This is a genomic window from Rhodanobacter sp. C05 (assembly GCF_002001165.1).
Taxonomy (GTDB): Bacteria; Pseudomonadota; Gammaproteobacteria; order Xanthomonadales; family Rhodanobacteraceae; genus Rhodanobacter.
Genome location: NZ_MUNQ01000016.1, coordinates 57,672 through 114,559 on the forward strand (window position 1 = coordinate 57,672; position 56,888 = coordinate 114,559).

Here is a 56,888-nt window from a genome sequence, read left to right on the forward strand (position 1 = left end):
GCGTCATCAGGAATCGGACTGCTGTTGACCTTCGGCTGGATGACGTAGTCGGCAGGGATCTGGTAGCCCCCGCTAAACGTGCTGTAGATGCTTTTCAGCGGCCCGATCTGCCGCCTGACCAGCAGCTGCAGCGTCCATGGGCCACCGGCATTGAACCCCTGTCCATGGTGCAGGATGAAAATGCCGTTCTCGTTAAAGCTCGGCATCCCGGCCAGTTCCGGGTTGTCGAGCGCCACGTAATCAGTATCCTTGAAAAGGAACAACTTGCTGTCTTGGACAATATGCAGCCGGTCATAGATGCCGCCGCGCACGTAGCCCAATCCCTTGTACGAATAGACACCGTTGGCGACGACCGCAATCGCTTCATCGCCGGGACTGAGGTTCTGCATCATCGCTTTGTAGGTGGCGTCGCCGAGCAGGTTTCTGCCTACAGTCGGCGGGGTGATGTCGGCGTAATAGAGGTCAATGAAGGTGTCGTTCTCATGACCCGGTGATGGTGCGGTCGGATCGTCGACCAAGCCGCTCTCGGGCTGCCCCTTGAAGGCATCGATGACCGTCCCTCGAGTGATGTTCAGCTGGCGGAAAGCCCCGTTCCCCGTCAGCTGCTGCCAATTAGCCTTCTTGAGATAGTCGGCCCGGATGGTGGCCAGCGCATTTTCGGTGGCCGGCATACCGGTCACCAGATGCCGCGACACGGCTACTTCCAGCGCTGCATTCATGATCGTCTCATTGACCACCATCGAGGTGACGGTGGCGCTGCTGATCGCATCAATTTTTGTAGTCCCGGGAACATCGCTTCCACCGACGACGATCTTGTCCTTGACGCTGTGGCCGACATAACGCTCAACGAAATCGTAAAGTCGCTGCACCGGAATGCCGACCAGTAGGATCGGCTCATGCTGCTCGAGAACCTTGGTGCCGAGGATCTTGCCAGTCTGGTCAATCGCCACGAGGATATTGATTGGATCACCGGAATACGCCGGAACCGGCGCTACCATCACCGACTCGAACACGTAGCCGATAACCTTGTCACCGTCGTAGACCGGTGCTGCCGGCGGCTTTCCGGAGATATCCGCGAATCGGGTTGCGCTGGGAAAGTAGCCACGCACTTCGGGAAATTTCTGATCGACGCCTGCGATGGCTTCCATGGAAACAAGCATCAGCAGGCAGGTCACACAAAGCAGGAGCAGCCTCCTGGCGAGTTTGGCCGTGTGCAATACCCCGGAAAGACCAGGGCTTTCGGGTGGCCGTGTGCGCACGTCAGACCACCTCCGGATTGCCCGAAACTTGCGGGAGATCCTTCGAACGCCAGCTCCTGCTACCGTCCCTGGAGAAGACCAGCCATTGATCGTTCTGCGAGGCCATCACTTCGCGCAACCGCGGCACCGGCATCGAAGCGGCGGCGACGCTCATTGCATCGGCATCCACCGAGGTCTCCGCCATGACCGTGACGCTGGAGTAATTCAGTGGGGAATAACCCGTATGTGGATTGATCACATGGAAAAGCGTCTTGTCGGACGAATAGAAGATCCGGTAATTGCCGGACGTGCCAAGTGCGGCATTGCGTATTGTCACGACGGCTGCAACCTTGTTGATGTCGCCGGGATCAACGATGCCGATGTGCCACTGACGGTTGAAATCGCTACCGGAGATCGCACGCAGATCGCCACCTGCATCCACCAGGGCGTCTTCGATACCCGACTCTCTCAACGAGGCAATCCCCTGGTCGATGACGTACCCCTTCGCCAGCCCGTCCAATGTGACGGACATACCCGGATGGGTGAACCGTACGCCCTGCGCATCCAGCGCGATTCGGCGATAATTGATCAGATGATCTCGCTCCCCTATCTGTACACGATCACCCGCATCGAGTACGGCGGGCTGGCGCATCGATTCGAAGTACTCCAGGACGGGCAACACGCTGATATCGAAGTCACCGTCAGTCACCGCTGAAATCGCCAATGAGCGATGCAAAACGTCCCTGAGTTCCGGCGGCAAATTCTCCAGACGGCCATCACGGTTCAGGCGCGCCACCGGACCGGCCGGGTCGAAGCGCGTCAGCACCGCAACAGTACTGGCCATTCGCTGAAACGCGGCGTCAATGGCGACGCCCGCCTTGTCAACGTCGTCGGCCAGGCAGGTGATTGCTACCGAAGTCTGCATAAGCGTCTGCTCACGACGCACCTCGAACAGGTTCCGTCCCCGTTTGAGCACGAACCAGCCTGATCCTCCGACCAATCCTCCGGCCGCTGCCACACCGACGAAGGCCTTGAGGAGTTTTCGGCGACCGGGCGACCGAGGCTCGTCAGCTTTTTCCGGGACATGCATGACGTCAGCCTCCAGTGGCTGCAAAACGAACCAGACAGTATCTTCAGGAAAGCATTTGACGCGCTGCTTTAGGCTTTACGCGCATAGGCGACGCACCATGCGGTGGGGCTAATACTTCCTGCAACAACTTTGCAGGTTCCGTTGGACTTTGGCGTCTTGCCCGGGACGTAGTGGATGCAGTTGTCGCATTGATCCTTACCGTGCGGTGTGGACTGGTACATCATCGTGGCCTGGGGGGCCAAGGCTTGTGCATGCGCCGGTGCGGATTTCAGCAGACCGGTGGCTGCCACGGCCCCGATTGCCGCCATGGTCAGGCCGCTCTTCAGCAGGGTGCGACGGCTAGCATCGAATTCATTGCTGTTCTCTTTCATGGGTTTCTCCTGGGACTGTGTCGCTTCATTTCACACACGCATACCGCGTGCTGGCACGCATTTCACGTATTGCTGGCGACATCGGTGGTCAAGCCGGCGCTGGCCGGACTGGCCGCGGGCACGATGGGTGCGCCATCGGCACCAACCACAACGCCTAGGCGCTTGTGCATAATTGGGCTGGTCGTGGTGTACTGCAGATGCACCTTCTCACCAGGATTGAGGTGTTCCTTTACGGCGAAGGCGCACAACGCCGCCTCGTGAAAACCAGAAAGAATCAGTTTCTTCTTGCCGGGATAGGTGCTCACGTCGCCAACTGCATAGATGCCGCCTTTCGATGTTTGGAACGTGGCCGTATCGACCACGATCTGCTGGTGATCGAGTTGCAAGCCCCACTCCGCGATCGGCCCGAGTGCCGGATGCAATCCCCAGAAGACCAGCAATTGCTCAGACTCGATCCGTTGCACCACACCACTGCGTGCCCGTACACGTACCCACTTCAGCTCGCCTTCCGGCGCATCCAGTCCCACGATGTCGCCTTCGAAGAATTGCATGCGACCGGCGTCGCACAGTTCCTGCATGCGTTTGACGTGGGCGGGTGCCGCCCGAAACTTGGTCGAACGATGCACCAGCACGATGCTATTGGCACGATCGACCAGTGCCAGTGACCAATCCAGTGCTGCGTCACCGCCGCCGGCAATCACAATGTCCTTACCATCAAATTTGCTGGCGTCGATAACCTTGTAGTGGACCGCGTGACCCTCCACACCTTCGATGTCAGGCAATGCGAGCTTGCGAGGCGCAAATGCCCCGAGACCGCCAGCTATTATCAGTGCTCCGGTGTTGAACGTGGTCCCAGCACTGGTGGTTACCTTGAAGCGCCCACTTTCCAAGCGATCGACCGTGGTCAACGTCTCGCCCAAGTGGAATTGCGGGGCGAACGGTCGAATTTGTGCCTGAAGCCGCTCGATCAACTCACGTGCACTGCACACCGGTACCGCCGGGATGTCGTAAATCGGTTTGTCGGGGTACAACTCGATGCATTGACCACCAACCTGTGGCATCGAGTCGATGATGTGCGCGCTGACCCCGAGCAGGCCAAGCTCGAACACCTGGAATAACCCTACGGGGCCGGCTCCAACGATAACCGCATCTGTACAAATCGACCTTTCGCACACTGAAATACACACCTCTTGCGAATTCACCACGTGGGTAGAAGTCTGCGCGACCACGACGCGTCTGTTCTTGATATCGATCAATTTCAACCGTTCTCGGCCCGTGACCGAATGCCACACCAAAGGATTTATTTCGGGCACGACCACGCGATACGGCAGCGAAGCCATATACCGTTGACAACAAGTGGTTTCCGACCATCCAATGCGGGCGGCCAAGCTCAAGGAGCTTTCCATTTCGCCAATGACGGCGACGTGAACAAAAACTCGCCAAAATGCTCGAGGAACAGCTAGCGCCGCCGCGCCAATCAGATCGCTATTTGACCACGCGCGCGGATTTCCTCGCTGAAGATATGCAATAAGCGATCTGAGCGGCAACTCCACAGTTACCGCGGTGGAAACAGTTCGTATTTTCCATCCATGTATTCATGTGCGAGAGATGTGGCATTGGGTCGCAGTGCCGACGTTTTCGCAACTGAATATGACGTCGGTCAAGAGTCTTGGTGATGACACTCACCAGAATGCTTGCAGACCGCACAAGGAGTACCACCTGAAGCCCCCTTGCTGCTGCTCACTAGCCACTGACCTTCCCACTGGCGCTGGCCAGGTAGTAGCAATCAAGGGATCACATAATCCAATTTTCAGATTGAGAAAACGCATCCTCGCTGGATTGACAAGGAGGTTGCACGGAAATGTCAACGCTTAGCCGAGGTTTATTTGCGCTATGACCATAGATCTGCTGGAACCCGTGATCACCCCATGAAAATTGACGCCGTCCTTTGGATCAGACCGTGATGCCATTCATGCCACTAATTACCAAACCATTGGTTGTCGCCCTTGGGGTACTGATGCTAAGTGGTATACCGCTCACCGCAGAGGCATGTGCGACGTGCGGCTGCACTTTGAGCACAGACGCTGCGACCGGTTACTCATCGGAGTCGGGCTGGCGTATCAACGTCGACTACACCTATATCGATCAGGATGAGCTTCGCACCGGTAGCCACAGGGCAAACCTCGAGCAAGTGGTCAATCAACCCTCCGATCCCTCGCTTGGCGGCGGTGAAATCGAGCACGGCACGGCCAACCAGTATGTGAACCTTTCCGTGGACTATCGCTTTAATGCGGATTGGGGAGTCTCGCTGTTGATTCCCTACGTAACGCGCGACCACTCCACGTACGGCACTCAACTTCAGCCTTACACATCCGCTGAAAGTGCACCCGATCAGCTAAGCAATGCCAGCGTATCCGGCTTGGGCGACATGAAGCTACTTGGCAGCTATCAAGGATTCTTGCCAACACACAATCTCGGCATCCAGTTCGGCGTCAAGCTACCGACCGGCAACTACGGTGGTCAGACCGCCGATGGCCGCTTCGTCGGTACTCCCGTGCTGTTCAAGAATGGTCCCGGCGTCGGCCAATCCCTTGATACAAGCTTGCAGGCGGGCACTGGAAGCACCGATCTGATCGTCGGCGGTTACTACTTCCAACCGATCAGTCAGAACTTTGACGCCTTCATAGACGGTCAGTTTCAAGCAGCGATTTCCGAAGAGCTCAGCTCCGCTGGTGGCAACTATCGGCCCGGCAACCTGGCCACCATGAGCTTTGGTGTGCGCTATGAGGCGCACGCAAACTGGGTCCCTCAATTGCAGATCAACCTGCTGCACAAGAGTGCGGATCAGGGTGCGCTAGCCGACCAGCCTGACACTGCCGGCACGGTGGCTTACCTCAGCCCGGGCATCAGTGCGAGCATCACTAAAAAGTTGCAGCTCTACGCCTTCGTGCAGGTCCCGGTCTACAGCCATTTGGCGGGCTACCAGCTGTTTCCGGGCTGGACCGGCACGATGGGAATCAGCTTGGCGTTGTGACTATGCAAATCGTAACGTGCGTACCAGTTAGATTCGGAGTGCCGCCACATAGCGGTTCGCATCTTGTTTGAGGATCGCCCTGCTGTGCGAGTACCGATATTCACCACAAAGGTGTTTTGGCCTCGCATCGTGCTCGCGACTGCGTTGGCACTGGCACTTTCAACTTTCTCACCTACACAGGCAAACACACTTGTCATTGGCCAGACGGCGCCTCCGATCACACTAACCACACTCGACGGCAAGCAGATTGATACTCACGATCTGCGCGGCAAAGTGGTGATCGTGACTTTCTGGGCAACGTGGTGCCAACCGTGCAGGGAGGAGTTACCACTGCTCTCGCGTTATGCACGGGACCATGCGCAGCAAGGTTTGGTCGTACTCGGCTTCAGCCTCAACACACCGGATGAACTCGACCAGGTCCGCGCCGCGGCGGGCACCCTGAGCTTTCCAGTGGGTCTACTCGGCGACCCACATGTGCAAGGCTACGGTCGCATCTGGCGTCTGCCAGTCAGCTTCACCATCGATCGAAAGGGGCGATTAGTCGACGATGGCTGGAAAGACGACTCAGCAGCATGGACAGTCATACGTCTCGAACAAGTGATTACTCCACTGTTGAATCAAGAATATTGAGACTAAGAAACTCATTTATAGGCTCGGAAACAAATTATCGCCGGCTTGTCTGAGTAGAGCCGTAAATATAGGTTGACATGATGGCCTTGGAGTTCGCTGTGGTCGCGAATGCCACCCCTCGGCTCGGTGCTGGTGGCAGCTTTCGATCTCGCAATCAATAGGTATTCATTTACCAAGGTCCACACAGGTCGCACCAACGTGTTGTTGCGACGCCTGCCGTCACTGCTCAAGCCGCACCAGATTCCGGCCATGCACAGGTTGATGGATGTGACCTTATCCCTGTATTTGTGGCGGCCTAAGGTGGAGAAATCGGCCCTTCGTGATTCGTCCGTATCGTCTCTGCGAACAACGCGGGCGTGCTGTCTGCGAGACGGTCAAGACCATGATAACGCGTTGCGCTTCCCGCGATTTTGCGTTTACGAGATGGCAAAATCTGGTGCAGGCACCAACAGTTCGCGAGATTTGGCAGATGTATCAGGGTCGCACACGTGCCCAAAGAGCGGGCACGATCTCATGACGCAACTCTCCTGCCTTGAAACCGCTGCCCTGGTTTTGGATGATCACGTCCTGACCGAATTCTGCGGAGGGTGCTGACCTTGCATGTGGTACCACCGATGCAAAAACGACAATGGAGCAGACCTGTAATCCGATCGTGATGTCCGCGTATAGCCTGGAAGAAGTAACCGGGATCCCCATACGCACCAAAAAACCAACCCTATGCCTCGATGATGACCTTGAGCGCATGGGTCTCCGCGGCGTGGCCAAATGCTTCGTATGCATCAATGATCTTGGCGAGAGTGAATCGGTGTGTGATCAGCCGCGTCGGGTCGATCTTCCGAGATTGCACGGTTTTAAGAAGCATCGGTGTTGTCACGGTATCGACGAGCCGCGTGGTGATCGCGATGTTCCGATCCCACAAACGCTCCAGATGAAGATCTACCTTGGTGCCATGCACGCCGATGTTGGCGATGATGCCACCAGGTGCCACGATCTCTTCGCACAGCTCGAAGGTGGGTGGGACGCCAACGGCCTCGATCGCGGTATCGACGCCCCGGCCGTTCGTCAGCTGCAGCACTTTCTCGACCGCCTTGCCATCGGCGCTGTTGATAGTCGCGGTGGCACCAAATCGCCGGGACACTTCCAGGCGGTTGTCGTCCAGATCGACCATGATGATTCCCGCTGGCGAATAGAACTGGGACGTCAGCAGCGCTGCCAATCCGATGGGTCCGGCACCCACGATCGCGATGGTTGATCCCGGCTGCACCTTGCCGTTGAGCACGCCGCATTCGAAGCCAGTGGGCAGAATGTCGCTCAACATCACCAAGGCCTCTTCGTCAGCGTCGACGGGAATGTGGTAAAGGCTGGTGTCGGCGTAGGGAATGCGAACGTATTCGGCCTGCGTGCCGTCGATCGTGTTGCCGAGGATCCAGCCCCCATTGACGCAGTGCGAGTACATCCCCTTGCGGCAGTAATCACATTTCCCGCACGACGAGATACACGAGATGATCACATGGTCGCCTGGCTTGAAAGCGGTGACAGCGGAACCGACCTTTGAGACAACGCCGACGCCTTCGTGACCGAGTATCCGGCCTGGCGCGCAGGTAGGCACATCGCCTTTGAGGATGTGCAGATCCGTTCCGCAGATCGTCGTCTTGAGGATTTTGATGATGGCGTCCGTGGGTGCAGTAATCTCCGGTATCGGGCGATCTTCGAGAGCCTTCTTCCCCGGCTCCAGGTAAACAAGCGCTTTCATAATGAACCTCGTAAGTTCGTTGTGCCGGCAGTGGACGCGAAGCACTGAAAAGCCTCGGGCCCGGTGCGCGATGGCCCAGTCGACTCGAGTTGCCTGACTTCGGCATCAGTGAACAGGCTCGACCGTGTCAGCCGTATGGCTGCGAACACACAATGGCAACATCGAAACGACAACATCTTGATCGCGATCAAGAAGCAGGCATATGCCCCTATGTAAGTTCCGTTATCGATTCAGCCAGTACCACAGCCTCTTGCGCCTGCGGGATCTGGCAGGCGAAACCCAGTTTTTCGAGGCATGTCTCCATAGCCCGCATACCTCGCTCGTACTCTCCATGGACGAGCAGCACGCGTTTGCGACTTGTGTTGCCGAGCCAATCCAGCAGCGCAGATTGATCGGCATGTGCCGAAAATCCATTGATGGTCCAGATCTGCGCATTCACGTTTATTTCTTCGTGGAAGATGCGCACGCTTTTCGCGCCATCGACGATCCGTCTGGCCAAACTCCCATTCGCAGCGTAGCCGACGAAAACCACACTGCTGCGCTGGCGCCAAAGGTTGTTCTTCAGATGATGAAGCACTCGGCCGCCAGTACACATGCCTGAGCCTGCCAGGATGATGGCACCGCCTTCAATATGATTGATCGCCATCGATTCCGCAGTGTCCCGGCAAAAATGAAGATTCGGCATGGCAAAAGGATCGCTTTGCTCCAGCTCCTTGCGAAAATCATCGTCAAAGCACTCAGCATGGCGACGGAATATTTCAGTGGCCGAGATGGCCATCGGGGAGTCCATAAATACCGGCGTATGCGCGGGAACCTGGCCTCCCTGGATGCCTCGATGAAGGTAATAGAGAACTTCCTGAGCGCGCTCCAGTGCAAACGTGGGGATGATGACATTGCCTCCGCGTGCCAATGTCTGTTGTATCGCGCGATACAGTTCATCGACAGAATCGGGAAGCGCGCGATGCGGCCGATCACCATACGTGGTCTCCATCACCACGTAATTCGCTTCAGGTGCGGGAACCGGATTGCGCAAGATGGGCCGTCCTGGGTTCCCCAGGTCACCGGAGAAAAGTATGCGCAGTGGCTGCGCCCCCTGCTCGATGGTGACCAGGATGGACGCCGAACCAAGAATATGACCGGCATCCTGAAAACGTGCGCGGACACCGTCGATAACAGGCACGTCCATGTCGTAGGCCACCGGATCGGCAAAATAGTCCATGGCATGCAATGCATCGTCCAAGGTATAGAGAGGCTCGCTGTATGCTTCATCGCGCCGCCGCCCGCTACGTTGCGCACGACGCGCATCCTCTTCCTGCAGGCCCGCTGCATCCAACATTACGACGCGAGCGAGGTCACGAGTCGCCGCTGTAGCCAGGATACGTCCGTGAAATCCCTCACGAATCAGTTTGGGGATTCTCCCGCAATGGTCGAGGTGCGCGTGGGTCAGCAGCAGAACGTCGATGCTGGCGGGATCGAATCCGAAAGGCTCGAAATTGGCCCGTTCCTGCTCGCGGCCGCCTTGGAAAAGGCCGCAGTCGATCAGCACGTGCCGATCGCCACAACGCAGAAGATGACATGAGCCAGTAACCTCCCTGGCCGCCCCGTGGCAACTATAGATGATCTTTTCGGTACTCATGCTGGTGTCCTCCTCGCTGTCTCGGTCGGGTTAGCCTCACACAGGCTGACCATCGCTTCGGCGACCGGCTTGCTGATGTCGATCTGCGTCGTGTCGGTGATGACGCTGTTGCTGGTGACAACCAGCCCGGCTCCCTCAGCGAGCAGACCTTCAAGTGCACCCTCGGCGAATACGCCATGCACGGCTACGCACACAGGCGGCAAGGATGTCCTTGCATGCAGGCAGCGCAGCGTCTGAACCATGGTCTCGCCGCTGGCGATGATGTCGTCAACCAAGACCGGCGTGTGATCCCGCCACTTGTCCATCTCAGGCAGAAGGATTTCCACATCGCGATCGCCATGGCGTTCCTTGTGCGCCACAACGCTCGGTGCACACAGCAGGTTCGACACCGCCGTCACCCACTGCGCACTTTCCTGATCTGGCCCGACGATCAGCGGCATTGTTACGTGGGCATCGATCCAGACAGCCAGTTGCGATGCCACATGCACGACGTGCGCAGCGTTCGGATATACCTCGGCAAGCGTCGCGTAGCGATGCAGATGCGGGTCCACCGTGACCAACCAATCGAAGGTGTGACCCAGCCAATCAGCGAAGATCTTGGCGGAAATGGCTTCGCCAGGATGGAAGCGCTTGTCCTGGCGCATATAGGCCAGATAAGGGGCTACCAGGCCGACGCGCGCCGCACCCAGTTCGCGCGCGGTCGCTGCCGCCATCATCAAAGGGAGTGCCTTGGGATCCGGGCGATCCAGCGTGCATACGATCACGGCGTCGCCGCCCGGGGTTGGTGGTGCCATTCGAACCAGCGTTTCGCTATCCGGGAAATGGTGCAGCAACAGCTGCCGGCGTTGATAACCCGTATGCAGCGACAACAATTCGGCAAAAGCCTCATTGCCGGGCATGGCATAGAGCGAGTTCATGTGGACGCCTCGACGTAAACGATGCAGGGATGCCGGGATATGTATTCCATCGCGTAAGCCAGCTCACCGGGACTTTGCGCGTGGATCGTGAAAAGTGGTTGCCCGGCCACCACCACTTCACTGAGATGCGCGTCGAGCGTCAGCCCGGCTAGCGGTGCGGCAGGCGCACCGGCCAGCTTGGCGACGCGGGACAAGCGGCGATTGTCGATCGCACTCACACGCCCTGGCTGCGCGGCCGGAACAACTTGCTGATAAGCGGCCTTCCCCGGTGTACGCATACCGCCCTGCGCGGCGCAAATGGCTTGGAAGCGCTGCCACGCCCTGCCCGTCTCCAGGCAGGCTGTCGCCATCGCAAGCGAGGAGCCGGCGCTCGCAATGTCACCCAGCTCCAATACGGCGGCGGCGACAGTCAGGGCATGAACACGCAGATCAGCCGGGGCATGCGGTTCGTTGCGCAGCACCGCCAGGACATCGTGCGCTTCCAGCGCAGGGCCGATGCCGCGCCCTATCGGTTGGCTACCATCGCTGATCAACACGCGCAGCTGCAAGCCGAACGCGGCCGCCACTCGCTGCAGCAATGTAGCCAGCGACTCTGCTTCCGCTTGATCGCGCACCTTGGCGGTCGGCCCGACCGGGACATCGATCACCACGTGGGTGGAGCCTGCCGCTATTTTTTTCGACAGCACGGACGCAACCAGCTGTCCGGCGCTGTCGACGTCCAGTGCACGCTCGATGCGGATCAGCCTGTCGTCAGCGGGAGCCAGATTCATGGCGCCGCCCCAGGCGATGCAGCCGCCGCAGGTTTCCACGACGCGGCGTATCTGCGTTTCGTTCAGATCGACCGGCGCCAGCATTGCCATGGTATCGGCGGTACCTGCCGCCGAGGTAATCGCACGCGAAGACGTCTTGGGTATCGTAAGCCCCAGTTCTGCCGCGATTGCCACCACGATGGGTGTGGTGCGATTGCCTGCGAGCCCGCCGATGCAGTGCTTGTCGACAACCAGGGGTTGCCGCCAATGCAGCTGTGTGCCGGTCTGCACCATGGCTTTCGTCAGCGCGATGACTTCTTTGATACTCAGGCGATTGCCGCCGCCGGCGGTGATGAAGGCCGCCATTTCAATGGTGGAATAACGATTGCCGACGATGTCCTGGATGATTCCGTGCAGTGCAGACTCATCCAGTTCCTGGCCGTAGATCTTCGCCCGAACCGAAGCCAATGAGTCCACGCTCGGCGGATGAGCAATGATCACGCGCTCGTCGGCGCCAGGCTGCAAGGAAAGCCATGCCGACTCGGATAACCCGACCTCATCCGCGCCTAGCAAGCCGTCCTGAACGATGTTCAATGTCGCCAGCACTCGCTGCGTACCCACGCGGAGCTCAAGACGAGAATGCGCGCCGAATCCCTCACTGCGGCAAACGGGCGAATCCTTATTGAGGTACACGACATGCTCATGCCCGGTGTCGATGCCAAGCCGGCGTATGTGACCAGCTTCAAGGCGCGCCCCGGGAAACGTTTCGACCCCTGTTGTTTGAGCGGACATGGATATTCAGGCAGGTAATAATCGTGTTCCGGGAATGTTTACGCCGCTTCAGGGGTGGTCGACTTGACCTTCATCAATTGAAGGCTGCCTGAAGCCCGAGGTGATGCAGCTTAAGCATGGCAATAGAGCGAAAAAAAAAGAGATCGCATCGAAGCGATCTCCTTCTCCAAACAAAGGAAGTGACTAAGCGACGACCAGATGATCGATAACATTCTGTACGCCAGGCGCACTCCAGGCAGCCCATTCGACCGCACTGCGCTCGGCCAACGAATCGACCTCACCCGTCAACGTCACCGTTCCCTCCTCCACGCCAACCGTGATGGCGGTAGCATCGAAATGAGCGCGACGATACAGCGCTGCTTCAATCTTGGTCTTGACACCACGTGGCTCGATTCGCGGGCGCATGATGATCTTGTTGACTACGCCCTTAACGCCATACAGGTTGCGAACACTGGCTTCTGCAGCGTTTCGAACGAAAGCCCATTCGACTTCGCCAGAGAGCGTGACCCAACCATTTTCGACTACAAGCTTGACCGTATCCTTTGGAATCGAAGCATTCCAATCGATGGCTTGGGCGGCCGCCCAAGCAATTTCCGTATCGCTGCGCTGATGTGGGCCTGGCAAAACCACGTCGAGTTCGACCGCAATGCTCTTGATGCCCGCGACGCGCTGCGCTGCCCGCTCAGCGGCCCATTTCTGCGAATAGCTGTCGACATGACCCGACAAGGTAGCGACCCCTCCCGATACCTCCACGCCGATGCGACTGGTTTCCACCGAGGGCTCCCAGTCGAGCTCGTTCAGGATGTCTTCTTGAAGTTGACGATCATTTTTCATGAGCTTTCCTCAAATATTTGATCAGTGAATGCATTGCAGGCACAAGCAGGTCGATGCGAAGTGGAAGGTCGCAATCGATGCGTAGTCACTTTAGAAATGGGACATGTCCGCGTGTTGATCTAGATCAACCTTGCAGCACATTCCAACGGCGCCGCGTGCGCAGCAGATTACGGGTACGAAAGGCACGCCTCCCCTTGACGTAAATCAAACCGCCCCTCGCCCATAGGGCTTAAAAGATGGCAGTGACGCGTGGTGATCACCACACAACCCATCTAACCGGGAGGCCCTATGCCAAACCCCTTGTCCGCCAAACAACTGCAGAAAATGGACGCCTATTGGCGCGCCGCCAATTACCTGTCCGTTGGCCAGATCTATCTGCGCGACAATCCGTTGCTGGAAACGCCGTTGAAGCGCGAACACATCAAGCCGCGCCTGCTCGGTCATTGGGGCACCACGCCGGGCCTGAACATGCTGTACGTGCATATAAACCGGCTGATCAAGCAAAACGATCTCAACATGATCTTCATCACCGGCCCAGGCCATGGTGGACCAGGACTGGTGGCACAGACCTATCTGGAAGGCTCGTATACCGAACGCTATCCGGCGATCGAGCGTAACCGCGATGGTATGCGACGACTGTTCCGCCAATTCTCCTGGCCGTACGGCGTGCCCAGCCATGTTTCGCCGGATACGCCCGGCTCGATCCATGAAGGTGGCGAACTGGGCTACTCGCTTGCGCACGCGTTCGGTGCGGCGTTCGACAATCCGGATCTGATCGTCGCCTGCGTGGTGGGCGACGGAGAAGCGGAAACCGGAGCGCTGGCGACCAGCTGGCATTCGAACAAGTTTCTCAATCCCGCGCGCGACGGTGCAGTGCTGCCGATTCTTCATCTGAACGGTTTCAAGATCGCGAATCCGACCATTCTCGCGCGCATCAGCCGTGAGGAATTGGTGAACCTGTTCCGCGGCTATGGCTACGAGCCCTATTTCGTCGAAGGCAGCGACCCAGCCGCCGTTCATCAGGATCTTGCCGCCACGCTCGATGAGATCCTCGCCAGGATCCAGAGCATTCAGCAGGCAGCACGCGCGAAAAGCGGAACGATCCAGCGCCCGCGCTGGCCGATGCTGATCTTCCGCACTCCAAAAGGCTGGACCGGGCCCAAGACCGTCGACGGCCTGCCGGTCGAAGGCACCTGGCGTGCGCACCAGGTGCCGATTGCGCAGTTCGACAAACCCGAGCACGTCGCTCAGCTCGAAGCCTGGATGAAGAGCTATCGCACGGAAGAACTCTTCGATGGCACCGGCCAGTTCCGCCACGAGCTGGCCGCAATCGCACCGACCGGACACCGCCGCATGGGCTCCAATCCGCACGCCAATGGCGGGGAACTGCTGGAGCCGTTGGTGATGCCGCATTTTCGCGATCATGCGGTAGCTGTCAACGCGCCGGGTTCCGTCGAAGCCGAGGCGACACGTGTGCTCGGCGGCTTTCTGCGCGAAGTCATGCGTCTCAACCTGGACAGCCGGAATTTCCGCCTGTTCGGGCCGGACGAAACCGCATCCAACCGGTTGGATGCGGTTTATGAAGTTACAGGCAAGGAATGGATGGCCGACATCGATCCGGTCGATGACCATCTCAGCGCCGATGGCCGTGTCATGGAAGTTCTGAGCGAGCATCTATGCGAGGGTTGGCTGGAAGCCTACCTGCTCAGCGGCCGCCATGGTTTCTTTTCCTGCTACGAAGCATTTATTCACATCATCGATTCGATGTTCAACCAGCATGCCAAGTGGCTGAAGGTCGCGCGCCACATTCCGTGGCGTTCACCCGTAGCGTCATTGAACTACCTACTTACTTCGCATGTATGGCGGCAGGACCATAACGGCTCCTCGCACCAGGATCCCGGCTTCATCGATATCGTTGCGAACAAGAAGTCGGAAGTGGTGCGCATCTACCTGCCGCCAGACGCCAACTGCCTGTTATCGGTGGCCGATCATTGCCTGCGCAGCCGCAACTACATCAACCTGATCGTGGCCGGAAAGCAACCGGAATGGCAGTGGCTGGATATCGACGACGCCGCGAAGCACTGCGCCGCCGGCGCCGGCGTATGGGAATGGGCGAGCAACGATGGTGGCAACCCAGATGTCGTGATGGCCTGCGCGGGAGATGTGCCGACGCTCGAATGCCTGGCCGCCGTGACCCTGCTGCGCGGCTTCATTCCGGACATCCGGATCCGCGTCGTCAACGTCGTGGATCTGATGGTGCTGCAGCCGCAATCCGAACATCCGCACGGACTGTCGGAGCGCGATTTCGACGCGTTGTTCACCACGGACAGGCCGGTGATTTTTGCCTTCCACGGCTACCCATCACTGATTCACAAGCTGACTTATCGTCGGCGCAATCATGACAATATCCATGTGCGCGGCTACAAGGACGAAGGCACCACCACCACGCCGTTCGACATGGTGGTATTGAACAATCTCGACCGTTATCAGCTAGCGTTGGATGCCATCACGCGCGTGCACCGCTTCGGTCCTTATGTCCAACAGGCTACCGAGCGGTACTGGGCAATCATGGAACGGCACAAGCTCTATATCAGCGAGCATGGCGAAGATATGCCCGAGGTGGCTGCGTGGCATTGGCCGGCACATGGCCCCGCGCGTTAATCGCTTTTCTGTAGCCAAATTGATGTGCACATCCCATGCTGATGTGCACATCACATGCGGTTCGTATCAAGCTTTCTTCTGTGTATACGAACTGCACCAGCCTTTCGCATTGACGGCCTTGCCCGGGAACAACTGGCAGGGGCCATAGCCGTCTGCTGCACCTGAGTAGAACTGGCAGTTGGCGCAAGTGCTCCCGGCCTTATACAGGGTGTTCTTGGTTGTACTTGCATCCTCGACATAACCAAGCGCCTTAGCGGTAGGGTCGGAATCGGTTACGTGCAGCAAGTCGGAAGCGCGCACAAGCCCTGTGATGCTCGTCAGGGCGGCCGTTGCGGACATGACCACCGTCATCTTCAGAAATTGACGGCGGGACTCCAGATTTCTCTCACGATATGTCATGGGTGTTCTCCATCAGTACTCGGTTGATCGGGGCTCGCGTGCACGGGGCTGGCGCACATTTGCGATGGGCTTGATGGCCACGATATTTGCGTTGCGCCCGTACTTGATTGATCTAGATCAAACGTCTCGCCTTTGGTCGCGGCAGACTTTCATGCAACTGCTTCCACACCGTGCTCGGCGCTCCGGACACACCGTATTGCACTGAAATGTAACCGCATCGGGGAAGAACATGGCCGTCGATAGCACATCCCTTCGTGATTCATTTGGCCGAACCGGCCGCATCATGCTGGCGTTTGGTCTTTGTGTGCTTGTGGTGCTGATTTTCTTTTCGACACGCGTCCGTGCCGTGCCTGCTTTTGCCAGGCAGACGCATCAGCCCTGTGTGGCCTGCCATGTGGGAGGCTTCGGACCGCAGCTGACCCCGTTTGGGCGCCAGTTCAAGTTGCTCGGCTACACCCTGAAAGTGGGCAATGACGCCAAGGTGCCCCTGTCGACGATGCTGATCGAGTCGTTCACACATACGCAAAAGGCTCAGACTGCACCCCCTGCAAGCGGCTTTGGCACGAATGACAACACCGAGCTTCAACAGGCATCGCTCTTTTTCGCAGGTCCGCTCACCGACCACCTCGGTGCGCTCGCACAGGCAACCTATTCGCAGAACGGCGGCCTGCTCGGATGGGACAACTCCGACGTGCGTTATGCACGCACGTTGACCACGGGTAGTCACACCACAATCTGGGGCGTGTCGCTCAACAACAATCCGAGCCTTACGGATGTGTTCAACACCGCGCCTGCCTGGCAGTTTCCCTATACGGCACCGGACTTGGCGCCCGGTGCACCTGCGGCGCCGATCTTGATGGGCGGCCTTGCACAGCAAGTGGTGGGCATAAACGGGTATGCGCAGATCGATAGTGCGTTGTATGTCGAAGCGGGCGCCTATCGCTCGCTGTCACCGTCCTTCCTGCGCACCGTCAATGGCGATTTCAATGGGCGCCTGGCCGGCATTACGCCTTATGCACGTGTTGCCTACACCTGGAACCTTCCCAAAGGAAATCTCGAACTGGGTGGCTTTGCCTTGGACGCGCGGCGTGGCTTGCCTGGTACCAATGCTGTTGGTGACGCCGTAGCGATCTCCGGTCCGACAGACAAGTTTCGTGACCTTGGTATTGATGCAAGCTACCAGTTCTTGAACGGCGGCAATCACCTCTTCACGGTCAATGCGCTCTACCTGGGGGAGCACCAGCGACTGGATGCCACCTATGCGGCGGGAGGGTCGTCCAATCTGGACAACACCATGCATGCCATCAATATCAACGGCAGCTACTGGTACAAGAACACCTGGGGTGCAACGCTCGGCGCGTTCACCAACGATGGCAGTCGTGACGTCACGCTGTACGGCAACAACGGCAGCCCCAATACCAACGGTGGCGTTGTCGAGTTGAACTGGAACCCGTATGGCCAAGCCAGCTCCTGGGCCGAGCCTTTCGTCAATGTCCGCTTCGGCCTCCAGTACACCTTCTACACGCGCTTCAGCGGGCTTGTTTACAACGTGGATGGCGCAGGCCGAAGGGCGACTGACAACAACACGCTCTATCTATTTACGTGGCTGGCATTCTGAGTGATTGACCACCATGGAGCGCCGTGCAACAGGCGAACACAGGCCGGAAATGCCTCATCGTGAATCAGACGCCTTGATTCTGGCCGAGTCGAAGCGGACACGTTTTCCGATGGATCGACATCAAGCGTGAGGCGTTGTCCGCTCATCAGGCTATTTACACCCAGCGAGGGGAGCAGACATGAGAGACATTCTGGCCTATGCCAATCGTTTCGAATCATGGTCGCCGGGCCTGGAGTACGCGGCACGTCTTGCCGCCTCCTTCGACGCTGCACTGACAGGCATCTATATCTACCCCGCGCCATTGCCGATAGCGCCTACCTATGTGGCGGCCGACTTTCTGACGTACACCATCGAAAACACCCGTCGATTGGAGCAGAGCGCGTGCGCAGCGCGGACGTCGTTCATCAATTGGGCGGCAAAGCTCGGCGTGCAAAAAGCAGCCTGGCAAGTGGCCGAAGGAGATGTACCGCACGTCTTGGAAAACATCGGTAATTGGCACGACTTGCTCGTGATCGACCGCACAACTGAGTGGCCGCGGGAAAGCACCCCACTGCTTGGCCAGGTCATACTGAAAAGCAGGCTGCCCTGCCTCATTGCCCCATCGACGAAGGCCCCGTCGTTATCGCTTGACTGCATTGCTCTGGCCTGGAACGGGTCGCCCGAAGCGATCCGTTCCATTCATGCAGCGCAACCGTTCCTGGCACGCGCCAAGCGGGTGGTGGTATTACGTGGGGCATCGCGGGATGCCATAAGCGAGATTGGCTGGAAGCCGGAGTTCGAGCTGTCCGACTATCTGCAGCGTCATGGCATTCGCGCCGAGGAGAAGCCTCTGATGGCCAATGACGAAGACGCTGGTGCAGCACTGCTCGCTTCCGCGAAAGCGGTTGGAGCCAACATGCTTGTTATGGGTGCCTATGGCCGCACCCGTTTCAGCGAATGGATCTTCGGCGGTGCCACCCGCCACGTGCTCAATCACGCCGACATTCCTGTGTTCATGCGGCATTGATGGATCTAGCACATCAAGAGGCCAACTTGATGCCGATCAATAGTGTAGCCTCGATGGCCTCTCAGAATTAACTTGCTCAGGGGTTGAGGTCACCTACTGATGAACGCTTCGACTTCCCTGGTGCGGCCGCTGATCGAGAACCGCACTTTCGACGAGATTGCCATCGGCGACAGCGCCAGTCTGAAGCGCACGCTTACCCAGCGTGACATCGAATTGTTCGCGGCAATGTCGGGCGACGTGAACCCGGCCGAGATGGACCCTGCCTACGCGCGCACGGATATGTTTCACCATGTGATCGCCCACGGCATGTGGGGTGGCGCGCTGGTCTCCACCGTACTCGGCACCCAGCTTCCTGGGCCGGGCACGATCTACCTTTCGCAGGATCTGCACTTCCGTGCACCTGTCAGCCTGGGTGACACGATCACCGTCAGCGTCGTCGCCAGGGAAAAGGATCCGGCAAAGCATCGCATCACGTTCGACTGCCGCTGCAGCAACCAGCATGATCAGGACGTGATCCTCGGCACGGCCGTCGTACTCGCACCTACCGAGAAGATTTGCTTTGCATACGACACGTTGCCAGAAGTACGCGTCATCGACCATGAGCGTTTCCATGCGCTGATCGCACGTGCCGCCGGTGGCACTCCCGTGCCAACCGCCATTGCCCATCCCTGCGATGACGTATCACTCATCGCAGCGATCGAGGCGGCAAAGGCGGGGCTTATCGTGCCGATCCTGGTCGGCCCCGCGGCGAAAATCCGCGCGGCCGCCGAGCGTGGCGGTCTGGAGATCGGCAGCTATCGACTGATCGATGCGCCGCACAGTCATGCCGCAGCGATGCAAGCGGTGGCCCTGTTACGCAATGGTGAGGCTGGATTGCTGATGAAAGGCGCCCTGCATACCGATGAACTGATGCACGCGGTGGTCGCCGCCGATACCGGATTGCGTACGGCGCGCCGGCTCAGTCATATCTACTTGATGGATGTCCCCGATTACGCGCGTCTGTTGCTGATCACCGACGCCGCGATCAACATCGCACCGTCGCTGGCCGACAAGCGCGACATCATCCAGAACGCCATCGACCTAGCCCAGATCTTGGGTATTGCAACGCCGCGTGTGGCCGTCCTTTCGGCGGTGGAAACCGTCAATCCCGCGATCCCCTCGACGGTGGATGCAGCCGCGCTCTGCAAGATGGCCGAGCGCGGGCAGATCGAAGGCGGTATCGTCGATGGCCCGCTGGCCTTCGACAACGCGGTCGACAGTGATGCGGCACGCCAGAAGGGCATTGTTTCGCCCGTGGCCGGTAACGCTGATATCTTGGTCGTGCCCGACCTGGAATCGGGCAACATGCTGGCCAAGCAATTGACCTTTCTGGCCGGTGCCGACGCCGCCGGTGTAGTGATGGGTGCCCGTGTGCCGATCATCCTCACCAGCCGCGCCGATACGCCGCGTGCACGCATCGCCTCCTGCGCGGTGGCGGTACTCGTCGCCCGTGCGCGTGCCGGGACGCCTGCAGCAGCCGAGCACTGAGCGATGCCCAAGGCTATCCTCACGCTCAACGCGGGGTCCTCCAGCATCAAGTTCGCGCTGTATGAGCTCGACGCCGGCGTGGCACTGCAACAGGTATCGCACGGCCAGATCGAAAGCATTGGCGTCGCGCCACATTTCATCGCCCGGGCCACGGATGGCACCGTGTTGAGCGAGTACCGCTGGACATCGAGCGCCACGCTGGAGCACGAGGCGCTGCTCACGCCGCTGCTTGCGTGGATTACCACGCATCTGGGGCAGGAGGCGCTATGCGCGGTCGGGCATCGTATTGTCCACGGCGGCAGTACCTATAACCGGCCGGTCTATCTGGATGCGCAGGTAGTCGCCGACCTGACGAAGCTGACGCCACTCGCCCCCTTGCATCAACCGCACAACCTCGCGGCGGTCCGCGCGATTGCGCAATTGCGCCCCGAGCTTCCGCAGGTGGGGTGCTTCGATACCGCGTTTCACCATGGCCTGTCGGCGGACGCCGCACGACTGGCGTTGCCGCGCAGGTACGCGGCAGAAGGCGTGCGGCGCTATGGATTCCATGGGCTCTCCTACGAATATATCGCTGGCCGTTTGCGTGAGCAGGCTCCAGGATTGGCGGCCGGTCGGGTGATCGCGGCGCATCTGGGCAATGGGGCCAGCCTGTGTGCTATGCACAACGGTCAAAGCGTCGACACTACGATGGGATTCACCACGCTCGATGGACTAGTGATGGGCACGCGCTGCGGCAACCTGGATCCCGGTGCAGTGCTCTATCTGCAACAGGCCCACGGCCTCTCGGCGACCGATGTCGAACACATGCTCTATCACGACAGCGGGCTGTTGGGCGTGTCTGGCATCAGCAGTGACATGCGCATGCTTCTGACCAGTGACGATGCCTGCGCGCGTGAAGCCATTGATCTTTTCGTCTTCCGCATCGCACGGGAAACTGGTGCGCTGATATCCACCCTCGGCGGCATCGATGCCCTGGTCTTCAGCGCCGGCATCGGCGAGCACGCGGCGCCGATACGCGCCGCAGTCTGTGCCAGGCTCGGCTGGCTGGGGATCGAGTGTGATGCAGAGGCCAACAGTCGCCATGCAGCACAGATCAGCACTTCGAACAGCCGTGTGCCGGTGTTCATCGTCCCCACCGATGAGGAAGCGATGATCGCTTCTCACACTGCGCATGTACTGCAAAACGCGCGGTCACCTGTTTGAAGTGTCATCGAGGTGGCTGCTGACCACCGACATTCGCTGGGTTGATATCCGTTTCCCCGTTTTATTTTCGCCAAACTAACGTGCCTTGGCGCATGCAGCCTTGCCCTGTTCCAAGGAACGCGATGGCGACAGCGTGACGGGACTTGTCGATCCTCCCTGTTCCTCACGCCTGGAATACACCATGTTGCCCATGCCAAACATCGCCAAAGTGAGTGTCGCCCATGCGTTGAGGCACTCCGCGTAAGGGTTGGCTGCAGGCATCACCCATTGCGTCATGAGGCTGGTGGCATTGGCGACGGGATCTGTCCAGGTAAGCGCGGGCGACGCGAAGGGGCCGATCTGACTACCGATCAGGGCCAGTAGTTCGGGTGGTTGGAAGGCGAACGGTGCAAAGGGCATGGCGCTCATGACTTGCTTCCTCGTAATAGATGCATATCGTCCATGGGTTATTTCGGTTCGATGGGCTTTGCCGACATGCGGACGGCAACACAGCTTTCAGTACATGTGCTGACCGCCGTTCATCGCGACATTGCTTCCTGTCATGAACGCCGCCGAATCACTGCAGATAAAGCCCACCAATGCCGCGATTTCCTCCGGCTGCCCCAGTCGCCCCACCGGAATCAGCGGAATGATCTTCGACTCCAGCACCTCCTTGGGCACCGCCGACACCATACGCGTCGCGGTATAGCCAGGCGATACCGTGTTCACAGTGACACCGTGGCGCGCGACTTCCAGCGCCAGTGACTCGGAAAAGCCATGAATGCCAGCCTTGGTCGCTGCGTAATTGCATTGACCAAACTGCCCCCTGGTGCCATTGATCGAACCGATATTGACGATGCGCCCCCAGCCCTGCTCCACCATGCCGCCGCAGAACTGCTTGGTGACGTTGAACATGGAATCGAGATTGGTATGCATGACGGCTTCCCAATCGTCCTTGCTCATCTTCAAAAACCGCCCATCGCGGGTGATGCCGGCGTTGTTGATCAGGATGTCTACCTTGTGGCCATCCTTCGCAATTGCCTCGGCCATGCGCTGGCATGAAGCAAATTCGGCGACATCTACCGGATAGGCCTTGTACTGGTATCCCGACGAAGCCTGATGGTCCAGCCACGCACCGACACGATCATTGCAGGGTGAATGCGTCACCAGCACGGTATCACCGGCATCGTGCAAGACTTTGGCGATCGCTTCGCCAATGCCCCCCATGCCACCAGTCACCAAGGCCACATGCTTAGTGGTCATGACCTGCCTCCCCAGCGGCCGCGTTGTTGAACATCTTGAAAAATCGTCACATCGCACTCCGTCGTATTGAGTGGACGATGCCATTGGGATGCAGTGCTCTTCTTGACCAAGGTCAAGCAATGCGTCGATGTTCTAACCACGGAAGATATCGAACGGCTCGACCTTGAGCACCTTGCGGATGCTGATGTAGCTCGAGACCGCAGCAATCAGCACCACCATGCCCAACGCAAGCCCGAGGTTGGCCATGGTGACCAGCGCCGCATAGTCAGGCAGCCGAGCCTTGGCTACAGCAATCAACAACGTGCACAGTCCGATACCCAGGCCATAACCGGTAAGGCTGGTGAAGGTCACCTGGAACAGGATCATGTAGGTCAGTTCGTAGCCTTTGGCGCCGATGGCCTTCAACGCACCGAACTTGTCCAGGTTTTCCAGCACGAAGGTGTAGAAGGTCTGCGCCGAGATCGACAGGCCGACGATGAAACTGATGATCGTCATCAGCATGATATTGGTGCCGATGCCGGTCTGGTATTTGTAGAAGTCCGCAATACGCTGGTCGAACTCGTCCTTGGTCAATGCCAGATAGCCCAACTGCGCGACCTCCTTCTTGATTTCCGGAATATCGCCAGGGCTCTTCGGCTCGACCAGGATGTAGGAAATCGTGAAACGCGTACTGGGGATGTATTCGATGGCGCGGCTGTAGGTGGTGTAGAGCGTCGGTATGCCGAACAGGCCGAAGGAATTCACCTTGGCGATGCCGACCACCACGCCGCGATTGTCATTGAGCTCGAATTCCTGTCCCAGCCCCGGACTGCCCAACTTGCCGTACTCGGCATCGTCGACCACGAAAAACCCGTTGTCGGCGTAGATGTCCTCGACATTGCCCTGCTCCAGCCTGGGGCGGCCAACCAGGCTGGTGTCGTCCAGGCCCATCACCGTCACCGCCTGATAGGTGCCGTTGCGCAATTTGACAAGGGCGCCGCCGGAGTACAGCGGCACGGCATAGTGCACACCGTCGATGCTGCGCACTGCATCGAGCAGGTAATCGGGCATCGGGATGCTGCTGGCAACCGTCTGCACGGCAGGATCCATGACCCATATCGAAGCGCCCACATTGGTAACCGTGGACGCCGAACGCGACAGGATGCCGGCGAACAGTGAGGTCATCATCACCATCAGGAACACCGCGAAGGTGATGCCCAGCAGCAAGGCCGAGAACTTGCCGCGGTCGTTGACCAGCAATTTATAGGCGAGCTTGAAGATACCCGCGTATTTCATGGCTGCACCCTGCTCGCCTGCGCGGCATGTGTCGATGCAGGCATCGCCTCGGTATGCGGCGCCTTCCACCAGCCGCCGCCGAGCGCCACATAAAGTGCGACGGCATCCTGATAGCGCTGGGCCAGCGCCTGCACATAAGCCATCTTGCTCTGCCGGTACTGTTCATCGGCGATCAGCACATCCACATAGTTCACCAGGCCAGCCGTATAGTTGGCCTGGATCAGGCTCAATGCCTGCGCAGCATCGCGGGCGGCCTCGTCATTGGCCTGCATCGCTTCCGCATCGTGCTGCAACGCCTTGAGCACGTCGGCGACCTGCTCGAACGCGGTGAGCACGGTGCCGCGATAGTCCTGCAGCGATTTCTGGTAGGCGTCGATCGCCGCCTTGCGGTTGTACCAGCGCGTGCCACCCTGGAAAACCGGCATGCTGATATCTGCCCCTGCGCTCCAGTAACGGCCCTGGCTCTTGCCGAGCGCGCCGGTAGTATTGGCGGCTGATCCGTCATCACCGCCCAGCGTGATGCTCGGAAACATCGCGGCCGTAGCAACGCCGATTTCGGCGCTGGCCTCATGCAACTGGGCTTCGGCGGCAAGAATGTCCGGTCGCTGATGCACCAGATCGGAAGGCAGGCTGACCGGTAAGCTGGCGGGCAGATGCAGCGCTTCGAAGCGAATGGCGGGAAGCTGCGACTCGCCGGCGCTTTGCCCCAATAAAGCGTGCAGCAAGTGATCAGCCTGATCGCGCTTCAGTTCCAGCGATGCCAGTTGCGCCAGGTTCGATGCACGTGCGCTGCGCAAGGTGAGCAAGTCGCTGTAAACCTCGGCACCGGACTGTATGCGTGTATCGACCAGCCCGAGTTGCTGCGTCTGCAACGATACCAACCCATGCATCACGTCGATTTCGTCGGCATAGGCCTGGCGTGCGATCGCAGTATTCACCACATTGCCGGTCAAGGTCAGATAGGTGCCTTCCATGGTGTATCGATGCATGTCTACTGCGGCGTGCAGGCCCTCTACCGTCCTGCGCTCGCTGCCGAACAGATCCAGCGCATAGCTGACGGTAGCGCTGAGGGTGAAGAGATTGAAGATACCGCCGATGCCATGCTGGCCGAGCATGGAAGGAGATGTTCGCTCACGCGTAGCATCGGCACCCACACCCAATTGGGGGAAGAAAATGCCTTGCCCTGCGCGCAGGTTGTCCTGGCTTTCGCGCAGACTGGCCTGAGCCGACTGCAGGCTCGGATTGCCGGCGATAGCCGTACTGACCCATTGATCGAGCTCGGATGAGCCAAACAGGTGCCACCAATCCGCGTCAGGTGACTGCGACAGATCGAAATGCTGGGTCTGCCCGATCGCCGTCACGTCCCCCGGCAGGTCGCCGCTCGGCAAGTAACGCGCGACAGCGGGCGCGGACGGCTTCGTGAAATCCGGCCCGACAGTGCAGGCGCCCAACAGCAGCACGGTAACCGCCGCGGCGATACTATTTTTTAGCCACGTAGACATCGACCAGTTGCCCCGGATAGATGGCCGCATCGGCGGGTTTCTTGAAGCGGAAGATGATCGGCAGCACGCGCAGGTCCACGCGCTCCAGGCGCTGGTCGGAAAGCTCGATCTTGGGTGTCACATACGGCTGCATGCGCACGAATTCGAGCGGAATTTTCAGGTTGCTACCGCGTACCGACATCTCCGCCTTTATATGCGCCAGCGACGGCAGGCGGTCGACCAAAATTTCGTCGATGAAGCAGCGCACGGACAGATAACCTTGCGGTCCGCCCATCACGATGATCGGGTCGTAACCCTGGGTATAGGCGTCGTACGCGCCTTGCGCCGATACATAGCTGCCCAGTGCCGTATTCATGGCCAGCACGATGCCGTCGGCCTGCGCGCGTATCGTGTATTTCTGCAGCAGCGCATCGGAGGCTTGGTAGGCCTGTTCCAGGGCGTTGTATTGCATCTGCTGGTTGCGGATGTCGTAGCTCCACGCGCCGGCCTTGGTCAGTTCGTATTGGCGGCGTGCAAAGCCGAGATTGGCCTTGGCGACTTCCAGTGCATCTTTATCGTTGTCGAGGGTGTCCTTGCTGACTGAACGCGGGTCGATCGCATAGGAAAGACGCTGCTTCTCGAAGGTATCGCTGGCTGTTTTCTGACTGGCCTCGGCCTGCGCAACCTGCGCGGTGGCGACCGCCAGCGTTTCCCTGCGCGGCTGCGCTTGCAGTTCCTGCAGAGTGGCAAGCGCTGCGTCGCCCTGACGCTTCTGTTGCTCGGCCAGAGCCAGCTGCACCGAGTTGTCGATCACCAGCAAGGGCTGTCCAGCGGCGACGTGATCGCCTTCGTGCACTTGGATCTGCGTGATGCGCCCGGACACATCCGGGTAGATATTGATGTTCTCGCCGCTGCCCTGAGAGCTTTCCACGATGCCGTTGGCGTAGATGCCATTCGCGTAGGAGTTGGTGGCCGGACTGAACACGGGTGGTTGAGCCGCCTGCTCCCGGCCGTAGAAGTAGGCGCTGGCGATCGCTATCAACGCACCCAGGGCGGCCACCAGGAAAATGATCCGGTTTCTCATAAGGCTTTCTCCGTCCCAGCCGTGATGCATCCGTCTTCCATGTGCACGACACGGTCCGCGAATTCGAGAATCCGCGCGTCATGGGTGACAATCAGGACACAACGGGTGGGATTGAGTACGTGCTCACGCACGAACTGCACGATCATGCGGCCGGTATCGCCATCAAGCGACGCGGTTGGCTCATCGAGTATCAGCAATTCCGGGTCACCAACCAGCGCACGAGCGATGGCGACACGCTGCTGCTCACCACCACTCAGCTTGACCGGCGGCAATTGCCCACGATCCTTCAGGCCGACAATGGCCAGCATCCGCTCACCCTTACTCAGCGACGCATTCCAGTCTTCCCTGCGCAGCACCAGCGGAATCGCCACGTTTTCAGCCGTGGTGAGCTTGGGAAACAGATGGAAGTCCTGAAATACGAAGCCGATCGTTCGTAGCCGGAATTCAGCAAGATCGTTGGCGCTGAGCTGCCACAGGTTGGCACCCTTGACTTTCACGGTACCTGAGCTGGGGCGCAGGATGCCCGAGATCATGCTGAGCAAAGTCGTCTTACCGCTGCCTGACGGACCAACGATGAAAAGCATCTCGCCGTAATGCGCTTCAAAGGTCGCCCCGCGCACGGCCAGCGTCGCGGCAGCCCCTTCGCCGAACGACTTGGTCAGACCGGTAGCTTGAATGGCCGCGTTTTCCATGGCGTAACTTTAGGCAGCCGCGGCCCTGGCCCATTTGAGCGAAGTCAATTGAATTCGCATTCAAGTTGCCGCGTGCATCAGGCAGCTACTGCAAGCCAACCGGCGCTAGCGTATGCTCTGGTCGGAGTGTTCCGTTGAATCAGGCACCACGGGGGATCGGAGTTTCAGATGGCCATGTCGCTTAGTCCTGCGTCGTCTGCGATGGCGCCGACACATCTGCTGGTCGTTGATGACGATACCGAGATTGCCCAGATCCTCAGCCGCTACTTCGGCAGCCATGGCTTTCGTGTCAGCACGGCCGGTGACGGTGCCCAGATGCGCCGCGTTCTGGACAGCGAAGCCGTGGATATCGTCATGCTCGATCTGGGGTTGCCTGGCGAAGATGGCTTCAGCCTCACCCGCCATCTGCGTGAGCATTGGCATGGCCCGGTGATTATCGTGACCGGACGCGGCGAGTCGGTGGATCGCGTCGTGGGCCTGGAACTAGGCGCGGACGACTACGTCACCAAACCGTTTGATCTGCGCGAGTTGCTGGCACGCGTGCGCAGCGTCCTACGTCGCACTGCACCGCCAGCCAAGGCATCAGACGTCAAAGCAGGCCATCCCTGGCGTCTGTCGTTCGATGGCTATGTGCTCGATCCGCGATCGCACACCTTGTCCGGACCGCAAGGCGAACCGATTCTGCTGACCAGCGGCGAATTCACGTTGCTCGGGGTTTTCGTGGAACACGCCAATCAGGTCCTTACCCGCGACCAGTTGATGACGCATATCCATGGCCGTGATGCGGGACCGTTTGATCGTTCGATCGACGTGCAGATCGGCCGCCTGCGCCGCAAGATTGAGCCCGATCCCGCCCGTCCTCAACGGATCAAGTCGATCCGTGGCACGGGCTATCTGTTTTCGTCGACGGTCCAGCGGGTATAAGGCAGCGCCATGTTCAGCAAGCAAGCTCCGGACGCGAACCTGTTCCGTTCATTATTCGAGATGGCACCGGACGCGATGATCGTGGTCGATCGGCAGGGTGTCATCGTGCTGACCAATGCGCATGCGGAGCGCCTGTTCGGCTATGGAGCAGGTACGCTTGCCGGTTTGAAGGTGGAAGCGCTGCTGCCGGCGGCGCTGCGGCAAGCGCACATCGCACATCGCACCCATTACATGTCCAACCCGCGCGAGCGTCCGATGGGCGCCGGCTACGAGCTGACCGGCGTACGCGCTGACGGCCAATCCTTTCCCGTGGAAATCGGCTTGAGCCCGGTCGCTGCATCGATGGGAACGCTGTATGCAGCATCGATCCGCGATATCTCCGAAACGCAGCGTGCACGCCAGGCCCTGGAACGCGCCCGCTTTGACGCTGCCATGGCCCAGATGGGTCGGCGTCTGCTTGAGGCCACGCATCACAAACAAGCCATCGGCGAAATGCCCGAGTTGGTGGCAACTACCCTCGATATTCCCGCAATGGCGATTCTGCTGACCGACCCGCGCCATGTCCGCTTGCAAGTCCCCGCCTCGATGGGTCTGCCTCAAGCCGTGCTGGAGAGCTTGTCGGGCGATCCCGCGCTGCATGCCATGACACGTAGCGCGACGCCGGATGTCGATGATCAACCACCCGCGCAAGGCGCCGTCATCGAAAGCCTTCGCCGCATATGCCCTTCCTTGAGCGGCGATTACCAAGACGCCGCTCTCGTGTTTTTGCCCGATAGGCATGGACCCTTGGGGCTGCTGTTGGCGCTGGCTCGCCAGAAGGGCTATTTCGACCGGGATCGACTGAATTTTCTACAATCAGTCGCGAACATTCTGGCCGCATCCATTCAGCGTGAACGCAGTGAAGAACAGCTGGCACATGCGCAGCGCCTCGATGCGCTCGGTCAGCTCACTGGCGGCATTGCGCATGATTTCAACAATCTGCTGACGGTGATTTCCGGCAACCTGCAGCTGCTGGAGGCCGACATGCCGGACGATCAGGCAACGCGGGAAACCGTCGAAAGCGCTTCACGCGCCGTCGAGCGCGGTGCGGCACTCACCCGCAAACTGCTTACCTTCTCACGCCGCCAGCATCTGTTGCCGCATGCCGTCCAAACAGTGCAATTGCTGGCCGATCTGAGCGACATGCTGGGCCGTACGTTGGGCGAACGTATCGTGGTGACCGCCGAGTGCGCCAAAACTACGCCTGCGGTATACGCGGATTCGGGAGAACTGGAAGCGGCATTGATCAATCTGGCACTCAACGCGCGCGATGCGATGCCGCGCGGTGGACGCCTCGGCATCACGGCACGCTCTCATAACGTCGTCAGTGTCGAGGAAGATGCCAAGCTACAGCCTGGCTCGTATGTCGTCTTTGCGGTATCGGATAACGGTGTGGGTATGCCGCCGGAAATCCTGGCGCATGTGCTGGAGCCTTTTTTCACGACCAAAGAAGCCGGCAAAGGCAGCGGACTCGGCCTCAGCATGGTATACGGCTTCGTAAAACAGTCAGGTGGACACCTCAATATCGAGAGCCAGGTAGGTTTCGGCACGCGCGTTGAGCTTTATCTGCCTGTTGCTGTCTCAGCCCATACCGAAGAACCATTGGTCATGACGTCGCGTCAGGGCCACAAAACAGTACTGGTGGTGGAAGACGAATCGGAAGTACGGCGCGTGGCTATCGCTTTTCTGCGCACGCTGGGCCACCCGACTTTCGAGGCCAACGACGCCACCACCGCACTTGAGCGATTGGCGGAACATCCGGAAATCGATCTGCTCTTTACGGATATCGTGCTGGGCGGAGACATGACGGGTTTCGAACTTGCAGCGCTGGCACGGGAGCGGTATCCACATCTTCCCGTGCTTTTCACTTCCGGGTACGAATACGCCGCAATGGATATCGATACCTCTGCTTCCGGCGCCTTCGAACTTCTACGCAAACCCTATCGCCGCGAACAGCTTGGTGCGGCCATGCGTCGTGTGCTGGATCGGGACGTCAGTACCTGATATCGCTCAGTTCAGCGCGGTGCTTATCCCGGCCATCGAGCGCAGCCCATCGACATCCAACACCCGTACTTCGCGGCGCTGCACGTCGATGTAGCTTTGATCGTGTAGGCGCGACAGTGCCCGGCTTACGGTTTCATGCTTCAGGGCCAAGAAACTGGCCATGTCGATACGGCTCATGCGCAAGATGAAATGCTTCGCGCTATAGCCCAGGCGTGCATAGCGTGCAGCCACGTCGAGCAGAAAGGCGGCAACGCGGCGTTCGGCGGCCAGCGTGCCCAGCATCAGCATCCATGAACGGTCGCAACGAATTTCCGCCGCCAATGCTGAAGTCAGGCGTGATTGCAGCTCCGGCATGTGCAGACAGGCCCGCAACACCGCCGGATATGGCAGTTCCCAGGCTTCGCTGTCTTCCAAGGCGATCGCATCGCTGGAATAGGTGTTCAAGCCAATCGACTCCACACCGATGAGGTCGCCGCGCATGCGGAATCCGGTCACCTGTTCACGCCCATCCTCAGCCAGTTCGCAGGTCTTGTAGGAACCGGCATGTACCAGATAGATCGCCTGGAACGGCTGGCCGGCGTGATAAATGCCCTGCCCGGCGGCATGTTTGCAGCGGCGGACCGGAACGTGTTTGCGAATCGCGTCGATATCGATCCCCAGATCGTTGCAGGTGGCTGCCAAAGCCATGGACGCGTAAGGCTTGCCTACCGGTGTCGTGCGAACGTCTGTTGCTAGCAATGTCATGACACGTACCCCCGAGCTGCAGTTCATCTCGACTACGGGGGTGACTCTAGGTGCTGCCCGTAACGGCATTAGTTCGACTCGGCAACGGTTTGTAACGGTGTGTAACAGCACTCCGACTCGATCGACGCTTGATGCGCGTCAAGCCACCCCTATCGGGCCGGCCTAGGATTGATGGCGTATTTCAGCTTGGAGACCGCCATGCGCGCCGCCGATATCGGGACTTCCCGCGTCATCCAATTGAACGAATCGTCCACCATCAACGAAGCCGCCCGCACCATGCGCCAGCACGATGTGGGTTGCGTGGTGACGATGAAGAACACCCTGGCAGGTGTACTTCCCAGCGGTATCGTGACCGACCGTGATCTGGCCATCCGTTTTCTGGCCAAAGACCTAGGCGATGAAAAAAACTTGCACGACATTCAATCGCTGCCGCTGGTGACGTGTCACGCAGACGCGACAATCGATGAGCTCGTCGGCATGATGCTGGGCAGCCACGTCCGGCGCGTGCCGATTGTGGACGACGAAGGCCAGTTGATTGGCATCGTGTGCCTGGATGATGTGATGGCTGCGCTGGCCGAACTGATGCAGCGCGCCTCGCGCGCACTCACGGACGAACGTGAACTCGACTAAGTCGTTTCTCACCACGCGTTGGAGAGTATTCGACTGCGTAACGCGCCATGCGCCATGCTCAGCACCGATGCCAAGGCACCACACGGTTCCGGCGAAGGTTGCGCGTTACGTGGATACTCCCTTGCTGCGCGCGGCTTTCGCTCGAATTGCGAACGCAATCAATGCGCCATGAGCACCGGCAATTGGGCGTGTTCGAGTATATGGCGCGTCGTGCCACCGAGAATCAGCTCAGTCATCCGCGAGTGACCCCAGGCGCCCATCACCAGCAGGTCCGCATGCATGGCATACGCCTGATTGAGCAGCGCTTCACCGGCCTTGGCCGTCGACGGAAACGGCTGAGTCGAATGCAACTTGATGCCTTGCCTCGTGAGCCAATCACGCGCCGGGAGCGGCGGCGGCGCGAAACCAGGCAACTCGTCGCTCGAACCATCGATCAAGCACACCATTTCGGCCTCACGAAGGAATGGCACGGCGGCGCGCAATGCGCGCATGGATTCCTGCGTGCTGTTCCAGGCCACCACGATTCTTTCCTGACGGAAGTTTCCCTCCCACTTGGGCGGAACGAGCAACATCGGTGAGGCGGCTGAAAGCAACACACGCGTCACATAGTCCATGCCCGAGGGGTAGCCGGCCTCACGATTCGGCAAGCGGCTAACCGTGATATCCGCCATGCACGAACGCCGCGCCAGTATCGGTACGTACACACCGCGGATCACCTCCCAGCCACCTTGAACACCGTGTTCGCGGCATAGGTTCATCCACCAGGCATCGCATTGCTTGGCTTCAACCTCCTCCGCATCCAGCACAGCCATAACATCGGGCATGTACATGGAAGACGGAAAGACCTCGACGATATTGAGCCCCGTCGCATAGGCATTATGGCGGCTTGCCAGTGCCAAGCCCGTTCGCACTACGGGATTGTCGTTGCTCATCTCTTCAGTGTTGACGAGGATCTCGAACATAACGGCTCACCTTAAGCAGGATCGACATACCAACATTCATCCAGGCGCTGGTAATGCGTCTTGATCTGGGTCAACCGTTGTCGACGCGACACCGATAAGCGGGATCCATAGGTGCGATTCCTGTTTCACTTGACCGTCGTCAAGTGCTTACAAGCGCCAGCCCGCTAAAAGATAAGTGTGGCCCCTAGCAAAGGGCTTCCTACCAAGTCGCGAGGTCTTCGCCATGTCTTCCACTACAAAACAACCCCAGGCCGCTCTTGAAGGTGATCACTGGATCGAACCCCTGCGTGACGGAACGCGAGTGCTGGTGCGGCCACTACAGTCGAAGGATCGCGCCATGGAAGAAGAGTTCATTCAGCGGCTTTCACCCGAGGCACGACGCTTCCGCTTCCTGGGTGACTTCAAGGAGCCCGACAAGGCCCTGCTCGACCATTTGATGCATGTGGACTACGTCCACGACATGGCTTTCATAGCGATGGCGCACGACAACGGTCATCTGCGCGAAGTCGGCATAAGCCGTTATTCGACCACCGGCGACGGCCAGCAATGCGAATGCGCCATCACGGTGGCCGACGACTGGCGCAATCGCGGCTTGGCGGTCGTTCTGATGCGCCATCTTATCGACGTCGCGCGCAAGCAAAAGCTGACCCGGATGTTTTCGATCGACGACGTCAACAACGAACAGATGCGTGAACTCGCCAAGTATCTCGGATTCAAGCGCGAATCGCATCCGGACGACCCGCGATCGGCGGTGTACTCGCTGACCCTGTGAAAGCCCGTGCATTCCCCTGCTGGAGACATCGCCATGCTCGCCAACAAATCTCATGAAACTTCCTATGCCAAGTCGAACGCGGCAAAGCACCCCGCGTCGCAATTCCACGACATCCTCGCCCTTGTCACATCCACCGGTCCGTGGAGTGCGGCACTCCTGAGCGCCATTGATCTCGCGGCACGGTGGAATGCGAATGTCACCGGCTGCTATGTACCTCCCAGCCTGCGCGAACAGCGCGCTTATGAATCCGATCCCACAGTGATAAGCTTGTTGACCGATGGCGAGTACAACTATCCCGACGAGTCCGCCGCCTTTCATGCCTTCGCCAAGGAGCTCGGCGCGCAACATACCTCATGGGTCGTGACGCATACGGCGATTGCGCCTACGCTGCGCAAGCTCGGTGCATGGCATGACCTGGCTATCATCGAACGCGACATGGTCGGTGAGACAGGCGTGTTCGATATTCTCGGTGAAGGCATGTTGAGCAGCCGTGCACCTTGCCTCGTGTTGCCTCCACACTGGGACGATACTGTTAGCTTTGATCGCATCGTGATTGGCTGGAACGGCACCGTCGAAGGCACCCGCGCTCTGCATAGCGCGTTGCCGTTGCTTCAGCTCGCCAAACAGGTGATCCTGGTCAACGGTGAAGTGCGTACGCCTTACGCCGACCAGGTCGGCGTGACGGAACCGGATCCCATCGTCTACCTGATGCATCACGGCATTGCCGCAAAGCCACATTACATCAACGTGCCGTCCATTGAAGCCGGCAAGTGCCTTCTGCAAAAGGCGCACGAAGTGCGTGCAGACCTTCTGGTGATGGGGGCTTATGGGCATTCACGTATCCGTGAACGCGTGCTCGGCGGCGCAACCCGGTATGTCATGGCGAACGCCGACATTCCCGTCTTTATGCAACACTGATTCAAGCAGAATGGTGCCTTCGCCAAATATGCAGTCGACACGGCCGCCTACGTGGCACGCCTTCCCGGCGTAATCGACACAATGTCGATTACGCCGATTCTTTGCACTAGCGTCACGGCCTACAAAAGCATCAAGAAACCCGGTTCACACCCTCGCGAATGGATCGCCATCTCGGGCATTTATTGGCGGCCATGGCCATGCGGGAGGGAGGAAGCGTTGATGTCGGTAAGCGCTCAGTGCTGCAGCAACATCGGTATCTTCGCGTTCTCGAGCATGCACCTGAACACACCGCCCGCTACCCGTTCACGAAGACGTGAATGGCTGAATGCGCCAAGCACAAACAAATCGGCACGAAGCTGTTGCGCCTCCCATATCAAAGCGCCACCGACGATCGCCACGTCACCATCAATTCGACGCTGATGCGCCGTTACACCATGTTGCGCGAGAAACCGATAGGGATCGAACTTGGGTAGGTCAGCATTGTGATCGCCATCCTCGTCTGTCCCATCCAGGATCCAGACCTCTTTGGCATCCAGCAGAAATGGCATCGCTGCGTGAATGGCGCGGGTAGCTTGAGGGCTTCCGTTCCAGCCGATGACAATGCGTTCGAAGGACGACGAGACTGTGCATAGCTTTGGCAGGAGGACACAAGGCAATCGGCAGGCCCATAAAAGATGGGTCAGAAAGGTCAGCAACTCGTTCGCTTCCATCATGTCGCTTTCAACAACCGCCAGATCGTGCCAGGCGGCGAGCTGCGTGATGGCGCTTCCAACATCGGCTTGCACGGCAGCCCAGTTCGTCTTGGCGACGCCGTTCTGGTTAGCAAAAAGCGTGAAGTCGGCTGCAGTCGGTGTACTGAAAAGAACATCGTCGCATCCCAGTGCGTGCATCGTCGACTCGACATCCAACACACTGAAATCGCGCAACATGGGGTCGACGTAGCAGCCTGTCAGCACGGACCCATAGCGTGAAGCCAACGAAGCGCCCATCACCGCCGCTGAGCTCCAGGGAGTACTCGCCGTCAGAAAAGCCACGATATTTGGGATCGTCATCGCGCCTCGCACGTGCGATTTATCATGATCGGAAATGGGCATCTCTAGCAGTTCAGCCATAACGTCTCTCCTTTTCTGACATCAGCGACAAACAAGCAACGGAATTTCGGCGCAGCTCAGCACCTTGTTGGTTTCGCTACCGAGTACCAGATGGTCCCATCCCGTGCGACCATGCGTCCCCATCACGATCAGATCGCAATCGTACTTTCGGGCCGCACCAATGATGGCGCTATAGGGGCGTTCGTCGAATGCGTAGTTGCCTTTAAACGGCACATCGGCCTCCCTGGCCAGTACGTGGATCGCCTCAAGCTGCTGCTGCGCGCGACCGATCGCTTCCTCGTGATAGTCATCTGAAGCGTGCCGAATCAGATCGGAAAAATAGGAAACGGCCGCCAGTGGCGCCAATACGTGAAAGGCATGGACGCGCGCGGCGATCTGTTTGGCCATTGCGATGCCAAGGCGGGCAGCCCGTAGCGACTGATCCGATCCGTCGATGGGCAGGAGGATATTCTTGAACATCGCGCACCTCCGAGGCTGGGTGGACCGTTGGATTACTTGCGTGCGTCGTTGATCAGGCTGAGCACCAGTGCCACCGAACAGATGCCGCCGATCCAGTCCGTCGCTGTCCAGGTGAATTCGTTGCCTCTAACTACGCTGATCAGGGCGCTGGCTACAGCAATAAGCAAAAGACCGGTCGAGAGCATCGAAAACGCTGGCGCAGTTGATTGGCTTTTCATCGCACACCTCGCTTGGATATTGGTGCAACGGCATGCGAACTGTCACATGACACGTCATCGTTTCTTACCGGCATCCGTTTGAGCGCGTGTCCATCGCTTTTCAGACAAAAGAAATCGCTCGTACCTGCACGAAGCTGCCCACAAAAACGCTCAATCTTTACGACGGTACGTTTTGCGAGTACCCGATGCTTCAGCAAGTTCAAAGCGGTGCTCCTTTTTCAATCAACTCGCTGACAGCTTAGGCAAGCAGGCACGGCTCATCTTGATGTTGATCAACTGATCATCACCATTTCCTCTTTTTCGACGCGGCACGGGATTACTCAACGACTTGACCACGATCAATATCGCGGCAATTGCACCGGGCATCATGAAACTCGACGTGCCTGAGCGTAGGCGCGGCATCCCTAAGACTCTGGAGGCTCTACCCATGTTCGCCGCAACCGCCATGCACCGGGAATCCACCGAAGCGCAACCGAAGTCGCTATTCCGGCACTTGCTGCTTCCGATCGACGGATCGGATCTCTCGCTGCGAGCCTTCAGTATGGGCCTCGAACTGGCGAAGACATTTGACGCCAAAGTGCTAGCGCTGCACGTCGTGCCACCATTCAACTCCTTCGCCTACATGACTGAACTTCTTGCTGCTACAGAGCTGAGTTTTAGCCAGCAAGCAGTTCAAACCGCTTCACGCTACCTGGACGAGGCCAAAGCACTGGCCAAGGCTGCACAAGTGCCCTGCGAGTGCCACTACGCCTTTGGCGAGCGCCCCCATCAAGCTATTCTGGACGCCGTCAACGAGCATCATTGCGACCTCATCGTCATGGCCACCCATGGCTGGCATGGCTTGAATCGGTTGATGCTGGGTAGCGAAACGCAAAAGGTACTGCTGCAAAGCAAGATCCCAGTACTGGTTTGCCGGTAACCTAAGGGCAAGAGCATGCCTTTTCGATGGGATCCTAACACCCGCGTGGACCAAGCACCGCTCAAGCCGGTCATACGGAAAGACGTCGCATCGGAAAGCACCCCCGCTGTCGATCCTGGCGGCACGTCCTTGTACAAAACCTTGTGGCATCGCCTGAAGCAGCACCCGTTGGCACATGTTGGCCCCGGACTGATCACCGGTGTCGCCGATGACGATCCGAGTGGCATCGCTACTTATTCACAGGCCGGCGCACAGTTTGGTCTCAACATGTTGTGGACCATGCCACTAGCATTCCCGATGATGGCGGCCATTCAATCCATGTGCGCTCGGATCGGACGCGTGACTGGCAAAGGTCTGGCCGCGAACATCAAAACGACGTTTCCGCCTTATGTGCTCAAAGCTGTTGTAGTGCTGCTGCTGATCGCAAACACGCTCAATATCGCCGCGGACATTGCCGCGATGGGTGAGGCGGCAGAACTGGTCACCACGGTCGACCGGCACGTCATGACGGTCGGCTTTGTTGTCGGCATGCTCGCTCTACAGATCATCGTGCCGTACCACCGCTATGTGTTTTATCTGAAATGGTTGACGCTTTCGTTGCTTGCATACGCTGCCGTGCTCTTTACCGTCCACGTGCCATGGAAAGAAGTCATCTGGCACACGCTTTGGCCGCATTTCGTGCCGAACACGGACACCGCTACCATGGCAGTCGCCATTTTCGGCACAACCATCAGCCCCTATCTTTTCTTCTGGCAAGCGTCCGAAGAAGTCGAGGACATGCGCCTGAAAGGCGAAGCGCGACCGTTGACGCAAGATCCCGGTGCCGCGGCGTCAGAATTAACCCGCATCAAGTGGGATACCTGGAATGGCATGTTCTATTCGGACATCGCTGCCTATTTCATCATTCTTGCCACGGCGGTCACGTTGCATGTCGCAGGCATCACCGACATCACGACTGCCGCACAAGCGGCAAGCGCGCTTCGACCACTCGCCGGCGATCTTGCCTATCTTCTGTTTGCACTCGGCATCCTCGGAGTCGGCCTGATCGGCGTGCCGGTTCTCGCAGGCTCCGCCAGCTATGCTCTTTGCGAAGCGATGGGCTGGCAATGGGGCCTGGAACGCAAGGCCAAGGATGCACGTGGGTTCTACGGCGTGATCGCCGTCAGTGTACTTGCGGCCCTGGTCATTCAGTACTCGTCCATTCCGCCGATGAAGGCCCTGTTCTGGAGCGCTGTGATTAATGGCGTCGTTGCCGTACCACTGATGGTGGTGGTTATTCTGCTGGCTTCAAGGAAATCGGTCATGGGCACGTTTACCGCCCCAAGGCTCATCATCAGGATCGGCTGGATCTCTACCGTCTTTATGGGCGTTGCAGCCATATGGATGTTGATCGCCAGTTAGATCATCACTCAACAGAGGTCGGATTGGCCCAACTTCCATTCGCACACAACTCTGTTAGTCAGTGAATCGTGGGCGCTCGGTCGATCGAAAATAATTTCAGCCCTACATCACCCCATAGAGAGCAGCAGGAGCTCTCGCGTATGAGCTGACGCCGTCAGTCTTGCACCAACTCCATGGGAGAAATCGTGATGTACAACTATCCAGTACTCGAATGTCTTCTTGCATTCGCGATCGTATTTTCGATCGGCTTTTTGTTGGCTAAGAGCAACCATAACGGTGACGCCGTGGCGTTGCCGAACGGAGTGGCTCACATATGACGCCACCATGCCCCCAGTGCCACACCGCGTTCGTCGTCCCTCGACGTCGCGCGCAAACCACGGCAGCCGCCATCGGCGGCATCGCTGGTGCTATCCAAGGTGCCTCCAGCGCGATGACGGACGCAAAGGAAAACGATGATCCGCTGGGTGTCATTGCTAGCGCGATCCTCGGCGGCCTGCTCGGCGGCGCAGCGGGCTGTGTAGCAGGTTCGGCAATCGGTGCGCCGATTGACCAAGCCCTACCCGACAACTTTCGTTGCCAGGCCTGCGGCCATGTATTTGATGCCAATCGCACTGATCCGGTTTTGACGTAGCGCCCCAAAAGCCAGCCGCATCGAGCCAACCGGGCTCGGGCCCCCATTTCTTTTCATCTTTCCTGACGACTTCGCATAGAGCCCGGCCTCACGGCCGGGCTCTATGCGTTTGTGCACATCACAAGGAGCACCTTATGAAAGTTGTTCGATCATTGACCTACACTCGCTACAAGCTCACTGACGAAACGACAGAGCAGGACGTTCTCGCCGCGGCCGAAGGCATCCTGAAAGGAAGGCTTGAACGTCAAGGCAGCATCGGCAATCCAACCGATGCCAACGACTTTCTTCGCATGCGCTTGGGTGCTCTTTTTCACGAGGAGTTTCACGTCCTGTGGCTGGACAACCGCCATCGCATTCTCGACTGTCAGAAGCTCTTTACCGGCACCGTCGATGGCGCCAACATCTATCCCCGGGAAGTCGTGCGGGCCGCGTTGAGCATCAATGCCAGCGCCGCCATTTTTGCGCACAACCACCCCAGCGGCGTTGCCGAGCCCAGTGCGGCGGACCGTGCAATTACCCACGAGCTTCGGGATGCTTTGCGGCTAATTGGCGTGCGGATTCTTGACCACATCGTGGTGGGTGCCGAGTGCGTCAGCATGGCCGGCAGAGGGCTGATGTGATGCAGACGCTCACTGCTGCCCTACCCTTTGCTGGGTTCTACGGTTCCCAGCACGATGCTGAGCTGGACTACGCCATGACGGCGATGTTCTCAAACGACCAGGGTCATCCGAACCAGGGTTTGACCGATCGCCTAAGCAGCGCCTGCTGTTGGTCAGTGGTCCACCTCGCGTATGCCAAGGAGTATGCGGAAGCTTTTTGCGAGGAAGTTGGGATCCACGACGCCCGGTTCGAATCGACGGATTCCCCGAAGTTCTACAACTTCGAGACAGATCGCCTGTTCATCGAACTGCCGCTGGAGGAGGCACAGCGGATGATGCGCGAGACATCGACGGCTTCACTCGCCCAGGTGGCCGGTGAGCGCCACACGTCCCGCAGCGGCTTCATCTCCTTCTACTCGCCCGACTGGAGAACGTGGGGTGACGTGACGTGCTGGGATCACAACCAACTTCAAACCTTGATTGAAGCGTATGTGTTCGACACCCAAGGTGAACTGGATGAGACCGGCCTGATGGAGAGCGCACGCGGAAACGGAAGGCCTGAAGAGTGGATTGAGGACAACACGCCTGGGATCGAGCGGCTCTATCGCGTTCACGACTACCTGCGCACACGGGAGGCACGCACATGAAGAACTACAGCGAACGGCTGGCCGAGAACGCGGCCGCGCTCCACATGCACGGCAAGCTCATCGAGACGGTCGTGGAGATCGCATGGAACATGGCGCTCGCCCGCTTCCGGCCCAACGATAGTTACGAGTTCCACAACCTCGCGAAGAATTGGGCGGCAGAGTTCGAGGCGTTGTATGACGATTGTGTCGCGTCTTGTGAGTGGGACGAAGACTCCTGGCGCGAACGCTGCGAGTACTTCATACGGGAGAAGGTAGACGAAGTGGTACTTGCAGGACTCGGTCGAATCCTGGCGCGAGACGAGCCCTGAGTGGCGTCGGCTATCTCCGGGTGGCCGACGCCCTCTTTCGCGTCGCGCCTGATGCGGACTTCCATTCCGGTGGTGCCGTCATCTCGTTTGGCATGCCAGGAATGTCTCAGTTCGGCCAGGAGCTGCCGGTCGCTAGATCGTTCAAGCTGCCCAGTAGCTGACGTTGGAGGCCTGCCCTATCGTAGCTGGCGGCAGTCCAGTCCGGTCCGGCTCAAATGGTGAAAGCGCGGCGGCTAACGGTGAACGTTTGAAGGTTCGTCCGGCACAAGTTCAGAAAAGTCAGTCTCCGATACTTCTTCAGAATTCAGGTTTCCATTGACGCGCTGTGTCAATTCGATCACGAAACCGTTGTATCCCTCCGCATCACGCGTAAATTGAAAACTACCGACTAGGCGCTCCAAGTGCGTGTTGTCGCGCCCGAACGCCGCCTTCTCGCCGCACCAAACTTCTCCCTCGGCGTAGTAGATCGTATAGGTCCCCAGCGGCACCTTGAGTTCTTGGGTGTCTCCACCCGCGATGTAAGCGCTCATAACCACGCGCTTAGTGCCTTCCTTGACCAGTTTGATCAAGTAATTTCCCCCGGCCGGCGTCGTGATCTTCATCGGTGCGACCCGCGCTTTTCGCGAATAGACCTTTGAAGAACCGGACGTCACCGCCACCGGAACGCACGTGAATACGGGAATGATGGGTGCCGGCTGAGGAATGAATATGGGCGCTTGCGAGGACGGCGGAGAGGCGAGCGTAGGCCTCTGCGCTGGGATGGCAGTGGGTGGAAGTGAAGTAGTGGTTGCCGACCACGCCGGCTCGGGAGAAGTCAGCCTAGGTGGTTCGGCAGGCCGGAATACGAAGTAGGCAAGAGCCAACAAGCCGATCGCGAGCACCGGCCACGTCTTCTTGAACTGACGAGCGTGGTGGATCCACTGGGGCTCGCGGAGAAATGCCCCGCACTTCCCGCAGGTCGCCCGCGCATTCAATCGAAACTTCGGCACACGGTTCTTCGTGCGGCAGCGTTCGCATTCCAAAATTTGCATGTTACCCCCTGTCTTGGCCCTCTGACGAAGACATGGTAACCGCGTGATGCTTGACTTCGCTCCTATATTGGAAGCCGGGAGATAGGGTGACAGAGGCACTCAGGGCATCACCAACAGGCCGCTTTGCGTCGGTCTGTCCCCTTCGCCGCTTGCTTGCCCTGCCACGCCGTCGCAAAGGTAGCTGCCGGCCAAAACCGGACCGCTTCGGCCTAGATCAAGTTGCCGGATAGCGGACGTTGAACTCGAAATCTGTTGCTGAACAAAGACGGCCTCAGTTGGACATAACGCCAGATCGCGCGCAGTCTGTTCACTCCTGATCCACTTGGGCGGTTGAGGTAGCGTTGATGAAGACAGAAAACGAAGTTCAGGCTGCTCTCGACAACGAGCGTCACGCTTTCACTCGCAAACAGGCTGCGTTCTTTAGGCTACTTCCATCTCGTTCCCTTCGCGGAAACAGGCCATCTGCCACACGAGATTCGGACGTCGCCGAAAACGAGGCACTTGCGGCCGAGGCCGATTGGAAAGCCAAAGATGCCGAGTTCAGGCGCATCGTCGACGAATCCCTAACGGGTCGTCACCATTGACTATGAGGAAGCCTTCGCGGCCTTTGCTCATCTTCGTCAGCTCATTGGTGAGCTTAGTGTTGTCGCTGCACTTCGGGTTGACCGCGCACACGGTGGACCACGGGTATGGCCTCCATGTCACGTCGATCACTGACTGGGGCAGGGTCGCTCTGACACTTGTTTTCGGCGCTGCTGGCTGTCTGGGTTTAGCTTCAATGCTACGAAAGCCATAAAGGGGTTCTACGCACAAAGTGCTGCGACTGAGCTCGGCCAACAACGGCCGGTCGACTACCTCAGATCCATGCCGCAAAGCGGCCATTCAAATGGCCGGGATGCATAACGCTTTAGTTAAGCCGGGCTGCGAAGCGGCTTCGGCTTGAACGAATTGTCATACGTTACTGCCACGCCAATGCGTCGAGATCTGGATGTGATCCAACGAGCTTCTCAATTCGATCCTTCGCCTTTTGCGTGAGCGGATGTCGCTGTCCCGCAGCAGAAAGGAACGTTGCTGTCTTACTCAGGAGCCACGCGGTGAACTCTCGCGCCTCAAGCTTCAGCAGGTCACGGACTACGTCACCGAGATGATCTTTGCCGGGATCTAGAACCTCGCCATGCTCCGCCGCGTAACCTAAAGATGCGAATTTGGCACTGTCACTCTGCGTTACGCGACCCTGATTGTGAGAAAGGGTATGCCGCATCTGAAATATGCACTGTATCGCTCGCACGCGGCCAGCAAGCGGACCATTCAGATTGCTTGGGGTATAACGCTTCGCACCAACAAGCATGTTTGTTGCATCATCTATGGCATCCAAGTTGTGAAACAGTTGGTGCTCAAAGATGAGCGAGACAAACGATGCTGATCCTTGCGCAAGCCACAAGACTTTCGCATCGACGCTTCCCTTGACCTTCTGGGGCGCTACATACCGTCGAACTGACTTTGCCAGCGCGATTGACGAACTCTTATAAAACACCTCAAGTCCGTTGATCGCTTCTAGCAGCGACTGTTGTTCTGTGTACCAGCGATACTTCCGATACACACCGTCTTTGGGGCCGCGGCCATTCGGGTCGATTTGCATTTTTGCATCAGCCAGTTCGCTATGCCTTGTATCGATCCAGTTAAGAAAATTCCGCTGGTTTCGCAAGAGAGCTTCGAACTGGTCTAGTGGAGAAAGATCAGCCTGGCGCGCCAAATGACGAACTTCTTGTGCGGAGGTTGTAGCCACTGCAGCTCTTTCTTCAAATGGTTTGATATTGGCAGCGCCTTGTGGCCGTGACATCGAAATCCCCCTTGTGACGTATAATGCTGGAGTTGAGCGGCGGCGGAGCCGTCCGCCTCGGACGAGTGGTTAGACGCCATATGCGTCACCAGTCGACATTGCCAGAAAGCTCCTCCAAGAAATAGTCCATGGCATCAGCCCACCGATAGACATCTAGCGCCACTCTCCAGTTTTTCCTAGCTTGTGAGCCTGAGAACTGGCAGACCCCGTTCCAGTAGGAATAGACGTGGCGAGGCACGGCGCTTCGAGCGTTTTGAAAGATGAGCTGGAATTTGGTTGCATGAATGATCTTGTTGCAAGACTCACGAAGGGTTAGATCAACCTCCCCTTCTAGAACAGTTCCAATGCTTCCACTCTCCAAGCAGGAGCGGTCTAGTTCACGCATGGAAGCGGCCGAAACTTGCAAGGAGGCTGTGTCTTGCATCACTCGGAACTTGGCTGCAACTTCGATGAGATCGTTACTGACCATATACCGCAAGCGCGCCGCATATTTTTCCCAATCCTCGGACGGTTCCGCCTGTGTTCCTTGGTAATGTTGCTCGCGCCGCGAAAACTCTTTGTTGCCTGCAATAAGGTGTCGAAGAAGGAATAGCTTCTTGTTAAGTCCAACAAAGTCGAGACTGTGTGTCATGGCGTCTAACGCTGGAGTTAAGCGGCGCGCGGCTTTTCGCGCGGAGAGTTCCTACGGAAAAGTGGACACCGACGGATCAGACGCCTTGGGCTTCGAACTCTACCGGAGAACGATAACCTAGGGCGGAATGCAAGCGGTGCTTATTGTAAAAGTCGATGTAGCTGCGCAGGGCCGAGCGCAGGGTCCGTTCGCTGGTAAAGGACTGGCGGTGATACATGTCCGACTTCATCGACTTGTTCCACGACTCCATGTGCGCGTTGTCGGTCATGCGGCGTGGCCGATTGACGCTCTGCATCAGCGCAGCGCTTGCCAAGGCCTGCTTGAACCGCGAGGACAGAAACTCCACGCCGCGATCGCTGTGCACCAGCGTGCCCGGCGGCGGTTTTCGGTGGCGCACGGCCGCACGCAGCGCGCGACAGGTCAGTACCGCCGACTTTTCCGTGCCCAGCGCCCAGCCGAGCAGGCGACGCGAATGCCGATCCATCACCGTGGCCAGATAACGCCAGGCACCGGAGACTTTCAGATACGTCACATCCGTCACCCACACCTGATCGATGCGATCCACGGTCATCGCATGGACCTGGTTGTCGACGCTGGCAAAGAAGCGATCGAGCCCCGGTGTGCGCCGATACAGGGTGGCCGAACAGGCCTGCAAGGCATGCTCACGCATCAATCGTTCGATCCGGCGGCGACCGACGGTCTCGCCTTGCTGGCGCAGCTCAGCGTGCACGCGCGGGCTGCCATAGGTTTCCCGGCTGTTGCGGTGCACCCGACGGACCCGGTCCATCAGGCGTGCATCCTCCTGCGCGCGTTCGCTGGCCGGGCGATCACGCCACGCGTAGTAGCCGCTGGCGCTGACGCCGAACAGGCGACAAAGGCATCTCACCGGGACGGTTTCCTGCTGCCGCTCGATGAAGGCAAAGCGTTCGCTTTTCGAGCGGAAGTGAACGCGATCGCTTTTTTAAAACGTCATGCTCGAGCTTCAGTTGCTCGCAGGCCTTCTTGACCCGGCGCAACTCTTTGAGTTCGGCGGACACCGCCGGATCGACCGTCACACCCTTCGTCATGATTTTGCCCTCGCGTGCCTGTTTACGCCAACGAGACAGCATGAAGGGATGGATGTAAAGCGACGCGGCGACGTCCTGCACGAGTACGCCAGGAAGTGAACTCAAGCGCACGGCGGTGGCCTTGAATTCGTCGCTGTAGCGCGTGGTAGTTCGGGGGCCTGGCTTGGGCATGGAACACTCCTGAAATGTTAGTTCAGGGTGTCCACTAAAGCGGAGGAACTATCGCGTCCGCTTGGACGACTTGTTAGCTGCTGCTCTCGCGGATTTGGCGCTGTAGAAGGTCGTCTGCAGGCTTCTGCACACGATAGTACCAACACCTGAACCCGAAAAAAGCGAGCTGCAACCCACCCAGCATGAAGATAGCCGCTGCAGCGACGTAGAGCCACAAGCGTTGAATAAGATGTTTAAGGTGTTCGAAATTTCCCTGTTGCCTTACGTTGATAAGCGCAAGCTGACGGCTCTGCTTTTTAACTGCGTTGATAGTGGTACCTGCTGTAGTACTTCTAGCTCGCAACGATGGTAAATCTGCTGCACGAGGGTTCGCCTCCGCTGCAGTGGTGTCCTTTTGTAAAGTCTCGAGATCGGAGTTGACGCGGTGAAAGTCCTCCTGAAGGTCAGCAATTTGTAACGACAGAATTTGTTCTTCGGTTCTGACTTGATCCAAATTATTTTGAGTATCGAAGAGCTTTTGAACTGGAAACGTCGCGCCAAACAGCAGCAATACTACGCCTGACACCGCGCAAAATTTGTAGAGATTGTCTGTTGGTATCGAGGGTAGGTTCATAAGCAGCTAACGCTTCAGTAGTGCCTTGATTCGGCAATATGCACCGGATGTTCCTCTTCCCTGTGCACCCCTTTTCCACTTTGATCCTACACGAGATCAAGCGGCTACCCGATGTTCCTAGGGTCGGCATCGTCGATACGCTGCCACGCAAACCTTTTTATCCGGGGCGTTATGTCTTATCCACCACAATCCGTGGGGATATCCGGGCCCGCCCGACCGCACCTGTGCCACGCCTGTTTGACGAAGTTCGCGGGCACATGCGTGTCAAAAGCTACAGCTTGCTCGCCGAGAAGATCTACATCGGCTGGATCAGGCGGTTCATCTTGGCCAACGCCAAGCACCACCCCCGTGTACTCCCGGAAGAATGGACTCTCCCAAAACGGCCGTTCGCAACCGGCTCACATGGGTCGACTTCTGCCGGTCGCAACATGCTGGGCCACCTCCCGCAGCTCTCACGGTCGTGCGTGTTCTTGATGGCCAACTGTAGGACACTATTTCATATGGGTCCGCAATCTGCGCAACGCCTGCGCGTGGCCTAAGTGTCGAGACGGTGGATCTGTCTGCTCTTCATGGGGCTGTCGAAGACGTTGTACGCATCCCACGAATTGCGCGCTTGACGTAGCAGACCTCGCACCAAGCAGTTCCCTGAGCTGACCGAGACATCGAGTCAGATCGCCTCTCTCTTTTCCTTCCATCACGCATAGAGCCCGGCCGAAGCCGGGCTCTATGCGTTCATCTGTCCAAAAAGGAGTTTTTGTCATGCATCTCGTACAAACCATGGCCTACGTCAACGAAGTTCCCTGGCACGGCTTGGGTCAACAGCTGGCCCGCGATCAGCCGCTCGAAGTCTGGGCCGAACAGGCTGGAATGAACTGGCGTATTGAGGCGGCGGACGTGCGCTTCGCTGCACGCGATGCCAATGCCATTCGTACATTCCCTGAGCAAAAGGTCTTGTACCGCTCTGACACCATGGCCCCGCTGGCAATCGTGTCCAAACGTTACCAGGTAGTGCAGCCGGCCGAGATTTTGGAGTTCTATCGCGACCTCACAGACATCGGTGGCTTCGAACTGGAGACCGCTGGCGTCCTGAAGGAGGGCCGAAAGTTCTGGGCGCTCGCCCGTACCGGCCAGACCGTGTCGCTCAAGGGCCGCGACCAGGTCAACGGCTATCTGCTGCTAGCCACGGCCTGCGACGGCACCTTGGCCACCACAGCGCAATTCACTTCAGTTCGGGTGGTTTGCAACAATACCTTGGCCGTCGCCCTTGCAAAGGGCACAGGGGCCGTGAAGGTGCCACACCGCAGCCAGTTCGACGCCCAGGCGGTCAAGCGCCAGCTCGGTATAGCGGTGGCGTCATGGGACGACTTCATGATGGAAATGAAGGCGATGTCTGAGCGCAGGGTCAATGCACGCACGACCGAAGCGTTCCTGCAACGCGTGCTGACCTATCCGGCAGCAACGCTCGCCGACCGCGGCGCGACTGTCGTCAACGACCGTGCAATCAAGACGGTACTGGAGCTCTTCGCAGGTCGAGGGAAGGGCTCAAATCTGACCTCTGCGGCCGGCACAGCCTGGGGCCTGGTGAACAGTGTCACGGAGTTTGTCGACCACCATCGCCGGGCGCGTAGTGATGATCATCGCCTCGACGCGGCCTGGTTTGGCCAAGGCGCGGCGCTAAAGCAAAAGGCGTGGGATGAAGCGTTGAAACTGCTCGCTTGAGAGGAAGTGGGTGACCTGCCTGACGCTCGGGCGCATATCTGTGCGAGGCACCCAAACATTGGTCAGCCCATGGTTCGCGCCAGCTCAGGGCTTGCTCGCCTTGTGGCGTCCGCGTTTGGAGGGTTTCTCAAGCTTTTTCAAGCGCACGTCTAGCTCGGCTGAAAACGCGGGAAACGGCACGTCATAGGCGTCGCAAAGATCGAGTATTTGCAGCAAGTCAAGGCCACGCTTGCCCTTCTCAACGTCTGATACGTAGGTCTGGGGTCTTCCGATGGCTTCAGCCACCTCCGCCTGAGTGAGGTGGCGAAGCACTCTCAGCTCGCGCAGGTATTCGACCAGCACCGCGTGGCGCTCACTGTAGAGGGATGTTCGCTTCATGACCGGACCTGGATGGGACGGTCACTGAAGCTATACCTGAGTACTGGTTATAGGTAATTCAGGATTTATACCTGCTACACAGGTATTCTTAAACCGTATTGAGACGGCTCGAAGCTCTCAGGTCGCGGGTCAATCAGGGGGGAAAGACGTAAAGGATCATCACGAGCGAATGCATTCGCTGCGTATAGCTGGAACGAGCCCTCACCAGGCATAGCCAACCGTCAACCTTACCAAGGGGAAATACATGGACAACAACGTCATTAGTTCGGTCATCGAATGGGTTTACATCGCTCTGTGTGTCTACACGTTTGCCGGCCTGCTGGGCCGCAAGCTTTTCGCCAGCACCAAGCTGGGTTCGCTCTACAAGAAGTTCGTAAACAACACTGCCGACGGCATCATGCGCAGCAACGCCTACACCAAGTACATCACTTGGCTCGTCCAGGCAGTCGTTCTATTCGTGGCCATCAGCACTGACGATCAGTTGCTGATCCTTGCCACAGTGCTCTATAGCGTCAGCAAGATCTTCATCTATACCGACGCCAAGCACCTGCTGGCTACGCGTGCAGCGGCCACACCGAGTACGTAATACCCAATAACGGGGTCCTTTCGGCCCTCGCGTCATCCTGCCGCGCGAGATAGCTGTGAACAGGCGGCGGCTTCGTCTCCTGGCTGGTGTTCAGTTGGTTCAACGACAACGTCAACCCCGGCAGCAGTGTGCTGGGGTTGGCGGCACTGACGGTTGTGGTGGCTTCCGTTACTTGGCTGGCGGGTGCGGGTAGCCGCTATGCGGGGATACCGCCTCGCCACCCAGTCGAAGGGCACGTCTGTGCCACATCGTGATCACCGAAGGATCGCAAGGCCAAGCTAAAACTAACGCAAAGGAATTCCATCCATGACAGCGCATAACCACGATCGCCCCCCATCCGGAAGGGTGATCCTCTTGAGAGTCAGCCAGAAGGCACTATTGTTCGGCATCGCCTCGACGTTGGCCGCTTGCTCTGGAGGAAAAGTAGCCGCCGTCCAGAACGCCATCCTCCCGGCCGATCCGTCGTACAAGATCGGGCAAGCGTTCGACCATCGAAAAATCTGCACATCTACGAAGTGGGATACGGTCAAAGATGGCAGGGGCCGACTGATCGTCGAGTATCGCTGTGAACTAAGCGGTGTGGCGGACTACTACAAATCGCTTGACGATAAGAAGTTGGCCGCCTTGCAGGGAACTATCCAGGGCCTCGAAGGCAATTACATTGCTGGGATGACATCCCTGCAAACCAAGATTGACGGCGAGCAAAAGAAACTGACCGAGCTCAACGCAGGCATCGTGAATCCCGATGCCCAAGCCAACGTTGATGCTGAGAAGATCAAGTTGCAAGACCAGTCCGAAGAATTGTTGGCACTGAAGTCCGGGGACGTGACCTCAATCATAAGCACGACAAATCGAATAAGCGCCAGCCTTCCAACGGACTCGTTCAATGACGCAGATCTATCGACCATCGCCAGAGATGCGAGTGAGCATCTCTCCCTATCCACCAAGGCTGGCCAGAATGGCGCGCCGTCAGCGGAACTGACGAGAGACGAAAACGGGATCACATCAGCCAGTCAAAGTGCCATCTACGAGCTGCAAAGGAGTATCGGACTGCTGCAGTCAGGCATAGCTCAGAGTGCTGCAAGTATTCAGCAAGACAAGAATGACACGGCAGGAATACAGAACCGGATTGTTGATGTGTCTGCCCTCATCAAGTCTGACCAAGACGAGCTTGCAAAAGAAACGGCTGGCAAAGAGGACTATTTCAGGAACTTAGAAAAGAGTGTCGGCGCGCAGATTCAAGCGATTGGTCTGAACCCCGTCGTCAGAGGAGATGAGTTGTTTCAGTGGACAGTCGCCGATGACAACACACCAAGCTTAGTCTACGCAGGCGCTGAGATGGTTCACAAAGATGGCCACACCGATGATATTGCATACGGCTACAACTCTGTCGGAACTGCAATTCAGCTGATCGTCCAAAACTCAATGAACAATTATTCCCAGTACGAACCGCAAATTTGAGTTTAATGGGCGAGCTGCAAATCCGAATGGCGTTCTGTGCAAGAAAACATCTGTCGCCGTGAATTCGGCGACGGATACAGTTGATGCACTTTCGCAAATGATCAGCTGACTCCGACCGAAGAAGGATGTTGTTCATTGCGGTGTTCGCTTCGACGCCAGGCGGTCATGCGGAGTTACCTACCGCTCGATCCATTCCCAATGACTCATTGAAGGAAAATAGTTTAATGAAAACTAGGACACTGATCCTCCTGTGTGTCATCGTCATTTGCGTTACCGTTGCCTTCCTTGGCTACCAGAGTATCAACTCCAACTCGGCATCCGGTGATGTAACGGTCCCAGTGGACAACAGCCCTGCTAACAATGGGACCACCGACCAAGACGCTAGGGCCCAGGTCGCCGCTGCTCTGGCCGGCACAGTAAGCGTGCCGGTGCAATCCGCTGCGGTTCAACAGCCGGCTGCTACCGCTGTAGCGGCCGACTCAGCGCAGGACATGGATCTGCCCGCTATCGAAGCCGACGGTACAGGCGTGGACGGTCATCCCCTGTCGCTCGCAACAACGGACAGCAAGGTGGCCTGGCAGATAGCTGCTAAGAACGGTTCCAAGCTTATGCTGACGGTCACAGCTATCAACCACGAGGGCTATCCAGTCTATGCACTTACTTGTGCCAACGGCCGTTGCTCCAATGAAACACTGGGCGACCAGGGTACGGTGCAACAGGTATCGGTCGCTATGACGGATGTTCGTCAAGTCGATATCAGTCGTTACGGCTACAAGTGCGATGTGATCTGTACTGACAAGGCAGGCAACATCATTGGCCGTCCTTCGCCTTACCCGCCGTCGCATTGGAGCCAGTCGGTTACACAGCCGTTAGCTGTTTTAGCGGCCATGAAGCGTGAAAACGGTGATTCGGATATCCCAGTGAGCGGGATCAATCAAGATGGCTTTCCGATCTACGACGCTTTGTGTGGCCTAGATGGTCAGTGCCATGACGCAGCGGGGAATCGTCAGGGTACTGTCAAACAGGTGGCTGATCAGTTGGAAGCAGTTGATCCTCAGGCTGCAGTGGATTACCACCTGACGTGCGCCGTGTTTTGTTCAGACGCCCTGAGCAACGTCGTGGGTCAGCCATCGCTATGAAAAAAGCTGACCTTGGCAAGCTAGGTCAATGCGTTGCCAGTGCTCGGCGTGTCAGCAAAAGAGATCGGCCCGACACGGTCCCTTGTTTGCGTCTTGGGCGACCAGCGAAACAGTTCATCGAATGATCGCCTCGCATCACTTCTGGCTCGTCACGCTCGATGTCTGGCTCTCTGCTCATGAACTTCCCCCGCGGCGTCTGGATTAACTGATTGGGGTGAGATGTCTCCATCCCTTCGGACTTTTGCTTGCCAGCATAAAACTGGTCGTCGCCAGCTCTTCGGCTGGCGACTAGGGTTACTTGTCAGCCCTTGCCTAGGGCGGTCTGTAAAAAGCGTACGGCTCGCTTGCAGCATCGCGTACGCTATATATCTGTCAGCCCTTGCCTACGGCGGTCTGATTAAATTTCGGGGGGGGCTCGCTTCGCCTCGCCCCCCTCTCCCCCTTTTCTACCTTAGCTCATTTGTCCTTACGGAATTCTTGTTTGGCAACTTACACCCCGCCGACGCCGGGTGAACTCGTCGGCATAAGATAGGGTGATCAAATGTAAAAATTTACATTCGGGGAAATAGGACTGAAAGACAGGCCTGTTTCATGCGGCAAAGATTCATAAGCCCGCAAGAGTTCATGGTCCATGCGTGCATCAGCTCGATCGCACCAACCAAGCGACCCGCTGGTGGCTCGCCGCCAAACCGGTCTGACGCAGCTTCAGGTAAATCATAGCGGCGCCGTAGCGATGGCGCCGGCGCGCCAGCGCCAGCGCCAGAAAGTGTTTGCGCCACGAGGCTTTCCGATCGAGTCTCAGATCGTCGCGCAACTCGCTTTTTAAATGTCTTCGTTAATTTGCGTGGCTGTGAGAATGCGACTCGACAGGCGCCTGACGGTAGGAGCATCGAAGCCTCGCTTGGCATTGCTAATGTGCTCAATCAGCTCGTCTCGCTCATGTTCATCCTCAATGATGAGATAGCGAATGTCGTCAGGTTCGAACTTGAGGCACGCAGCACCGACCAAGCTGTTGTAATGATCCTTCCTTTCGTCTGTTTCGATGTTTTCAAGCGGCACGTACCCTGGAAAAGGCGACTCCCAGGCCGGCACGTAACGCCACTCTCGTTCGTTAGCAAAGCGATAATTATGCTCAATGGTGCCATCCTTACGGATCAAATCACCTTCATAGTTCTTGCTGATGCGATACGTATTCAAAAGATCGTGATACACCCGAGTCATGCGCTCGTCTTCGTTGGAATCAACGACTTCCTCACGAATGTGCCTAAGGAACTTGCCCATCGAGACAATGTGGGTGTCGGTCAGGTGACTCATCTTGCTGAGATACAAGACTGGATTTAGATGCATTTTGATAGCCCACTCTTTGGTCATCCCAATGCCGTAGTTGCCGTACGCCCTCATGTGATCAGTTGCTTCTGACAGGCGTAAATCACAAAACGAAACCATGGGCGCCGCAAAGAAGACGTGCTCGTACTGTCCGAAGATTCGTTCACGCGCGTAGGAAATCTTGAAATTGTTCTCAAGAATCCCCCAGAGAGCTGCCTTCTCCTTTGTGTAGTGAAACAGCGTATTTGGGTATCGCCCTTTTTTGAAAATGCATTCTTCTTGCGTTATTTCTTCACTCATACCCTTCCCTTGCTCCGACTCTGACAATGTATAACGCAGGTGACGGATGGTGCGCTGCGAAATCCTACGCCTAGAAAGACTCAGCCCATCGGCCTGCGATGATACCGGAGCGATAGGGCACGGTGCCTAGATCGGTGCTCGTTGAGTCAAGTTGGCCGGGGCTATGATTGGTGATTGAGCTTGGCTCGTCGATCGGCTACTTCTAGCCGATCCCGGCCGGCTCCTTCACGTAGATCAGCATGCCTGTGCGCTGATCATGATCAATCGGTACTACCGATCAACTTCATAGTCGTGCGCACGATCCCTCCCCCTTTCTTTTTTTTGCCCGAGGCGTTGATGCTTTTGTTATCGTGAGATGGAATACACAACATGCTCAGCGCGGTCACATCGATCAGGATCCAACATGTGTTATTCGGCGCAAATTTGGGCGGACTTCAGGAAATACGAGCGCATTGGCGGAAAGCTCAACATAAAGGAATTCACCAAGCTCGCGGGCTGGACTAAGAAGAAAGGCAACTGGGTCAAAGTGGTCCCAAAGGCGATGCGGCGCGCGATGACCGACGCTACGAGTGGCGTGCTGGACATCGGCACAGTTGAGGTCGCGCGCGAAGCGGAAACGGAGGCGATCGCCTTAATCGCGTCTGAGATAGGCACCCAAGAAGCGCGCCTCGTCGAAGCGAACGCCAAGCTAGCGTCAAGCAAGCCGACCAAAAAGGCCGAGAACGACCGCCGCGTCGCAACCAACAAGATCGAGGCAGGAAGGAAGAAACTGGAAGACTTAGCGTTACCAGCATCGGCCGATGGCATCGACAGGATCTGGCCAGGTCACTTTGCTCCGGTGATGATTCGTGATCCTGAAACGGGCGGTCGTATGGTCGTCCCGATGCGCTACCGTTGTCGCCTGCCCGGCTGGACAGAAGCCGATGAGATCGAGAAACCAGGCACGTATAACGCTCGGCGCGACAAGCTCTCGACCGTATGGCGCAAGGTATTCGGTTACAACCACGGCATTATGATCGTGGATCGATTTTACGAAAGCGTGTATCTCCACAATCTGCAGCAACGACCGCTGGTACCTGGTGAGCGCGAGCAGAGCGTTGAAATCCTCTTCTCGCCATCGACCGGTGAGAACCTCTTCGTTGCCTGTCTCTGGACCTATGTCGAGCCAGCCGGTGACAATCCGGGGTTCTACACATTCGCCGCGATCACCGATGACCCACCCTTTGAAGTTATTGATGCAGGCCACGACCGGTGTCCCGTTCCAATTCAGGAAGAGGACGTCGATGCATGGCTCGATCCAAGGTCGAATGACTACGCGAGCATGTATGCGATCCTCGACCGGCGTGTGCGGCCGTACTACGAGCATCGATTGACGGGCTGACGCACTCGCTACTTGTACCGATCGTTGTATTCAAGGATTCACAGGCCGGAGATCACCGCGCGACTCGTGGTCTACTTTGCCGATAACCGCACAACCGGCTGAAATCGGCCAAAAGGCGTCGTTAGCGAGCGTCTGCTTCCGGGTAGCCCCTTGCCAGTGCGACACTTGATCTATGGCAATCCCAATCCACGATTTTGCCCACAGCCTCATCTTGGCCAAGGCAGACGATGACTTGAAGCAACAGCTCGTCATTCACTTCGAGACGAGCGATCTGTCGGCGCCGGACAAGGCGCCACTTGTTGTTACAACTATGCTCGTGATGACCTGGGTGCTTCAGCAAGCGCGGTCGATGTACAAGGCGGCTGAGCAAGAGACGCTTGTTGCGGCCATATCCAGTTCAGCAAAACCAAACGCCCTGGCCGTTTGGAGTAGCTCAGGCCTGGACTGGATCATTCTGAGCGAAGGTCTAATGGTGCTTCTGCGTGATCGAATCGATAGCGTAGCTGAGCGTTTCGCGGCGTCTTTTCCGGAACTCATCGATACCGAGCTCATGCGACGTCTTCTCGCCGAGAAACCTCTTTCTGGCGGCTTCAAAACTTCGCTCAGCTCTTTCCTGTATTTTGCGGCAGTTGCATTCTTCACTGGGCACGAGGCCGGGCATCACGTCGCTGGGCATCGATCTCAATACCCAAAGCGTGCCCACGCGGAGAATTCCGAGGACGATGCTATTGATCGGGGCGGAGATTGGCTCATCGGGCAGGCCCTAGAGCGTGACGCTGACATTCTGGGCCTGACCCTATGCCGCATCGCCATGACTGACCTGCTGAGCAAGTTATGGGGCGTGACGGAGGCAGAGAATCTTTCCGCCTATGAACAGCAAGTTTTCCAGCGTGTGCTCGCCGCTCTGATATCGACAGGCGCCTTGACAGCAGCGGTGTTCATCAAGCCCAAGAGCATCGAATGGGTAGAGGTGCCTAAAAGGTCACATCCTCCCGCAATTGCTCGGCTGCTGACGCTTGCCTCGATCATATCCTTCGCGATCAAGAAGAACTTTCACGGCTTAGACGCTTTGTCACGGAGATGGATACGAGTGGCATCGTTAGAAGTCGCTGTCGGCGCCACTATCGTGCCCGGAACAGACGCCGACCGAATACAGCAGGAGCGCATTGCACGGGGTGGCGAGCCCGCAGCGATCCGGGCGACAGGAATTCGAAAGGCGATGCACGATCCGACGTTCCGGAAGTACATGGCGCAGCTAGATGCAAAAATTTGGGAGATCCGACCTCGTCTGAAACCTAGAAGATAGACCTGTCATGTGGCCTCGCTGTATGCGCGCCGATGCTTCTAGGAGCGATCCACCGAAAGCAACGCCGCTACTTGCAATCCTGAATGTCTGAGGTGCAAAAGGCCTCCTGCAGCCCCAGAACGGTTTCTCTAAGAATGAGCGGGCGCTCTCTTCTTCCCGATAGCACGGGCTAATCAACTTCCTCCGTTGCCTCTGGAAGCGGACACAAGCGGCAGGAAGCTAGCGCCTGCATTGCGGTAGGCTGCAAGCGCAGAATCTGAATGGAGGCACGTAATGGCGCGACGATTCAACATTGAGGCCTTGAAGGCCATCTCTCAAGCGCCCGCCAGCGGCGAAGCAGAGTGGCTGGTCGCAGCCGAAGACTCGGTCAAATTCCTGAAGGAGAACGCGCAGTGCGAAGAACTTGTGATCTTTGCCAGTGGCCCCGCCACGCTCATCCATGCCGTACTCGCGCCGCTGAAGCAAGTCACGCCTGCGGACCAGAAAGACCTTATGCACACCTTCGTGCAGACAGATGAAAGTTGGGTCATCCAGAAGAGCTACGGAGGCGGCGAAGGCCACCGCGTCTACCTCGAAGCGCCGTTGCGCTCAGGGAAATCGTTGTTGGGTGGCGAGAAGCTCGTCTTTCGCCGCTCATTCACCGGTGTGCAAAAGGGCGAAAGCCCGGTCGAACTGAGCCAGAAGCTCGTGCATGCGCTCGGCCTGCATTTCGTGCTGGAACGCAACGCGTACTGCCGGCTGGATGATCGCGGGGACATCGAGGACGTTATTCGTGTAATACGCACCGAGCTTAGCCCGGGTCGGGAGAGCCTCACCGCAGTCACGATCCTCGCCAAGGATATCTCAACATACATGACTCTCGCGGACATGGCGCTGGTCTACTTTTTCGACTTCACCCGTTTCAAATCAGGAGCGTTCAACCGCTGGGGCGACCATCCGCGCATCGAACGCAAGGCCCCCGACCTCTTCTATCACGGCGGCAGCATCGGAAATGCCAGCTACGTCAACGGCCGGATGATCGCCCGCTCCACCATTCCGCTGGAGCAACTTATCGACGACTGGAAAGAGGAATCAAACCCGACGAGGAAAAAGGAATACGCCACGTTCAAGATATTCGACCGCAAGAGCGGCGTCGAAGTTGAAACGTCGTGTGCCCCGGAGTCCCTCTCAAACTACTTCCAGAAATCGGACCTGCCCTGGGAGATTTCACCGGCATTTTTCCGCCCTGATGTCTTGCACCGCTTCAAGGCAGACCCCGAGAAGTACAGCCTTGATGACCGGTACATCAGTTGCCGCAACGCTTGGTATCTCAAGAGCTACGACATCAATGAAGCCGGCCAGGTGCATGCCTATATTGGCGACCTGGCCCGCCTCCCGATCGAAGAGCAGCGCTACTGGCAATCGTTCAACGAGTGGCCGA

General features: G+C 58.0%; 55 protein-coding genes (2 of these 55 cut by a window edge). 26 read left to right on the forward strand and 29 right to left on the reverse strand.

All coding sequences use genetic code 11. The annotated features are described in order from the left end of the window. The 4 genes from B0E51_RS13555 to B0E51_RS13570 all read right to left on the reverse strand — a co-directional run. Window positions 1-1,148 carry the 5' portion of a NosR/NirI family protein gene (locus tag B0E51_RS13555; RefSeq protein WP_254424523.1) on the reverse strand. The gene continues 958 nt to the left of window position 1, outside the view, so 1,148 of the gene's 2,106 nt are visible here — the first part of the coding sequence; it begins with the start codon at window positions 1,146-1,148; its stop codon lies off the left edge, out of view. A 112-nt stretch (window positions 1,149-1,260) separates the two neighbouring features. Beyond that, complete coding sequence (locus B0E51_RS13560; RefSeq protein WP_077439891.1) at window positions 1,261-2,328, reverse strand: FAD:protein FMN transferase; 1,068 nt, start codon at window positions 2,326-2,328, stop codon at window positions 1,261-1,263. A gap of 68 nt (window positions 2,329-2,396) precedes the next feature. Then, entirely contained in the window at window positions 2,397-2,699 is a 303-nt protein-coding gene (locus tag B0E51_RS13565; protein WP_077439587.1) for a high-potential iron-sulfur protein, read from the reverse strand. 62 nt (window positions 2,700-2,761) lie between these two features. After that, on the reverse strand, window positions 2,762-4,093 hold the full coding sequence (locus B0E51_RS13570; protein ID WP_254424524.1) for an NAD(P)/FAD-dependent oxidoreductase: 1,332 nt from the start codon (window positions 4,091-4,093) through the stop codon (window positions 2,762-2,764). A gap of 578 nt (window positions 4,094-4,671) precedes the next feature. Here B0E51_RS13570 and B0E51_RS13575 point away from each other — a divergent pair. Further along, window positions 4,672-5,733, forward strand: coding sequence for a hypothetical protein (locus B0E51_RS13575; RefSeq protein ID WP_077445556.1), 1,062 nt, complete (start codon window positions 4,672-4,674; stop codon window positions 5,731-5,733). Window positions 5,734-5,796: 63 nt separating this feature from the next. Next, the gene (locus B0E51_RS13580; RefSeq protein ID WP_254424011.1) at window positions 5,797-6,363 is read left to right on the forward strand and encodes a TlpA disulfide reductase family protein; all 567 of its coding nucleotides are present in this window, start codon (window positions 5,797-5,799) and stop codon (window positions 6,361-6,363) included. Window positions 6,364-7,078: 715 nt separating this feature from the next. Here the strand turns inward: B0E51_RS13580 and B0E51_RS13585 are convergent. The 5 genes from B0E51_RS13585 to B0E51_RS13605 all read right to left on the reverse strand — a co-directional run bounded on the left by B0E51_RS13585 (window position 7,079) and on the right by B0E51_RS13605 (window position 13,044). Beyond that, complete coding sequence (locus B0E51_RS13585; protein ID WP_077439584.1) at window positions 7,079-8,116, reverse strand: zinc-dependent alcohol dehydrogenase family protein; 1,038 nt, start codon at window positions 8,114-8,116, stop codon at window positions 7,079-7,081. 208 nt (window positions 8,117-8,324) lie between these two features. Then, window positions 8,325-9,752 (reverse strand): MBL fold metallo-hydrolase, encoded by a 1,428-nt coding sequence (locus tag B0E51_RS13590; protein WP_077445420.1) that lies wholly within the window; start codon window positions 9,750-9,752, stop codon window positions 8,325-8,327. Further along, a complete protein-coding gene (locus tag B0E51_RS13595; RefSeq protein ID WP_077445422.1) occupies window positions 9,749-10,669 on the reverse strand; it encodes a ribose-phosphate diphosphokinase in 921 nt (306 codons plus the stop codon). Before B0E51_RS13595 ends, B0E51_RS13590 begins: the two co-directional genes overlap by 4 nt. Further along, on the reverse strand, window positions 10,666-12,210 hold the full coding sequence (locus B0E51_RS13600) for a thymidine phosphorylase family protein (protein WP_077445423.1): 1,545 nt from the start codon (window positions 12,208-12,210) through the stop codon (window positions 10,666-10,668). Before B0E51_RS13600 ends, B0E51_RS13595 begins: the two co-directional genes overlap by 4 nt. A gap of 183 nt (window positions 12,211-12,393) precedes the next feature. Further along, on the reverse strand, window positions 12,394-13,044 hold the full coding sequence (locus B0E51_RS13605; RefSeq protein WP_077439580.1) for a BON domain-containing protein: 651 nt from the start codon (window positions 13,042-13,044) through the stop codon (window positions 12,394-12,396). 288 nt (window positions 13,045-13,332) lie between these two features. Between B0E51_RS13605 and B0E51_RS13610 the strand changes: the two genes are divergently transcribed. Continuing rightward, window positions 13,333-15,705, forward strand: a complete 2,373-nt coding sequence (locus tag B0E51_RS13610) for a phosphoketolase family protein (protein WP_077439579.1) — start codon at window positions 13,333-13,335, stop codon at window positions 15,703-15,705. Window positions 15,706-15,771: 66 nt separating this feature from the next. Here B0E51_RS13610 and B0E51_RS13615 read toward each other — a convergent pair whose 3' ends face one another. Continuing rightward, a complete protein-coding gene (locus B0E51_RS13615; RefSeq protein ID WP_077439578.1) occupies window positions 15,772-16,104 on the reverse strand; it encodes a high-potential iron-sulfur protein in 333 nt (110 codons plus the stop codon). Window positions 16,105-16,333: 229 nt separating this feature from the next. Between B0E51_RS13615 and B0E51_RS13620 the strand changes: the two genes are divergently transcribed. The 4 genes from B0E51_RS13620 to B0E51_RS13635 all read left to right on the forward strand — a co-directional run bounded on the left by B0E51_RS13620 (window position 16,334) and on the right by B0E51_RS13635 (window position 21,458). Beyond that, entirely contained in the window at window positions 16,334-17,722 is a 1,389-nt protein-coding gene (locus B0E51_RS13620; RefSeq protein ID WP_254424010.1) for a cytochrome C, read from the forward strand. Between the two features lie 178 nt (window positions 17,723-17,900). Beyond that, the gene (locus B0E51_RS13625) at window positions 17,901-18,728 is read left to right on the forward strand and encodes a universal stress protein (protein WP_077445425.1); all 828 of its coding nucleotides are present in this window, start codon (window positions 17,901-17,903) and stop codon (window positions 18,726-18,728) included. A gap of 99 nt (window positions 18,729-18,827) precedes the next feature. Beyond that, window positions 18,828-20,255 (forward strand): bifunctional enoyl-CoA hydratase/phosphate acetyltransferase, encoded by a 1,428-nt coding sequence (locus B0E51_RS13630; protein WP_077445427.1) that lies wholly within the window; start codon window positions 18,828-18,830, stop codon window positions 20,253-20,255. A 3-nt stretch (window positions 20,256-20,258) separates the two neighbouring features. Next, entirely contained in the window at window positions 20,259-21,458 is a 1,200-nt protein-coding gene (locus B0E51_RS13635; protein ID WP_077445429.1) for an acetate/propionate family kinase, read from the forward strand. 75 nt (window positions 21,459-21,533) lie between these two features. Here the strand turns inward: B0E51_RS13635 and B0E51_RS13640 are convergent, their stop codons facing one another. From B0E51_RS13640 to B0E51_RS13665, 6 genes are all read right to left on the reverse strand, one after another. Beyond that, a complete protein-coding gene (locus B0E51_RS13640) occupies window positions 21,534-21,866 on the reverse strand; it encodes a hypothetical protein (protein WP_077445431.1) in 333 nt (110 codons plus the stop codon). Window positions 21,867-21,953: 87 nt separating this feature from the next. Then, on the reverse strand, window positions 21,954-22,700 hold the full coding sequence (phbB, locus tag B0E51_RS13645) for an acetoacetyl-CoA reductase (protein WP_077439573.1): 747 nt from the start codon (window positions 22,698-22,700) through the stop codon (window positions 21,954-21,956). A gap of 132 nt (window positions 22,701-22,832) precedes the next feature. Beyond that, complete coding sequence (locus B0E51_RS13650) at window positions 22,833-23,975, reverse strand: ABC transporter permease (RefSeq protein WP_077439572.1); 1,143 nt, start codon at window positions 23,973-23,975, stop codon at window positions 22,833-22,835. Beyond that, on the reverse strand, window positions 23,972-25,477 hold the full coding sequence (locus tag B0E51_RS13655; protein ID WP_077439571.1) for an efflux transporter outer membrane subunit: 1,506 nt from the start codon (window positions 25,475-25,477) through the stop codon (window positions 23,972-23,974). The genes B0E51_RS13650 and B0E51_RS13655 overlap by 4 nt, the downstream gene beginning before the upstream one ends. Then, window positions 25,455-26,540 (reverse strand): biotin/lipoyl-binding protein, encoded by a 1,086-nt coding sequence (locus B0E51_RS13660; protein ID WP_077439570.1) that lies wholly within the window; start codon window positions 26,538-26,540, stop codon window positions 25,455-25,457. Before B0E51_RS13660 ends, B0E51_RS13655 begins: the two co-directional genes overlap by 23 nt. After that, a complete protein-coding gene (locus B0E51_RS13665) occupies window positions 26,537-27,232 on the reverse strand; it encodes an ABC transporter ATP-binding protein (protein WP_077439569.1) in 696 nt (231 codons plus the stop codon). The genes B0E51_RS13660 and B0E51_RS13665 overlap by 4 nt, the downstream gene beginning before the upstream one ends. Window positions 27,233-27,400: 168 nt before the next feature. Here B0E51_RS13665 and B0E51_RS13670 point away from each other — a divergent pair, with 168 nt between their 5' ends. Next, the gene (locus B0E51_RS13670) at window positions 27,401-28,156 is read left to right on the forward strand and encodes a response regulator (protein ID WP_254424525.1); all 756 of its coding nucleotides are present in this window, start codon (window positions 27,401-27,403) and stop codon (window positions 28,154-28,156) included. A gap of 9 nt (window positions 28,157-28,165) precedes the next feature. Next, window positions 28,166-30,199 (forward strand): PAS domain-containing hybrid sensor histidine kinase/response regulator, encoded by a 2,034-nt coding sequence (locus tag B0E51_RS13675; RefSeq protein ID WP_077445435.1) that lies wholly within the window; start codon window positions 28,166-28,168, stop codon window positions 30,197-30,199. A 6-nt stretch (window positions 30,200-30,205) separates the two neighbouring features. Here the strand turns inward: B0E51_RS13675 and B0E51_RS13680 are convergent, their stop codons facing one another. Next, window positions 30,206-31,054 (reverse strand): helix-turn-helix domain-containing protein, encoded by an 849-nt coding sequence (locus B0E51_RS13680; RefSeq protein ID WP_143525925.1) that lies wholly within the window; start codon window positions 31,052-31,054, stop codon window positions 30,206-30,208. A gap of 87 nt (window positions 31,055-31,141) precedes the next feature. Here B0E51_RS13680 and B0E51_RS13685 point away from each other — a divergent pair, with 87 nt between their 5' ends. Continuing rightward, window positions 31,142-31,573 (forward strand): CBS domain-containing protein, encoded by a 432-nt coding sequence (locus B0E51_RS13685; RefSeq protein ID WP_168170400.1) that lies wholly within the window; start codon window positions 31,142-31,144, stop codon window positions 31,571-31,573. A gap of 158 nt (window positions 31,574-31,731) precedes the next feature. Here B0E51_RS13685 and B0E51_RS13690 read toward each other — a convergent pair whose 3' ends face one another. After that, window positions 31,732-32,535 (reverse strand): universal stress protein, encoded by an 804-nt coding sequence (locus B0E51_RS13690; RefSeq protein WP_077445439.1) that lies wholly within the window; start codon window positions 32,533-32,535, stop codon window positions 31,732-31,734. Window positions 32,536-32,758: 223 nt separating this feature from the next. On the opposite strand from B0E51_RS13690, the gene B0E51_RS13695 reads away from it, so the two are divergent. Both B0E51_RS13695 and B0E51_RS13700 read left to right on the forward strand, forming a co-directional pair. After that, on the forward strand, window positions 32,759-33,307 hold the full coding sequence (locus tag B0E51_RS13695; protein ID WP_077439563.1) for a GNAT family N-acetyltransferase: 549 nt from the start codon (window positions 32,759-32,761) through the stop codon (window positions 33,305-33,307). A gap of 33 nt (window positions 33,308-33,340) precedes the next feature. Continuing rightward, window positions 33,341-34,225: a universal stress protein gene (locus B0E51_RS13700; protein WP_077439562.1), complete on the forward strand. Its 885-nt coding sequence runs from the start codon at window positions 33,341-33,343 to the stop codon at window positions 34,223-34,225. A 233-nt stretch (window positions 34,226-34,458) separates the two neighbouring features. Here the strand turns inward: B0E51_RS13700 and B0E51_RS13705 are convergent, their stop codons facing one another. The 3 genes from B0E51_RS13705 to B0E51_RS19310 are packed head-to-tail and all read right to left on the reverse strand — an operon-like array spanning window position 34,459 to window position 36,014. After that, on the reverse strand, window positions 34,459-35,337 hold the full coding sequence (locus B0E51_RS13705; RefSeq protein WP_077439561.1) for a universal stress protein: 879 nt from the start codon (window positions 35,335-35,337) through the stop codon (window positions 34,459-34,461). Between the two features lie 21 nt (window positions 35,338-35,358). Next, window positions 35,359-35,796, reverse strand: a complete 438-nt coding sequence (locus tag B0E51_RS13710; protein WP_077439560.1) for a universal stress protein — start codon at window positions 35,794-35,796, stop codon at window positions 35,359-35,361. A gap of 32 nt (window positions 35,797-35,828) precedes the next feature. Next, a complete protein-coding gene (locus B0E51_RS19310; RefSeq protein WP_139350346.1) occupies window positions 35,829-36,014 on the reverse strand; it encodes a hypothetical protein in 186 nt (61 codons plus the stop codon). Between the two features lie 328 nt (window positions 36,015-36,342). On the opposite strand from B0E51_RS19310, the gene B0E51_RS13715 reads away from it, so the two are divergent. From B0E51_RS13715 to B0E51_RS13740, 6 genes are all read left to right on the forward strand, one after another. Beyond that, window positions 36,343-36,933: a universal stress protein gene (locus tag B0E51_RS13715; RefSeq protein WP_254424008.1), complete on the forward strand. Its 591-nt coding sequence runs from the start codon at window positions 36,343-36,345 to the stop codon at window positions 36,931-36,933. Between the two features lie 15 nt (window positions 36,934-36,948). Then, window positions 36,949-38,334 carry a divalent metal cation transporter gene (locus B0E51_RS13720; RefSeq protein WP_077439559.1) on the forward strand — a complete coding sequence of 462 codons (1,386 nt, stop codon included), beginning with the start codon at window positions 36,949-36,951 and terminating at the stop codon, window positions 38,332-38,334. 430 nt (window positions 38,335-38,764) lie between these two features. Then, the gene (locus B0E51_RS13725) at window positions 38,765-38,965 is read left to right on the forward strand and encodes a hypothetical protein (protein ID WP_077439558.1); all 201 of its coding nucleotides are present in this window, start codon (window positions 38,765-38,767) and stop codon (window positions 38,963-38,965) included. A gap of 134 nt (window positions 38,966-39,099) precedes the next feature. Continuing rightward, a complete protein-coding gene (locus B0E51_RS13730) occupies window positions 39,100-39,585 on the forward strand; it encodes a JAB domain-containing protein (protein ID WP_077439557.1) in 486 nt (161 codons plus the stop codon). Beyond that, window positions 39,585-40,211, forward strand: coding sequence for a hypothetical protein (locus B0E51_RS13735; protein WP_077445440.1), 627 nt, complete (start codon window positions 39,585-39,587; stop codon window positions 40,209-40,211). Before B0E51_RS13730 ends, B0E51_RS13735 begins: the two co-directional genes overlap by 1 nt. Beyond that, window positions 40,208-40,519 carry a hypothetical protein gene (locus tag B0E51_RS13740; protein ID WP_077445441.1) on the forward strand — a complete coding sequence of 104 codons (312 nt, stop codon included), beginning with the start codon at window positions 40,208-40,210 and terminating at the stop codon, window positions 40,517-40,519. The genes B0E51_RS13735 and B0E51_RS13740 overlap by 4 nt, the downstream gene beginning before the upstream one ends. A gap of 233 nt (window positions 40,520-40,752) precedes the next feature. On the opposite strand, the gene B0E51_RS19315 is transcribed toward B0E51_RS13740, so the two are convergent. Next, complete coding sequence (locus B0E51_RS19315) at window positions 40,753-41,550, reverse strand: hypothetical protein (RefSeq protein WP_143525926.1); 798 nt, start codon at window positions 41,548-41,550, stop codon at window positions 40,753-40,755. Between the two features lie 344 nt (window positions 41,551-41,894). Between B0E51_RS19315 and B0E51_RS19675 the strand changes: the two genes are divergently transcribed. Further along, window positions 41,895-42,134, forward strand: a complete 240-nt coding sequence (locus B0E51_RS19675; RefSeq protein WP_077445443.1) for a hypothetical protein — start codon at window positions 41,895-41,897, stop codon at window positions 42,132-42,134. 374 nt (window positions 42,135-42,508) lie between these two features. Here the strand turns inward: B0E51_RS19675 and B0E51_RS19615 are convergent, their stop codons facing one another. The 5 genes from B0E51_RS19615 to B0E51_RS13780 form a co-directional block, all read right to left on the reverse strand. After that, window positions 42,509-43,390, reverse strand: coding sequence for a hypothetical protein (locus tag B0E51_RS19615; protein ID WP_174570674.1), 882 nt, complete (start codon window positions 43,388-43,390; stop codon window positions 42,509-42,511). Between the two features lie 85 nt (window positions 43,391-43,475). Then, entirely contained in the window at window positions 43,476-44,021 is a 546-nt protein-coding gene (locus B0E51_RS13765) for a hypothetical protein (protein WP_077445445.1), read from the reverse strand. Between the two features lie 76 nt (window positions 44,022-44,097). After that, complete coding sequence (locus tag B0E51_RS13770) at window positions 44,098-44,907, reverse strand: IS3 family transposase (RefSeq protein WP_077445446.1); 810 nt, start codon at window positions 44,905-44,907, stop codon at window positions 44,098-44,100. After that, complete coding sequence (locus B0E51_RS13775; RefSeq protein ID WP_143525928.1) at window positions 44,849-45,259, reverse strand: transposase; 411 nt, start codon at window positions 45,257-45,259, stop codon at window positions 44,849-44,851. The genes B0E51_RS13770 and B0E51_RS13775 overlap by 59 nt, the downstream gene beginning before the upstream one ends. 73 nt (window positions 45,260-45,332) lie before the next feature. Further along, complete coding sequence (locus B0E51_RS13780) at window positions 45,333-45,872, reverse strand: hypothetical protein (protein ID WP_077439938.1); 540 nt, start codon at window positions 45,870-45,872, stop codon at window positions 45,333-45,335. A gap of 759 nt (window positions 45,873-46,631) precedes the next feature. Here B0E51_RS13780 and B0E51_RS13790 point away from each other — a divergent pair. Next, window positions 46,632-47,591: a DUF932 domain-containing protein gene (locus B0E51_RS13790; protein WP_077445448.1), complete on the forward strand. Its 960-nt coding sequence runs from the start codon at window positions 46,632-46,634 to the stop codon at window positions 47,589-47,591. 84 nt (window positions 47,592-47,675) lie between these two features. On the opposite strand, the gene B0E51_RS13795 is transcribed toward B0E51_RS13790, so the two are convergent. Then, window positions 47,676-47,969: a helix-turn-helix transcriptional regulator gene (locus tag B0E51_RS13795; protein WP_077445449.1), complete on the reverse strand. Its 294-nt coding sequence runs from the start codon at window positions 47,967-47,969 to the stop codon at window positions 47,676-47,678. A 244-nt stretch (window positions 47,970-48,213) separates the two neighbouring features. On the opposite strand from B0E51_RS13795, the gene B0E51_RS13800 reads away from it, so the two are divergent. The 3 genes from B0E51_RS13800 to B0E51_RS13810 all read left to right on the forward strand — a co-directional run bounded on the left by B0E51_RS13800 (window position 48,214) and on the right by B0E51_RS13810 (window position 51,155). After that, window positions 48,214-48,555, forward strand: coding sequence for a hypothetical protein (locus B0E51_RS13800; RefSeq protein WP_077445450.1), 342 nt, complete (start codon window positions 48,214-48,216; stop codon window positions 48,553-48,555). A gap of 306 nt (window positions 48,556-48,861) precedes the next feature. Beyond that, window positions 48,862-50,016: a hypothetical protein gene (locus tag B0E51_RS13805; RefSeq protein ID WP_143525929.1), complete on the forward strand. Its 1,155-nt coding sequence runs from the start codon at window positions 48,862-48,864 to the stop codon at window positions 50,014-50,016. A gap of 125 nt (window positions 50,017-50,141) precedes the next feature. After that, window positions 50,142-51,155: a hypothetical protein gene (locus B0E51_RS13810; protein WP_143525930.1), complete on the forward strand. Its 1,014-nt coding sequence runs from the start codon at window positions 50,142-50,144 to the stop codon at window positions 51,153-51,155. An 822-nt stretch (window positions 51,156-51,977) separates the two neighbouring features. On the opposite strand, the gene B0E51_RS13815 is transcribed toward B0E51_RS13810, so the two are convergent. Further along, window positions 51,978-52,781, reverse strand: a complete 804-nt coding sequence (locus tag B0E51_RS13815) for an abortive infection system antitoxin AbiGi family protein (protein WP_143525931.1) — start codon at window positions 52,779-52,781, stop codon at window positions 51,978-51,980. A 403-nt stretch (window positions 52,782-53,184) separates the two neighbouring features. Between B0E51_RS13815 and B0E51_RS13820 the strand changes: the two genes are divergently transcribed. From B0E51_RS13820 to B0E51_RS13830, 3 genes are all read left to right on the forward strand, one after another. Then, entirely contained in the window at window positions 53,185-54,162 is a 978-nt protein-coding gene (locus tag B0E51_RS13820) for an SOS response-associated peptidase family protein (RefSeq protein ID WP_077445454.1), read from the forward strand. Between the two features lie 172 nt (window positions 54,163-54,334). Beyond that, entirely contained in the window at window positions 54,335-55,468 is a 1,134-nt protein-coding gene (locus tag B0E51_RS13825; protein ID WP_077445455.1) for a hypothetical protein, read from the forward strand. Window positions 55,469-55,741: 273 nt separating this feature from the next. Beyond that, window positions 55,742-56,888, forward strand: the 5' portion of a protein-coding gene (locus B0E51_RS13830; protein WP_077445456.1) for a hypothetical protein. Its footprint extends 566 nt past the window's final position; 1,147 of the gene's 1,713 nt are visible here — the first part of the coding sequence; it begins with the start codon at window positions 55,742-55,744; its stop codon lies beyond the right edge, outside the window.

What these genes read in the sequence shown, in the direction of transcription:
- B0E51_RS13560 (WP_077439891.1), bottom strand. Translation starts at nt 2,328, where the DNA reads ATGCATGTCCCGGAAAAAGCTGACGAGCCTCGGTCGCCCGGTCGCCGA.
- B0E51_RS13565 (WP_077439587.1), bottom strand. Translation starts at nt 2,699, where the DNA reads ATGAAAGAGAACAGCAATGAATTCGATGCTAGCCGTCGCACCCTGCTG.
- B0E51_RS13575 (WP_077445556.1), top strand. Translation starts at nt 4,672, where the DNA reads ATGCCACTAATTACCAAACCATTGGTTGTCGCCCTTGGGGTACTGATG.
- B0E51_RS13585 (WP_077439584.1), bottom strand. Translation starts at nt 8,116, where the DNA reads ATGAAAGCGCTTGTTTACCTGGAGCCGGGGAAGAAGGCTCTCGAAGAT.
- B0E51_RS13590 (WP_077445420.1), bottom strand. Translation starts at nt 9,752, where the DNA reads ATGAGTACCGAAAAGATCATCTATAGTTGCCACGGGGCGGCCAGGGAG.
- B0E51_RS13595 (WP_077445422.1), bottom strand. Translation starts at nt 10,669, where the DNA reads ATGAACTCGCTCTATGCCATGCCCGGCAATGAGGCTTTTGCCGAATTG.
- B0E51_RS13600 (WP_077445423.1), bottom strand. Translation starts at nt 12,210, where the DNA reads ATGTCCGCTCAAACAACAGGGGTCGAAACGTTTCCCGGGGCGCGCCTT.
- B0E51_RS13605 (WP_077439580.1), bottom strand. Translation starts at nt 13,044, where the DNA reads ATGAAAAATGATCGTCAACTTCAAGAAGACATCCTGAACGAGCTCGAC.
- B0E51_RS13610 (WP_077439579.1), top strand. Translation starts at nt 13,333, where the DNA reads ATGCCAAACCCCTTGTCCGCCAAACAACTGCAGAAAATGGACGCCTAT.
- B0E51_RS13615 (WP_077439578.1), bottom strand. Translation starts at nt 16,104, where the DNA reads ATGACATATCGTGAGAGAAATCTGGAGTCCCGCCGTCAATTTCTGAAG.
- B0E51_RS13620 (WP_254424010.1), top strand. Translation starts at nt 16,334, where the DNA reads ATGGCCGTCGATAGCACATCCCTTCGTGATTCATTTGGCCGAACCGGC.
- B0E51_RS13625 (WP_077445425.1), top strand. Translation starts at nt 17,901, where the DNA reads ATGAGAGACATTCTGGCCTATGCCAATCGTTTCGAATCATGGTCGCCG.
- B0E51_RS13630 (WP_077445427.1), top strand. Translation starts at nt 18,828, where the DNA reads ATGAACGCTTCGACTTCCCTGGTGCGGCCGCTGATCGAGAACCGCACT.
- B0E51_RS13635 (WP_077445429.1), top strand. Translation starts at nt 20,259, where the DNA reads ATGCCCAAGGCTATCCTCACGCTCAACGCGGGGTCCTCCAGCATCAAG.
- B0E51_RS13640 (WP_077445431.1), bottom strand. Translation starts at nt 21,866, where the DNA reads ATGAGCGCCATGCCCTTTGCACCGTTCGCCTTCCAACCACCCGAACTA.
- phbB (WP_077439573.1), bottom strand. Translation starts at nt 22,700, where the DNA reads ATGACCACTAAGCATGTGGCCTTGGTGACTGGTGGCATGGGGGGCATT.
- B0E51_RS13650 (WP_077439572.1), bottom strand. Translation starts at nt 23,975, where the DNA reads ATGAAATACGCGGGTATCTTCAAGCTCGCCTATAAATTGCTGGTCAAC.
- B0E51_RS13655 (WP_077439571.1), bottom strand. Translation starts at nt 25,477, where the DNA reads ATGTCTACGTGGCTAAAAAATAGTATCGCCGCGGCGGTTACCGTGCTG.
- B0E51_RS13660 (WP_077439570.1), bottom strand. Translation starts at nt 26,540, where the DNA reads ATGAGAAACCGGATCATTTTCCTGGTGGCCGCCCTGGGTGCGTTGATA.
- B0E51_RS13665 (WP_077439569.1), bottom strand. Translation starts at nt 27,232, where the DNA reads ATGGAAAACGCGGCCATTCAAGCTACCGGTCTGACCAAGTCGTTCGGC.
- B0E51_RS13670 (WP_254424525.1), top strand. Translation starts at nt 27,401, where the DNA reads ATGGCCATGTCGCTTAGTCCTGCGTCGTCTGCGATGGCGCCGACACAT.
- B0E51_RS13675 (WP_077445435.1), top strand. Translation starts at nt 28,166, where the DNA reads ATGTTCAGCAAGCAAGCTCCGGACGCGAACCTGTTCCGTTCATTATTC.
- B0E51_RS13685 (WP_168170400.1), top strand. Translation starts at nt 31,142, where the DNA reads ATGCGCGCCGCCGATATCGGGACTTCCCGCGTCATCCAATTGAACGAA.
- B0E51_RS13690 (WP_077445439.1), bottom strand. Translation starts at nt 32,535, where the DNA reads ATGTTCGAGATCCTCGTCAACACTGAAGAGATGAGCAACGACAATCCC.
- B0E51_RS13695 (WP_077439563.1), top strand. Translation starts at nt 32,759, where the DNA reads ATGTCTTCCACTACAAAACAACCCCAGGCCGCTCTTGAAGGTGATCAC.
- B0E51_RS13700 (WP_077439562.1), top strand. Translation starts at nt 33,341, where the DNA reads ATGCTCGCCAACAAATCTCATGAAACTTCCTATGCCAAGTCGAACGCG.
- B0E51_RS13705 (WP_077439561.1), bottom strand. Translation starts at nt 35,337, where the DNA reads ATGGCTGAACTGCTAGAGATGCCCATTTCCGATCATGATAAATCGCAC.
- B0E51_RS13710 (WP_077439560.1), bottom strand. Translation starts at nt 35,796, where the DNA reads ATGTTCAAGAATATCCTCCTGCCCATCGACGGATCGGATCAGTCGCTA.
- B0E51_RS19310 (WP_139350346.1), bottom strand. Translation starts at nt 36,014, where the DNA reads ATGAAAAGCCAATCAACTGCGCCAGCGTTTTCGATGCTCTCGACCGGT.
- B0E51_RS13720 (WP_077439559.1), top strand. Translation starts at nt 36,949, where the DNA reads ATGCCTTTTCGATGGGATCCTAACACCCGCGTGGACCAAGCACCGCTC.
- B0E51_RS13725 (WP_077439558.1), top strand. Translation starts at nt 38,765, where the DNA reads ATGACGGACGCAAAGGAAAACGATGATCCGCTGGGTGTCATTGCTAGC.
- B0E51_RS13730 (WP_077439557.1), top strand. Translation starts at nt 39,100, where the DNA reads ATGAAAGTTGTTCGATCATTGACCTACACTCGCTACAAGCTCACTGAC.
- B0E51_RS13735 (WP_077445440.1), top strand. Translation starts at nt 39,585, where the DNA reads ATGCAGACGCTCACTGCTGCCCTACCCTTTGCTGGGTTCTACGGTTCC.
- B0E51_RS13740 (WP_077445441.1), top strand. Translation starts at nt 40,208, where the DNA reads ATGAAGAACTACAGCGAACGGCTGGCCGAGAACGCGGCCGCGCTCCAC.
- B0E51_RS19315 (WP_143525926.1), bottom strand. Translation starts at nt 41,550, where the DNA reads ATGCAAATTTTGGAATGCGAACGCTGCCGCACGAAGAACCGTGTGCCG.
- B0E51_RS19675 (WP_077445443.1), top strand. Translation starts at nt 41,895, where the DNA reads ATGAAGACAGAAAACGAAGTTCAGGCTGCTCTCGACAACGAGCGTCAC.
- B0E51_RS19615 (WP_174570674.1), bottom strand. Translation starts at nt 43,390, where the DNA reads ATGTCACGGCCACAAGGCGCTGCCAATATCAAACCATTTGAAGAAAGA.
- B0E51_RS13765 (WP_077445445.1), bottom strand. Translation starts at nt 44,021, where the DNA reads ATGACACACAGTCTCGACTTTGTTGGACTTAACAAGAAGCTATTCCTT.
- B0E51_RS13775 (WP_143525928.1), bottom strand. Translation starts at nt 45,259, where the DNA reads ATGCCCAAGCCAGGCCCCCGAACTACCACGCGCTACAGCGACGAATTC.
- B0E51_RS13780 (WP_077439938.1), bottom strand. Translation starts at nt 45,872, where the DNA reads ATGAACCTACCCTCGATACCAACAGACAATCTCTACAAATTTTGCGCG.
- B0E51_RS13790 (WP_077445448.1), top strand. Translation starts at nt 46,632, where the DNA reads ATGCATCTCGTACAAACCATGGCCTACGTCAACGAAGTTCCCTGGCAC.
- B0E51_RS13795 (WP_077445449.1), bottom strand. Translation starts at nt 47,969, where the DNA reads ATGAAGCGAACATCCCTCTACAGTGAGCGCCACGCGGTGCTGGTCGAA.
- B0E51_RS13800 (WP_077445450.1), top strand. Translation starts at nt 48,214, where the DNA reads ATGGACAACAACGTCATTAGTTCGGTCATCGAATGGGTTTACATCGCT.
- B0E51_RS13805 (WP_143525929.1), top strand. Translation starts at nt 48,862, where the DNA reads ATGACAGCGCATAACCACGATCGCCCCCCATCCGGAAGGGTGATCCTC.
- B0E51_RS13810 (WP_143525930.1), top strand. Translation starts at nt 50,142, where the DNA reads ATGTTGTTCATTGCGGTGTTCGCTTCGACGCCAGGCGGTCATGCGGAG.
- B0E51_RS13815 (WP_143525931.1), bottom strand. Translation starts at nt 52,781, where the DNA reads ATGAGTGAAGAAATAACGCAAGAAGAATGCATTTTCAAAAAAGGGCGA.
- B0E51_RS13820 (WP_077445454.1), top strand. Translation starts at nt 53,185, where the DNA reads ATGTGTTATTCGGCGCAAATTTGGGCGGACTTCAGGAAATACGAGCGC.
- B0E51_RS13825 (WP_077445455.1), top strand. Translation starts at nt 54,335, where the DNA reads ATGGCAATCCCAATCCACGATTTTGCCCACAGCCTCATCTTGGCCAAG.